The sequence below is a fragment of the Aquimarina sp. Aq78 genome (assembly GCF_900299525.1).
Classification (GTDB): domain Bacteria; phylum Bacteroidota; class Bacteroidia; order Flavobacteriales; family Flavobacteriaceae; genus Aquimarina.
Map to the genome: position 1 here is coordinate 230,687 of NZ_OMKA01000003.1, position 57,671 is coordinate 288,357.

At 33.1% G+C, this 57,671-nt stretch carries 54 protein-coding genes; 40 read left to right on the forward strand and 14 right to left on the reverse strand.

Features of this window, described 5'->3' with window-relative positions:
* Positions 1-221: 221 nt before the first annotated feature.
* Both DG435_RS05980 and DG435_RS05985 read left to right on the forward strand, forming a co-directional pair.
* Positions 222-584: a hypothetical protein gene (locus DG435_RS05980; protein ID WP_106793474.1), complete on the forward strand. Its 363-nt coding sequence runs from the start codon at positions 222-224 to the stop codon at positions 582-584.
* Between the two features lie 189 nt (positions 585-773).
* Entirely contained in the window at positions 774-2,249 is a 1,476-nt protein-coding gene (locus tag DG435_RS05985; protein WP_106793476.1) for a DASS family sodium-coupled anion symporter, read from the forward strand.
* 7 nt (positions 2,250-2,256) lie between these two features.
* On the opposite strand, the gene DG435_RS05990 is transcribed toward DG435_RS05985, so the two are convergent.
* Positions 2,257-2,493 (reverse strand): hypothetical protein, encoded by a 237-nt coding sequence (locus DG435_RS05990; RefSeq protein WP_106793478.1) that lies wholly within the window; start codon positions 2,491-2,493, stop codon positions 2,257-2,259.
* 115 nt (positions 2,494-2,608) lie between these two features.
* Between DG435_RS05990 and DG435_RS05995 the strand changes: the two genes are divergently transcribed.
* The 3 genes from DG435_RS05995 to DG435_RS06005 are packed head-to-tail and all read left to right on the forward strand — an operon-like array spanning position 2,609 to position 8,591.
* The gene (locus DG435_RS05995) at positions 2,609-3,382 is read left to right on the forward strand and encodes an MBL fold metallo-hydrolase (RefSeq protein ID WP_106793480.1); all 774 of its coding nucleotides are present in this window, start codon (positions 2,609-2,611) and stop codon (positions 3,380-3,382) included.
* Positions 3,383-3,401: 19 nt separating this feature from the next.
* Positions 3,402-6,620 carry a hypothetical protein gene (locus tag DG435_RS06000; RefSeq protein WP_106793482.1) on the forward strand — a complete coding sequence of 1,073 codons (3,219 nt, stop codon included), beginning with the start codon at positions 3,402-3,404 and terminating at the stop codon, positions 6,618-6,620.
* 21 nt (positions 6,621-6,641) lie between these two features.
* Positions 6,642-8,591: a S9 family peptidase gene (locus DG435_RS06005; protein ID WP_106793483.1), complete on the forward strand. Its 1,950-nt coding sequence runs from the start codon at positions 6,642-6,644 to the stop codon at positions 8,589-8,591.
* A 95-nt stretch (positions 8,592-8,686) separates the two neighbouring features.
* Here the strand turns inward: DG435_RS06005 and DG435_RS06010 are convergent, their stop codons facing one another.
* From DG435_RS06010 to DG435_RS06020, 3 genes are all read right to left on the reverse strand, one after another.
* Positions 8,687-10,783: a M12 family metallo-peptidase gene (locus DG435_RS06010; RefSeq protein WP_159025643.1), complete on the reverse strand. Its 2,097-nt coding sequence runs from the start codon at positions 10,781-10,783 to the stop codon at positions 8,687-8,689.
* Positions 10,784-10,983: 200 nt separating this feature from the next.
* On the reverse strand, positions 10,984-11,820 hold the full coding sequence (locus DG435_RS06015; RefSeq protein WP_106793486.1) for a DUF5694 domain-containing protein: 837 nt from the start codon (positions 11,818-11,820) through the stop codon (positions 10,984-10,986).
* A 149-nt stretch (positions 11,821-11,969) separates the two neighbouring features.
* The gene (locus DG435_RS06020; RefSeq protein WP_106793488.1) at positions 11,970-13,259 is read right to left on the reverse strand and encodes a hypothetical protein; all 1,290 of its coding nucleotides are present in this window, start codon (positions 13,257-13,259) and stop codon (positions 11,970-11,972) included.
* A 262-nt stretch (positions 13,260-13,521) separates the two neighbouring features.
* Between DG435_RS06020 and DG435_RS06025 the strand changes: the two genes are divergently transcribed.
* The 18 genes from DG435_RS06025 (at position 13,522) to DG435_RS06110 (ending at position 26,502) form a co-directional block, all read left to right on the forward strand.
* Positions 13,522-14,505 carry a sensor histidine kinase gene (locus DG435_RS06025; RefSeq protein WP_159025644.1) on the forward strand — a complete coding sequence of 328 codons (984 nt, stop codon included), beginning with the start codon at positions 13,522-13,524 and terminating at the stop codon, positions 14,503-14,505.
* Positions 14,502-15,215 (forward strand): LytTR family DNA-binding domain-containing protein, encoded by a 714-nt coding sequence (locus tag DG435_RS06030; RefSeq protein ID WP_106793490.1) that lies wholly within the window; start codon positions 14,502-14,504, stop codon positions 15,213-15,215. Before DG435_RS06025 ends, DG435_RS06030 begins: the two co-directional genes overlap by 4 nt.
* 330 nt (positions 15,216-15,545) lie before the next feature.
* Entirely contained in the window at positions 15,546-16,235 is a 690-nt protein-coding gene (locus DG435_RS06035; RefSeq protein WP_106793492.1) for a DUF2490 domain-containing protein, read from the forward strand.
* Positions 16,235-16,813, forward strand: a complete 579-nt coding sequence (locus DG435_RS06040; protein WP_106793494.1) for a cysteine hydrolase family protein — start codon at positions 16,235-16,237, stop codon at positions 16,811-16,813. The genes DG435_RS06035 and DG435_RS06040 overlap by 1 nt, the downstream gene beginning before the upstream one ends.
* Before the next feature lie 195 nt (positions 16,814-17,008).
* Positions 17,009-17,569 (forward strand): Crp/Fnr family transcriptional regulator, encoded by a 561-nt coding sequence (locus DG435_RS06045; RefSeq protein ID WP_106793495.1) that lies wholly within the window; start codon positions 17,009-17,011, stop codon positions 17,567-17,569.
* 77 nt (positions 17,570-17,646) lie between these two features.
* Positions 17,647-18,288, forward strand: a complete 642-nt coding sequence (locus DG435_RS06050; RefSeq protein WP_108840570.1) for a hypothetical protein — start codon at positions 17,647-17,649, stop codon at positions 18,286-18,288.
* Positions 18,285-18,833 (forward strand): AAA family ATPase, encoded by a 549-nt coding sequence (locus tag DG435_RS06055; protein WP_106793358.1) that lies wholly within the window; start codon positions 18,285-18,287, stop codon positions 18,831-18,833. The genes DG435_RS06050 and DG435_RS06055 overlap by 4 nt, the downstream gene beginning before the upstream one ends.
* A gap of 133 nt (positions 18,834-18,966) precedes the next feature.
* Positions 18,967-19,668: a suppressor of fused domain protein gene (locus DG435_RS06060; RefSeq protein WP_106793357.1), complete on the forward strand. Its 702-nt coding sequence runs from the start codon at positions 18,967-18,969 to the stop codon at positions 19,666-19,668.
* 175 nt (positions 19,669-19,843) lie between these two features.
* The gene (locus DG435_RS06065; protein ID WP_106793356.1) at positions 19,844-20,221 is read left to right on the forward strand and encodes a DUF2200 domain-containing protein; all 378 of its coding nucleotides are present in this window, start codon (positions 19,844-19,846) and stop codon (positions 20,219-20,221) included.
* 73 nt (positions 20,222-20,294) lie between these two features.
* Entirely contained in the window at positions 20,295-21,020 is a 726-nt protein-coding gene (locus DG435_RS06070) for a DUF2071 domain-containing protein (protein WP_106793355.1), read from the forward strand.
* Between the two features lie 65 nt (positions 21,021-21,085).
* Positions 21,086-21,526 carry a hypothetical protein gene (locus DG435_RS06075; protein ID WP_106793354.1) on the forward strand — a complete coding sequence of 147 codons (441 nt, stop codon included), beginning with the start codon at positions 21,086-21,088 and terminating at the stop codon, positions 21,524-21,526.
* Positions 21,527-21,671: 145 nt separating this feature from the next.
* Positions 21,672-22,400: a hypothetical protein gene (locus DG435_RS06080; RefSeq protein WP_106793353.1), complete on the forward strand. Its 729-nt coding sequence runs from the start codon at positions 21,672-21,674 to the stop codon at positions 22,398-22,400.
* A gap of 203 nt (positions 22,401-22,603) precedes the next feature.
* Positions 22,604-23,005, forward strand: coding sequence for a hypothetical protein (locus DG435_RS06085; protein WP_106793352.1), 402 nt, complete (start codon positions 22,604-22,606; stop codon positions 23,003-23,005).
* Between the two features lie 87 nt (positions 23,006-23,092).
* Entirely contained in the window at positions 23,093-23,518 is a 426-nt protein-coding gene (locus tag DG435_RS06090) for a cupin domain-containing protein (protein WP_106793351.1), read from the forward strand.
* A 190-nt stretch (positions 23,519-23,708) separates the two neighbouring features.
* Positions 23,709-24,275: a Crp/Fnr family transcriptional regulator gene (locus tag DG435_RS06095; protein ID WP_106793350.1), complete on the forward strand. Its 567-nt coding sequence runs from the start codon at positions 23,709-23,711 to the stop codon at positions 24,273-24,275.
* Positions 24,276-24,340: 65 nt separating this feature from the next.
* On the forward strand, positions 24,341-24,868 hold the full coding sequence (locus DG435_RS06100) for a hypothetical protein (RefSeq protein WP_106793349.1): 528 nt from the start codon (positions 24,341-24,343) through the stop codon (positions 24,866-24,868).
* 2 nt (positions 24,869-24,870) lie between these two features.
* Entirely contained in the window at positions 24,871-25,764 is an 894-nt protein-coding gene (locus DG435_RS06105) for a sterol desaturase family protein (RefSeq protein WP_106793348.1), read from the forward strand.
* Between the two features lie 18 nt (positions 25,765-25,782).
* A complete protein-coding gene (locus DG435_RS06110; RefSeq protein ID WP_106793347.1) occupies positions 25,783-26,502 on the forward strand; it encodes a VOC family protein in 720 nt (239 codons plus the stop codon).
* Between the two features lie 143 nt (positions 26,503-26,645).
* Here DG435_RS06110 and DG435_RS06115 read toward each other — a convergent pair whose 3' ends face one another.
* A complete protein-coding gene (locus DG435_RS06115; protein ID WP_159025639.1) occupies positions 26,646-28,085 on the reverse strand; it encodes a serine hydrolase in 1,440 nt (479 codons plus the stop codon).
* Positions 28,086-28,293: 208 nt separating this feature from the next.
* Here DG435_RS06115 and DG435_RS06120 point away from each other — a divergent pair, with 208 nt between their 5' ends.
* From DG435_RS06120 to DG435_RS06145, 6 genes are all read left to right on the forward strand, one after another.
* Complete coding sequence (locus DG435_RS06120) at positions 28,294-29,370, forward strand: sensor histidine kinase (RefSeq protein ID WP_106793345.1); 1,077 nt, start codon at positions 28,294-28,296, stop codon at positions 29,368-29,370.
* Positions 29,367-30,053 (forward strand): LytTR family DNA-binding domain-containing protein, encoded by a 687-nt coding sequence (locus DG435_RS06125; protein ID WP_106793344.1) that lies wholly within the window; start codon positions 29,367-29,369, stop codon positions 30,051-30,053. Before DG435_RS06120 ends, DG435_RS06125 begins: the two co-directional genes overlap by 4 nt.
* 178 nt (positions 30,054-30,231) lie before the next feature.
* The gene (locus DG435_RS06130) at positions 30,232-30,807 is read left to right on the forward strand and encodes a Crp/Fnr family transcriptional regulator (protein WP_199852707.1); all 576 of its coding nucleotides are present in this window, start codon (positions 30,232-30,234) and stop codon (positions 30,805-30,807) included.
* Positions 30,808-30,875: 68 nt separating this feature from the next.
* Positions 30,876-31,445 carry a sugar O-acetyltransferase gene (locus DG435_RS06135; protein WP_106793343.1) on the forward strand — a complete coding sequence of 190 codons (570 nt, stop codon included), beginning with the start codon at positions 30,876-30,878 and terminating at the stop codon, positions 31,443-31,445.
* Between the two features lies 1 nt (position 31,446).
* Positions 31,447-31,743, forward strand: a complete 297-nt coding sequence (locus tag DG435_RS06140; protein ID WP_106793342.1) for a SemiSWEET family transporter — start codon at positions 31,447-31,449, stop codon at positions 31,741-31,743.
* On the forward strand, positions 31,736-32,728 hold the full coding sequence (locus tag DG435_RS06145) for a Gfo/Idh/MocA family protein (protein ID WP_106793341.1): 993 nt from the start codon (positions 31,736-31,738) through the stop codon (positions 32,726-32,728). The genes DG435_RS06140 and DG435_RS06145 overlap by 8 nt, the downstream gene beginning before the upstream one ends.
* Before the next feature lie 41 nt (positions 32,729-32,769).
* Here the strand turns inward: DG435_RS06145 and DG435_RS06150 are convergent, their stop codons facing one another.
* Positions 32,770-33,897 (reverse strand): AraC family transcriptional regulator, encoded by a 1,128-nt coding sequence (locus tag DG435_RS06150; protein WP_106793340.1) that lies wholly within the window; start codon positions 33,895-33,897, stop codon positions 32,770-32,772.
* Positions 33,898-34,051: 154 nt separating this feature from the next.
* Here DG435_RS06150 and DG435_RS06155 point away from each other — a divergent pair, with 154 nt between their 5' ends.
* The 3 genes from DG435_RS06155 (at position 34,052) to DG435_RS06165 (ending at position 36,813) form a co-directional block, all read left to right on the forward strand.
* Positions 34,052-34,600: a type II toxin-antitoxin system RatA family toxin gene (locus DG435_RS06155; protein ID WP_106793339.1), complete on the forward strand. Its 549-nt coding sequence runs from the start codon at positions 34,052-34,054 to the stop codon at positions 34,598-34,600.
* 10 nt (positions 34,601-34,610) lie between these two features.
* On the forward strand, positions 34,611-35,480 hold the full coding sequence (locus DG435_RS26075; RefSeq protein WP_369871722.1) for a VOC family protein: 870 nt from the start codon (positions 34,611-34,613) through the stop codon (positions 35,478-35,480).
* Between the two features lie 121 nt (positions 35,481-35,601).
* Positions 35,602-36,813: a bifunctional alpha/beta hydrolase/OsmC family protein gene (locus DG435_RS06165; protein WP_106793338.1), complete on the forward strand. Its 1,212-nt coding sequence runs from the start codon at positions 35,602-35,604 to the stop codon at positions 36,811-36,813.
* 82 nt (positions 36,814-36,895) lie between these two features.
* On the opposite strand, the gene DG435_RS06170 is transcribed toward DG435_RS06165, so the two are convergent.
* A complete protein-coding gene (locus tag DG435_RS06170) occupies positions 36,896-39,964 on the reverse strand; it encodes a fibronectin type III domain-containing protein (protein WP_106793337.1) in 3,069 nt (1,022 codons plus the stop codon).
* 188 nt (positions 39,965-40,152) lie between these two features.
* Positions 40,153-42,537, reverse strand: coding sequence for an Ig-like domain-containing protein (locus DG435_RS06175; protein ID WP_106793336.1), 2,385 nt, complete (start codon positions 42,535-42,537; stop codon positions 40,153-40,155).
* 164 nt (positions 42,538-42,701) lie between these two features.
* Here DG435_RS06175 and DG435_RS06180 point away from each other — a divergent pair, with 164 nt between their 5' ends.
* Positions 42,702-43,589, forward strand: a complete 888-nt coding sequence (locus DG435_RS06180) for a hypothetical protein (RefSeq protein WP_106793335.1) — start codon at positions 42,702-42,704, stop codon at positions 43,587-43,589.
* Between the two features lie 18 nt (positions 43,590-43,607).
* Here DG435_RS06180 and DG435_RS06185 read toward each other — a convergent pair whose 3' ends face one another.
* Positions 43,608-46,877, reverse strand: coding sequence for a M36 family metallopeptidase (locus DG435_RS06185; protein WP_106793334.1), 3,270 nt, complete (start codon positions 46,875-46,877; stop codon positions 43,608-43,610).
* 413 nt (positions 46,878-47,290) lie between these two features.
* Here DG435_RS06185 and DG435_RS06190 point away from each other — a divergent pair, with 413 nt between their 5' ends.
* Together DG435_RS06190 and DG435_RS06195 are read left to right on the forward strand one after the other, a co-directional pair.
* On the forward strand, positions 47,291-47,773 hold the full coding sequence (locus DG435_RS06190; protein WP_106793333.1) for a YdeI/OmpD-associated family protein: 483 nt from the start codon (positions 47,291-47,293) through the stop codon (positions 47,771-47,773).
* A gap of 102 nt (positions 47,774-47,875) precedes the next feature.
* Positions 47,876-48,469, forward strand: coding sequence for a superoxide dismutase family protein (locus DG435_RS06195; protein WP_106793332.1), 594 nt, complete (start codon positions 47,876-47,878; stop codon positions 48,467-48,469).
* 46 nt (positions 48,470-48,515) lie between these two features.
* On the opposite strand, the gene DG435_RS06200 is transcribed toward DG435_RS06195, so the two are convergent.
* From DG435_RS06200 to DG435_RS06210, 3 genes are read right to left on the reverse strand one after another with little or no spacing between them, the layout of a single operon-like run.
* Positions 48,516-49,136, reverse strand: coding sequence for an alpha-ketoglutarate-dependent dioxygenase AlkB (locus DG435_RS06200; protein WP_106793331.1), 621 nt, complete (start codon positions 49,134-49,136; stop codon positions 48,516-48,518).
* Positions 49,123-49,368: an Ada metal-binding domain-containing protein gene (locus tag DG435_RS06205; RefSeq protein ID WP_106793330.1), complete on the reverse strand. Its 246-nt coding sequence runs from the start codon at positions 49,366-49,368 to the stop codon at positions 49,123-49,125. The genes DG435_RS06200 and DG435_RS06205 overlap by 14 nt, the downstream gene beginning before the upstream one ends.
* A 1-nt stretch (position 49,369) precedes the next feature.
* Positions 49,370-50,083 carry a 2OG-Fe(II) oxygenase gene (locus DG435_RS06210; protein ID WP_106793329.1) on the reverse strand — a complete coding sequence of 238 codons (714 nt, stop codon included), beginning with the start codon at positions 50,081-50,083 and terminating at the stop codon, positions 49,370-49,372.
* 294 nt (positions 50,084-50,377) lie between these two features.
* Between DG435_RS06210 and DG435_RS06215 the strand changes: the two genes are divergently transcribed.
* On the forward strand, positions 50,378-51,562 hold the full coding sequence (locus DG435_RS06215) for an LETM1-related biofilm-associated protein (RefSeq protein WP_106793328.1): 1,185 nt from the start codon (positions 50,378-50,380) through the stop codon (positions 51,560-51,562).
* Here DG435_RS06215 and DG435_RS06220 read toward each other — a convergent pair whose 3' ends face one another.
* Together DG435_RS06220 and DG435_RS06225 are read right to left on the reverse strand one after the other, a co-directional pair.
* The gene (locus DG435_RS06220) at positions 51,563-52,186 is read right to left on the reverse strand and encodes a hypothetical protein (protein WP_106793327.1); all 624 of its coding nucleotides are present in this window, start codon (positions 52,184-52,186) and stop codon (positions 51,563-51,565) included.
* Between the two features lie 4 nt (positions 52,187-52,190).
* Complete coding sequence (locus tag DG435_RS06225; protein WP_024770240.1) at positions 52,191-52,685, reverse strand: RNA polymerase sigma factor; 495 nt, start codon at positions 52,683-52,685, stop codon at positions 52,191-52,193.
* A gap of 145 nt (positions 52,686-52,830) precedes the next feature.
* Between DG435_RS06225 and DG435_RS06230 the strand changes: the two genes are divergently transcribed.
* From DG435_RS06230 to DG435_RS06245, 4 genes are all read left to right on the forward strand, one after another.
* Positions 52,831-54,126: an NAD(P)/FAD-dependent oxidoreductase gene (locus DG435_RS06230; RefSeq protein ID WP_106793326.1), complete on the forward strand. Its 1,296-nt coding sequence runs from the start codon at positions 52,831-52,833 to the stop codon at positions 54,124-54,126.
* A gap of 478 nt (positions 54,127-54,604) precedes the next feature.
* The gene (locus tag DG435_RS06235; protein WP_234387129.1) at positions 54,605-54,988 is read left to right on the forward strand and encodes a hypothetical protein; all 384 of its coding nucleotides are present in this window, start codon (positions 54,605-54,607) and stop codon (positions 54,986-54,988) included.
* 91 nt (positions 54,989-55,079) lie between these two features.
* On the forward strand, positions 55,080-57,233 hold the full coding sequence (locus tag DG435_RS06240; RefSeq protein WP_106793324.1) for a TonB-dependent receptor: 2,154 nt from the start codon (positions 55,080-55,082) through the stop codon (positions 57,231-57,233).
* A gap of 12 nt (positions 57,234-57,245) precedes the next feature.
* Complete coding sequence (locus tag DG435_RS06245; protein ID WP_106793323.1) at positions 57,246-57,668, forward strand: DUF2141 domain-containing protein; 423 nt, start codon at positions 57,246-57,248, stop codon at positions 57,666-57,668.
* Positions 57,669-57,671: the final 3 nt, after the last annotated feature.

The window sequence follows — 57,671 nt, forward strand, 5'->3', positions numbered from 1 at the left end:
TTGATAATAAAATGAAGTAAAAATTTAGAATTTTAAGAGATTTTATCATTTTTTTAACATAATAATATCATAAAAGGAGTATTTAAGCGTTAATTTTACAACACCCCTTTTTAAGATAATTGTTAAAGCACTATACAAATACATATGACAATAAACGTAAACCGGATTTAATTGCATAATGTGTAAGTGACATAGTATGTAATTCACAAAATCGTTAGATTATGAAAAATTACATACCCCTTCTATTCCTATTTTTCTCATTTTTAATATTTCCAAATAATAGTATTGAAACGTATTCATACGAAATTACTATTGATCAAAGTCAAACCCCTCGTGATCGTAAACTTTCTACAGAAGAAGTAAAAGAAAGAGGTCTTGATCTTTTGGCGAATCAAATTGTCGAAAATATTGATGAAATTGATTTACGCAAAACAGCAAGATCTGCGATTTTTGAAACATCTTATGGTTTCAGATGGAAAATGGTTAATTTACATACCGGTAAAGTAATCATTGTAAAAGTTGATAAAAACTTTCATCTTATTTCTGCACGAAATAGAGACAAATCAAAGGTTATGATACCTTAACAAAAACAGATAACAAATAAATATTTTTTCTTTCTACCATTTCTTTTATTGAACACATTGAGACTACTTCAAGTATTACCTTATACTCTTGAAGCAATATTTCTATGCTTTGGGGTAACTATTTAATTCTTTTATCTATACTTTTATCAATCATTTACTAAACTTATGATTTCTTAATAGCGCTATCGTATGAATGTAAGTATTAAAAAAATAGGAGCCATATCTGGCCCTGCAATTTTTTTTCTTGTATTATTTTTTTTTCACCCCGATGGTTTAAGTAAAGAAGCCAATGCTATACTGGCTAGCACATTATGGGTTGCTATATGGTGGATTACAGAAGCTATTCCTATTGCTGCCACTTCGCTGTTGCCCATTGTTTTATTTCCGTTATCTGGTGGCTTAGATATCAAGACGACGACTGCAGCATTCGGCAATCATAATGTTTTCTTATATGCCGGTGGATTTATATTAGCTATTGGAATAGAAAGATGGAATTTACATAAACGTATCGCATTAAGCATTATAAATGTTATTGGTACTAATGTTAAAACAATGATTCTTGGCTTCATGATTGCTACGGCATTTTTATCTATGTGGATTTCTAACACTGCAACATCTGTAATGATGTTACCAATTGGTATTGCCATAATCACTCAACTTACTGATAACCCAAATACTATCGAAGATGAAAATAAAATCTTCGGAAAAGCACTAATGCTTGCCATAGCATATAGTGCATCTATAGGAGGAGTTGCCTCACTTATTGGAACTCCTACTAATCTTATTCTGGCAGGAATTGTTAAAGAAGTCTATGGTTTCGAAATAACGTTTACTAATTGGATTATTATAGGTTTGCCCATTTCTATAGTGATGTTATTCATCTGTTGGCGTTATTTGGTTCAAATAGCTTTTTCTTTTAAACAAAAAGAATTTCCGGGAGGGAAAAATGAGGTGAAAAGACAATTAAAAGAATTAGGTAAAATATCTTTTGAAGAAAAACTGGTACTTGCAGTATTTATATTTACCGCTTTTGCCTGGATTACAAGGTCCTTTTTATTACAACCTATTTTTTCGGCTATAGATGATACTATAATTGCTATTACCGCAGCATTACTTCTTTTTCTTCTACCCAGTCGGGAAAAAGGAAAACCATTAATGAACTGGACATCTGCAGTAAAATTACCATGGGGTGTACTTTTACTTTTTGGCGGTGGTCTTGCTTTGGCTGCAGGTTTTAAAGAATCGGGATTAGCACTGTGGATAGGTACGCAAATGACATTATTGCAAGGAGTTTATTTGATTACTCTTTTAGCTTTTATCGTTACAGCTGTAAATTTCTTAACCGAAATCACATCAAATGTTGCCACTACGTCAATGTTATTACCTGTTTTGGCATCGATGGCGCTATCGCTTGATGTACATCCATTTATTCTTATGGTAGGTGCAACAATCGCGGCATCATGTGCGTTCATGCTTCCCGTAGCTACTCCACCTAACGCAGTAGTATTTGGTTCGGGTTATTTAACCATTCCTGATATGATGAAAAAAGGATTTTGGCTAAATATTATATCCATTATTCTTATTATAGTAATCACTTACTATCTGCTTCCTTATTTCTGGGATTTTGATCCTTCATCTTTTCCACAGGAATTTAAAAAAGTATAATTACAGTCTATTCTATAAGCATCTTTTTTATAGTCTCATAGTCCTCCATGTATTCCCAGTATATAATTCTATTGTACGCATATTTTATTAAAATAAACTTTTCGCTGATCGATAGAATTCTACTAACCGCTACTATTTTTTTTGAAGCCTCTTCTACTTCTACTTCTTCTGTAATTTCTCGATTTCGAGCATCAAAGCCGTGAAGGATTGTATGATTCTTAAGTGTAAGCTCTATAAATTTCATTATAAATATGATTTTTAATCTTTCAAATTTACCTCATTTTACCTTAACACGCCTTTAAGACTTTAGCGTATTCATTTTATTTACTTTAGGCTTTTCAAAGTCAATCTATTAGAGCGTGTTAAAAATACTCTTCCTTATTATCAGTCTTCTTTACAGTATTTCTGGTATTTCACAAGAAAATATAACACTTACCTATACAGGTAATATGGGTGTTCTTATATCTAATGATCAATCTTCTGTACTAATTGATGGTTTACACACAAAATATGGAGACGATTATCTATTTCCTTCTGAAGAAGTAGTACATAAAATCAATACCAGATTTAAACCTAACGCTATTTTATTTACCCATTATCATGGGGATCATTTTAGTGCTTCATTATCTCGAAAATATTTAGACTTAAACAAAAAAGCTATTCTTTTTGGGGCAAATCAAATCACTAAGAATTTCTCTAAGTTTAAAGGTCGAACATTTACAATTGTTACAAAAGACTATACAAAACAAACTATAGACATTGGTAAGATCAAGGTTACTGGACTTAAAATAAATCATGCTGGCAAGAGGCATGTAGCCGTAGAAAATGTGGGCTACATAATCCATATCAATAACAAGAAGTTTTTGCATGTAGGAGATACCAACTGGCTCGAAGAAATTGGTTTATTTAACGAGTTAAAATTACGTGATGAAGATATCGACATTGCTATTCTTCCTTATTGGATGCTTTTACAAGATGATGCTCCAACATTGATCAAAAAATATATCAACCCGAAAAAGGTAATTGCTACCCATATTTCACCAAAAATAAAAGAGAAAGAGCTTTTAGATTTAAAAAATAGATATCCCGAGATACATTTTCTCACAATATTAGAACAACAAATACAACTATAATTAATTCACAACCAAAAAAATGAAAAAACAAATATTTTTACTGTTACTACTAGGTGTGATTTCTACGTTATCCGCTCAGAAATTTACCATGGATCTTATTAAAGATAATACTCCGCGTAATATAGGTCCTGGGGGAATGAGTGGTCGTGTCACTGCTATAGATGTGGTAACTACCAATCCTGATATTATATATGCAGGAACCGCTTCTGGAGGGCTCTGGAAATCTACTTCTGGAGGAATAAAATGGGCTCCCATTTTTAATAATGAAGCTACTGCTTCTATTGGGGCCGTTGCTATCCAACAATCAAATCCATCGGTAATCTGGGTAGGTACAGGAGAAGGAAATCCTAGAAATAGTCTTAATGGTGGATATGGTATCTATAGATCTCTGGATGGTGGTAAAAACTGGAAACTTATGGGGTTAGAGAAAACCCGTCACATACATAAAGTGATCATAGATCCTACTAATCCTGATATTGTTTATGTGGCAGCAATCGGATCTCCCTGGGGAGAACATCCTGAAAGAGGAGTTTTTAAAACTACCGATGGAGGTGCTACCTGGACCAAAATCCTATTCAATAATAATAAAACCGGAGCTGCAGACCTTGTCATGGATCCTACAAACCCTAACAAGTTAATAGTTGCCATGTGGGAACATAAACGTGACCCCTGGTTTTTTAATTCGGGAGGAGAAGGTTCTGGTCTTTACATCACTCATGATGGAGGAAAAAACTGGGAAGAACGTACTGATAAAGACGGGCTTCCAAAAGGTAATTTAGGTAGAATAGGATTAGCAATAGCAGCTAATAAACCTAATATTGTTTATGCATTGGTCGAGGCCAAAAAGAATGCACTATACAAATCAACAGACGGAGGGTTTAAATGGAAAAAAATTAATGATAAAAAAGATATCGGTAATCGTCCTTTTTATTACTCTGATATATTTGTAGATCCACAAAATGAGAATAGAGTATATTCTGTATTTACCTATGTAAATGTTTCTGAAGATGGTGGTAAAAACTTTACGCAGTTAATGCCGGCTTATGGTGTTGATAATGGTGTACACCCCGATCATCATGCATGGTGGATTCATCCTAACGATGGAAATTATATGATCGATGGTAATGATGGCGGACTAAACATCACTCGTGATGGAGGTAAATCCTGGCGTTTTATAGGAAACCTTCCTGTTGCACAATTTTATCATATTAATGTAGATAATGAATTCCCTTATAATGTATATGGAGGTATGCAGGATAATGGTAGTTGGAGAGGCCCTGCTTATGTATGGAAAGCACAAGGAATCAGAAACTCATACTGGCAGGAAATATCGTTTGGTGATGGATTTGATGTTGTACCGGATAAAGATGACTCACGATATGGATGGACGATGAGTCAGCAAGGATATGTAAGTCGATATGATTGGATGACGGGTAACAACTATACCGTGCGCCCTACTCACCCCGATCCAAAAGTAAAATTGCGTTTTAACTGGAATGCAGCAATCAATATTGATCCATTTGATAATAATACAATCTATTTTGGAAGTCAATTTGTGCATAAGAGTACAGATAAAGGACTTACCTGGAAAGTGATATCTCCTGATCTTTCGACAAACAATCCCGAGAAGTTAAAACAAGCAGAAAGCGGTGGATTAACGATGGATGCTACAGGTGCAGAAAATCATTGTACAGTTTTGGTTGTTGAGCCATCACCACTAGAGCAAAATATGCTTTGGGCAAGTACAGATGACGGTCGAGTACATATCACTCAAAACGGAGGAACAAACTGGACCGATGTATCTAATAATATAAAAGAACTGCCAAAAGGAAGCTGGATTGTACAAATCAAAGCCTCAAACAAAAAGAAGGGAGAAGCACTTTTGGTAGCTAATGATTATAGAAGATTTAACTATACGCCATATGTATTTAGAACTACGGATTACGGTAAAACATGGAAACGCATTGTTGATCAAGGCGACGTAAAAAGCTATGCCCTTAGTATCGTTGAAGATCCTATAGAAAAAAACCTATTATTTCTAGGTACCGATGATGGGTTATACATCTCTCTTAATGCAGGAAACAGTTGGACAAAATGGACCAAAGGTTTTCCTACGGTATCTGTAAAGGATTTGGTTATACAGCCTAGAGAACATGACCTGGTTATTGGTACTTTTGGTAGAGCTGCCTGGGTATTAGATGATATACGACCATTAAGAGCATTAGCAAAAAACAGTGCTATTTTAAATCAAAAACTACAGCTTTTCGAACCTCCGATAGCATACCAGGCTGCTTATCAACAACCTACTGGTAGTCGTTTTGGAGGAGATGCCTTATATAATGGTGAAAATCGTGACTATGGAGCTCTTATTTCATATTACATTAAAGTAGAAGAAAAGAAAAAAGAAGAACCAAACAAAGAAGAGGATAAAAAAGAAGGTGATGATGAGGCTGATCCTGAGAAAGAAGAAGCCAAGGTGAAATGGGATTCTATTCATCTTAAAATTTATGACGGAGATCGTTTGATTAGAACTTTAAAAGAAAAAACTCCAGATTCTACAGGGTTTCATAAAACAAAATGGTTTATGGATGAAAAAGGTGTTGATCGACCTTCGCGAAAAATCCAAAAACAAGATAGAGAACCCGGTGGTGTTGGTGTAAAACCAGGGAAATATAAATTGACACTAGAATATGGAGATCAAAAATCTGAGACCATGATAGAAGTAAAATCTGATCCCAGATTACAAGTATCCCAGAAGAATATCAATGAAATTTATGCAGCTTCAAAAAACATGGAAAAAATGAGGCAATCGGCAGCAGATGCTGTAAAACAATTGGTAGAAAGTAAAGATATAGCCTCAAAATACCAGAAAGAGCTTAACAAATTAGATAAAAAGAAATATAAAGATCAGATTAAATTATCTAAAGACATTTCTAAAAAAATAGATAGTGTAATTGCTATCTATCTTGGTAAGGAAGATAAGCGTCAAGGGATCACTCGTAATCCAGAAGTAACTGTGATGCAACGCATGGGTACTGCTGGATGGTATACAGGTAGTCGCCAAAATGGATTAACTTCTACAGAAAACACCTTGATAAAACAAGCTAAAGATGCATTACAAGATGCGCTGGTAAAGACCAATGAATTCTTTATAAACGATTGGAAACCTTATCGCGAAACTATTGAGAAGCTAGATGCTTCTCCTTTTAAAGAAATTAAGAATTTTAGTTTAGAATAATAACAGACAAATAAAACACTCATGAAAAAACTACTCACACTTAGTATGGGTTTGCTCCTCTTCTACTCTTGTAAGCAAGAAAAAAAAGAGGAAATCGCTCAGCCTATTAAAATCGACCAGTATTCCATAGAACAATTTATGGATAATGAAAATGCATTTTCGAATGGATTTTCTGCAGATAAATCCAAGGTGCTTATGACAAGCAACCGTTCAGGGATTTATAATATGTATACAGTTTCTACCAATGGTGGTGAACTTATACCTGTAACCAAATCTGATAGTGCTTCGGTTTTTGGGTTATCATATTTCCCCGAGGATGATAGAATCTTATTCAGAATGGATGGTAATGGTGATGAAATACATAAACTCTTTATCAAAGACAGTTCGGGTATCAAACGTCTGACTCCCGAAAAGAATGTAAGAGCCTCGTTTAGAGGATGGGCCAAAGATGGCAAAAGTTTCTTTTATGCCACTAACGAGCGAGATCCTAAATATATGGATCATTATGAGATGGATATTGCTGATTTTACATCCAAGTTAATTTATCAGAATACCGATGGGATGGATTTTGGCGGAATGTCTGAAGACAGAAAGTATATAGCGCTTTCTAAGTCTATCAATACTAATGATAATGATCTTTATCTATTGAATACCGAAACCAAAGAAAAAGTTAAGATTAACGATAACTTAAGCGGAAACTCACCAGAGGATTTTTCTCCAGATGGTAAATCATTCTATTATACTACAGATGATAATGCAGAATTTAGTTACCTAATGAAGTATAATCTTGAAGATGGTAGTAAAGAAAAAGTTTTGGAAAAAAACTGGGATATTTCTGGTTTTTACTTCACCCGAGACGGAAAATACCAGGTAATGTTTACCAATGAAGATGCTAAGACAGTTATGGAGGTAAAAGAAGTAGCCACAGGTAATACTATTGATTTTCCTGCTATTGAAAATCAGCAAATTAATAGTGCACGGTTTTCTAGAGATGAATCTATGGCATTACTTAGCGTTGGTGGGTCAAATACACCTACCAATTCATATTCTTATGATCTTGCAACCAAAAAATATCATAAGCTTACAGATGTTTTAAACAAGGATATCAATGCAGATCATTTGGTTACTTCTGAAGTAGTTCGTTTTAAATCTTTTGATGGGTTAGACATTCCTGCTATATATTATAAACCAAAACAAGCTACTGTCGATCATAAAGTACCTGCATTAGTTTGGGTTCATGGTGGTCCTGGAGGGCAATCCAGACAAGGATTTAATTCTATAATCCAATACCTGGTAAACCACGGGTATGCCGTGCTAGCTGTTAATAATAGAGGTAGTAGTGGTTATGGTAAGACTTTTTTCAAAATGGATGATCAAAATCATGGGGATAAAGATCTAAAAGATTGTGTTGCAGGAAAAGACTGGCTGGCAAAACAAGATATTGTAGATGCCGATAAAATAGGAATCATCGGTGGTTCTTATGGAGGGTATATGACTATGGCAGCACTTACTTATACTCCAGAAGAGTTTAAGGTTGGTGTAAATATTTTTGGAGTTACAAATTGGTTAAGAACATTAAAAAGTATTCCGCCATGGTGGGAGTCTTTTAAAGAAGCATTGTATACAGAAATGGGAGATCCAAATACTGCTGATTCTGTTCGTTTACGACAAATTTCTCCTCTTTTTCATACCGAAAAAGTTACAAAACCATTAATTGTACTTCAAGGAGCCAAGGATCCCAGAGTTTTAAAAGTAGAATCTGATGAAATTGTAGAAGGAGTTAAGAAAAGCGGTGTTCCTGTAGAATATGTGTTATTTGAGGATGAAGGACATGGGTTTGTAAAAAAAGAAAATCAAATCGAAGCCTATGGTAGAATTTTGAAGTTCTTAGACAAATATTTAAAAAGCGCAGGTACCGAAATGATTAATGACGGTAAAACCGAATCTACTAAGATTGATTCGGAATCCTAAGAAGAAAAACTTAAAGTTTTCCATAGAAAAATAAAAAAGGCTGCCTGTACAGGCAGCCTTTATAATTGGGGTCAATTTTTATTATTATTTATAAATTATTTTACAAAAATCTTTTGAGTAAGTGTTTTACTATTAGTAATAACTTGTACAAAATAGATACCCGTAGATAACTTACTAATATCTACTGTTTTTCTTACTACATTTCCTCCCGGAGGCGTTTTAAGATCTAAGATTTCTAATGTTCTTCCGTTTATATCCTTGATACTGATTTGAGAAGAAGATTTTGCATTACTAATTTCAAGATTTAAAAGATCTTTTGCTGGATTAGGGAATGCTTTAAATTGCAATCCTCCTGCTGGCCCATCTCCTTTGAAAGCAGAAGAAAATGCTCCTCCACAAGCGCCTAAGTTAGTCCATCCTGTAGCGGTTCTTTCATATAGATATCCATTATAGGTTACACGGTCACCCACATTATATACAGTACCAGAAGAATATGGTGCTACTCCCGCACAAGGATCGGTTGTTGTAGTACATGGTCCTAAATTAGTCCATCCTGTAGCAGTTCTTTCATACAAAGATCCATTATAGGTTACTCGATCACCAACACTATAGTTAACATTTGGAGACCAAGGAGCTACACCATCACAGTTACCGCCACCACTACTACAATTTCCTGAAGAATTATAGGTGGTTTGGCCACAAGTCATTGTAAAATTATCTACTGTATCTCCTCCAGAAGCTTTTTTGGCTTGCCATGCAGTTCCTACTGTAGTATTTGCATTATACGAACCTCCAGCATTGGCAGATCCCTGTAAAGAATTATTCTGATAATATTGTAAGGTACAATCTGTATTATTGGTAAATGTTACAGATATAGCATCTCCTGTATTACACCCACCACCATCACAAGTCTGTAAACAACTTGATCCTGCAATATAATTACGGATTACATTAGCAGGTTGCGAACCAAATCCTTTGTTGAAATTTACTCCAACACTGGTTTGCGGGCAATAACTCATAATAGTTCCTCCTCCAGAAGGGTTTCCGGGTACCGAACAACTTCCTTCTGTAAAACCTGAACAACCATCTATTGCTGTATTATTACCATTCCATACACATGCATGTGTATGTCGTGATCCTACATTATGTCCTGTCTCATGAGATATTAAGAATACATCAAAAGAATAGGTAGGTATATTTTGATAACTACCTTTGATACCAGAAACCGCAGCTTTTCTTGATGAGTTACATAGTGTTCCGATTCCTCCGGCTAGTCCTCCTCCAAAACTATAATTCACCATATGGGCTAAATCTCCATTAATACCGTTTTGGTTTTTATAGCTGATATAGCTATCAAGACTATTGTTGGTAAACGGTTGATTAGAAGTCCAAGCTTTGGTACCCGATAATTTAATAGATATTTGATCATTTGCATATAGAGCAGCTACTTGATTAAATACAGCTTCGATATAATTAGAAGCTGCCTGAGCTCCTCCTTTATCGCTAACAATATCTGTACATATATCGAAGAATATTTTTACGCACTTTGCAGCGGCTTTACTTTGTGGGTTATCAGCCAATTCTTCAATCGTGTATCCTCCTTTTTCTATATCGTCCTCTACCTGACAAGAAAAATCATATAAATAACTAATTTCCTTATCCTTATAGAGGATATGATTCTTACTATTTTCTACAGGTCCAACTACCATATTACCATCCTGACCATCGATACTAATAAAACCAGATACTTTATCTTCATAAAAACTAATAGCTACCAGAGAGTTAGTCTGGCCTTTTACTACACCTCTGTAGTGTGCTATGTTATCACGAGAAAGCACCTTACCCGAAGGCATATCTATAGCCGAGAAATCGTCTGTTCTAATGCTCACTTTAACAAGGTCGAGTGACATTGCTGATTTCTGCCCCGGAATACTTAAGTTCATCGTATTCGGGAAATTACCTTGTAAAGATTTCATTTTACTTTGATCTAAAGAAAGTAACACATAATCCTTAAGTTCTTTCGGAATTTGTAAATTACTTTTTTTAGCAGTTGTAGTAAAAAGTTCGGTGTTTTCAAAATTTGAGCCCGAGGATTTTTGCTGGGCTACTAGTTCACTGGGCTTTTGTGGTTGAGTTTGCGCAAAGCACATTACCGTAAAAAAGGCAATGGCGATTGTTAATATACGTTTCATTTTTTTGGTTTTAAGGTTTGAATCTTTAATTAATAATGGCTGACCCCGAACCACTATTTTAAAAACTCAAAACAGTTTGTGTATCATAAAGTTACAAACTTAATACCTACCCAAAAAGGTTACTAAGCATTATTTGCAAATTGCACTAATTATTATAATTTATACCTTCTTTGTGTATGGTAAACCCTTTGTGAAGCATGTTATTTTTTGTGATGTAGTAATTTATTGACAGCATAATACTCCCAATCTGCTCTATCTTTAATAAGGTCAACCAGGATATCTTTATGCCCGGCACCATAAATGACCAAAACTCTATCTGTTGGTTCAACAATTCTGTTAAGGTTAGTAAAGATCTTTAAATTTCTATCATACCATTTTGAAACCACATCGGTACCTATATAATTACCTTCCTTGCCAAAAGAAACCAGATGCTTTAGATAAAACGTTTGATTGTAATTTTTATCAAAGTCATTAGAATTAGCAAATTTTATAATGTCTAAAACAGAGCCTTTGGATATAGATTTCATATCATTTTGCATACTACCAATCAGTTTTTTAAATTCTGCTAATTGTATTTCCTGATTATTTTGTTTTGCATAAGCAATAACAGGAGCTGTATCAAATTCTGTATGTGCATCTATGGGATATAGTTTATCATGCCCCATTTGTTTTGCTAAAGGGTAAGCTATTTGAACAGTTTCGCTAGACATCCTCCATTTATCATCTTCACTTATTTCTTTTTCTAATACTCCATTTAGATACTTGGTATAATAAATCTGGCTCCATAAGGTCTCCCCTAATGACGATTCTATAGCAATCTTGGTTGGTTTAAACTTAGCAATCAAATCAATAAGTTCTTTTAATTCTGCCTGTCTTTTATCAGAATGAATATTACCCATATCCATATTTACTTCATCGGCTCCGGGGTTATGTAAATGTATCATACCCAAAATACTAATAACAGGTTTTTGATCTTGAGCATTACAAGGTAAACAGATAGTGAATACAGTAATTAAAATTGAAATGAGGTTACGCATAATAGTATTATTTTAAAATTATTAAATAGGTGTGTTGTAACCAGAGCTCAACGTAAGAAAATAACTATTCTCGATAGTCCTACTGAGCTTGTCGAAGTATCAGATCACTCGGATTGACGTCATTTTCTTACGTCGAACTCTGGTTTGTACTAATTTTTATTTGGTGTTACTCTCTTATCTAAGGGTAGAATGAGTTGATAATCATAACCATCAATTAAACTCTTAATCTTATGGTAATCACCATTTACTGGTAATGTTATACGTCCTTCTTGAATATCACTACGTATCGCTTCTAAATCAATGATAGTCCATTGATCCCGTTTTGCCAGGATCATAAAATCTCGAAGACGTTTATAGTAAGAAGCGTATTTTTCTAAGTAATCTTGTTCTTCTCCTTTTTCGTTACTATAATAACGGTGCCATGTATTTATGATAGTGGCTTTACTTCCTCCTTCTTCAGCAAGTTGAGTAACTAGATCTCCCAGGTCATAACAACCATTAGTTAAAATTTTTGAAGCGTGTAGATTTCCGAATTTTAGAAATACTTTAGGATTTGACTCTGTTAGTGATGCTTTTTTATACTGGGTTAAAAAATTATTACGCATATAACTTATTCGGTCTGCATGTGAATCTTCTCGCCAACGCGTATAAATATCCCAACTAATTTCTAAATCTTCAACTATCTTTTTGGTATTCTTATTTCCGCGAAAGTGATTTAAATACTGTTGCACTACAGGCTCTTTTTGGATTTCGTCAAAAAGCTTAATTTCTGCACCTGGTACATTATCTTTTGCATACCAAGAGGCAATTATTTTTGAAGCTTGTTCTTTTTCTGATTTGATGATTTCATAGTCAGGACTATCGGTAACAAAAGTGAGTAGCTCATCCATAAAATATAATGTAGACGAGTAGTATTCTTGATCAAGTCCCCAGATATTCATATCACGATCGCGAATAGCTTTTAGAAAATAAGCATCCTCAAGACCATCAAAGAAAGGGATTGGGATCTCATGAGCTTCTTCAAGAGCGTATTGTGTAGTAAACTCTTTAAGATTCTCTACTGTGGCTGATGGCGGTGTACTAAGTGCTATCAATTTTTTTGCTGAGTACGGGCCAACTTCAAAAGCAGTGTGATTAAATCCTGCTTTATGTAACATTGGGATGAGTCTTGTAATCAATTGCGAAGTAGCTTTTGAACCATGGCGTTCACCAAACATCACAAACTGCGATTTAGAAATAATACGTTCCAGCATTGCACGGCCTTCTCCAGCAATAGCCGTATCTGTAATTGTAAAATATCTAGTTTTTGTAGCGATATACGATGCATCTATAACAGGTGCCGGATTCGTCTTCTCAATTTTGACCTCAACACTATCCATGGGTTTCTCTTTACAAGAAAAGAATAGGATTATAATACTAAGTGCAATAAATGATTTCATTATTCTTCGGTTTTAAAGCAAAAAAAAACGATACGGGCTTAACAAATAACAGATTTACACCTATCCTGATATCTACCGGACAAAAGAGGGATAAAAGAACTATTTGATATTTGGTTGTATGGTTTACTGGTTTTGTATAAAGAAAAAGAGCATTGTAACCAGGAACGTATAAATTGAATATTCAAAATACTATTTTTGAATTATGATCGTATTCAAATACCGTTGGAGGTACCACACACTGCTTGGCATATTAATTATTATAATGGATTTATATGGAGATTATATCTACAAGCAAAAAAGTAGTTGGGCAGAATATTTTGATTACCCTATATACTTGTTTGGAATAACAATGTATATCACCTTCTTTAGTATTTATGTGATTAATTATAAAGTATTATGCCCACTTATGCTTTCGCGAAAGCGTATTGTACCATACTGTCTCGGTATAATTCTATTGGTGTTTCTATATGCGGGTATTCGCTATTTGCTAGAAGAAGTACTACTCTATTCTATTACCGGGTTGCATAATTATGGAGATAATTTTCGTCATTTTGGGTACTATGTATTTGATAACTCATACTATGCCTCAAAAAGTTTGTTGTTTAGTACTGCTATATATCTTTTCTTTCGATTCGTAGATCATAAAGAAGCGATTCATCAATTAAAAATTGAAAATAAAAAAGCAGAATTGAGCTTGCTTAAATCACAATTAGGACCGCATTTCCTTTTTAATACACTTAACAGTTTTTACTCAGAATTACTTATAGAGAGTCAGCCTAAAATCGCGGCAGACATTCATAGACTTTCGGATTTGTTACGTTTTGTGACTTATGAGACTCAGCAGGATAAAATACTTTTAAAAAAGGATCTTAAGTTTATTGCTGATTATATTTACTTTTTTCAAAAACGTTATGAGGATAATCTGGCAGTAGACTACCAGGTAAATGGAAGTGTCACAGATCAGGAGGTGCCCGCCATGCTATTGATTCATTTTATAGAAAATGTGTTTAAACATGGGATCGTTAATGACAAATCTGCTAAGGCAAATATTACAATAACCATCCTTCCGAGTGCTATTGAAATCAGTACTAAAAACAAAATTTCTACTTCAGAGAAATATGTAGAGCAAGGAATAGGATATTCAAGTATTCAAAAAAGGTTAACCGCTCTTTTTAAAAATGATTTCATACTATACCGTAAAGAAGAAAAACCTTATTTTGAAGCTTATTTAAAAATACCACTATGAATATATCATCATTGCGTTGTCTTATTGTAGATGATGAACCGCCAGCGATACGTTTGTTAGAAAATTATGTAGAAAAAATATCTTTTTTAGAGTGTGTTGCTAGTACCACAAAAGCTCTGGAAGCACTAAAACATATTGAAAGTGATGCTATTGATTTAGTTTTTTTGGATATTCAGATGCCGGATTTATCTGGTATTCAATTATCAAAAATCATCAAAGATAAAGTACAGATTATTTTTACTACAGCTTACCCACAATTTGCTATAGAAGGATATGATCTAAATGCAGTGGATTATTTATTAAAACCTTTTGAATTCGATCGTTTTTACCAAGCTGTTCTCAAGGTAAAGCAAAAAGAAGAGTTCTCTTCTAATAATGTATCTACAAAAGAATACGTATTTATAAAAACCGATGGTAAAAACAATTATGAAAAAGTATATCTAAATGATATCTTATATATAGAAGGACTAAAAAATTATGTCGCTGTTCATTTATCAAATAATCAAATCATTACATACAGTACCTTAAAACATATAGAAAGCACCCTCCCTTCTACTACCTTTATTAAGGTTCATAAATCATACATTGTTTCAATCAATCACATTATCAAGACAGATTCTCTGCATGTCTATATTCATGATAAGACATTACCAATAAGTGATACCTATCGCAAAGCTTTTTTTGAAATGATTAGCAAAAGAAAGTTATAAAGGATATCCATTGTACATTTTGATGTTTTTGAATTCCAAATTCGTTAATTCAAGTTCTTCGATCATAGGAAGAAGTGTATCGAGAATAGAATTTGGGATCAAAAAAGTTATTCTCGATAGTCTTGCTGAGCTTTCCGAAATACAATTTTTCTTCGTTTCACTATGAAAAACCACTCGAATTGACGCTTTTTTATAGTATTAGTTTTAAAATGCACAACGAGTTAAAGGATATTAGTTTATTTTAAATTTGTGTTGGTTTTCACATTAAATTAAGTTTTCAATAGAATTACTTTATTAATTTTGGGAAAAATTCAAAACGTATTCTAAATTATGAACACAAAAAATCTCTTTCTCTTCTTAGTATTACTTTCTGCAATTAATTTTTCTAATGCCCAGGATAACGGTGAAAATGAGTTAGGAGCCTGGTACATGTATTTTGGAACAAATCGTGTAAGTGATAAACTTAGTATTCATTCTGAAGCACAGTTTCGCTTTTATGAGGTTACTTCAAGTTTTAATCAATTATTACTAAGAACAGGATTGAATTATCATATCAGCGATAAAGCGATAGCTACCTTAGGATATGGATTTATTAGTACCGATGGTACATTTGAGGATACTCCTGGTGAAGAAAACACAAATGAGCATCGAATCTTTGAGCAGTTTATTTTGAAGAATACTGTAGGAAAATTTAAATTCGAGCATCGATACCGTCTCGAGCAACGATTTATCAGCACACAGAATGATGATTTCACCGAGCATAGAGCACGGTATCGTTTACAACTCACTTACCCAATTAATCAAAAATGGTTTCTAAATGCCTATGATGAAGTATTTATCAATCTTCAAGAACCAATTTTTGGTCAAAACAGATTATACGGCGCTGTAGGGTATAATGTAAAATCTAATTTTAGCATACAGCTGGGATATCTAAAAAATCATTTTACCGGCGTTAATTATGATCGATTACAGTTAGGAGTGATCTATAATACTGATTTTAGAAAAAAGGAAAAAAACTAATGCAGATTTCAAAAGATAATAACCCGGCATTATTACTTATAGATATCCAAAAAGGATTTGAAAATATAGCACATTGGGGTGGAGAACGTAACAATCCTGATGCAGAAACCAATATGGAAAAGCTCCTGGTGTTTTGGAGAACACATGATCTTCCTATATTTCACATCAAACATTGTTCTACTACTTCAAATTCTCCTCTGGCTAAAGGCAATATAGGTAATGAATTTATGGATTTTAATACTCCGCTAGTAAATGAGCCTGTTATCGAAAAGGATGTGAATAGTGCTTTTATAGGTACCAATCTTAAAGAACAATTAGAACAAAAAAATATAGATACTCTGGTTATTATAGGATTAACCACAGATCATTGTGTATCTACCACTACCAGAATGGCTGGTAATTTTGGATTTAAAACCTATTTGATAGAAGATGCTGTTGCCACTTTTAATAAAGTAGGTGCTAATGGCCAAAACTACGATGCACAATTAATTCATGATACGGCAATAGCTAGTCTAAAAGATGAATTTGCTACAATTGTATCAACACAAAAACTTTTAGATCAAGTATCTCATACTTAGATCAAAATTGTATCTAAACATGATCTTGAAAATAAGCATATCACTAGTAGCCTGATTAGCAGACATAGAAAAGGCTAAAACCATAAAAGATTTATTAATTTAGCTACTCATATAAAAGAAATATAGTTACTACGGTAACTTTATTTACTTATTGCTGATAATTTAAAAAATCAACTTCGAGAAATAATTGAACTAATGGATGAATCAATTTTGGAACTTCTTAAGAGAGCTGGAGAATTTTCAGAAAAAGAGTCTTTACTTCTCAGGCAAGAGCTTCAATATAGAAAACTTGAAAAAGATGATTTTTTATTAAAAAAAGGTGATACTTGCTCATCAGTTTACTTTGTGATTTCTGGTAGTCTTTATCAATATAATATTGACTCAGACCTCGATAAAAATTTTATTGACCTTTACGTTTCTAATGATTGGGTAATAAGCCATAAAAGTTTTACTTCCAGAACACCATCCAAGTATTCGATTCAAGCATTCGAAGAGAGTTCTGTCTATGAACTTTCAATAGAGTCTATGCACAAATTAATTGGATTATCACAAAGCTTTCTTCAAATGGGTAAAATATTAGAAGAGTCAACATCACGAATTGATTTTTTTGATAATAACAATACGCCTGATGAAAAATATAATTATCTACTTAAAAGTAAACCTAAGCTTATTCATAAGTTCCCTCAAAAAATAATAGCATCTTATCTGAAAATTACACCAGAAACGTTGAGTAGAGTAAGAAAAAGAATTAAGTGATTTATTTCTTGATTTCAATCAAGTGATAGTTTTCTTTGAACCGTTGATATTTGTCTTTCATACTAAATATCAATTCAATGAAAAATCATTTTTGCAAGAGTACAGGCATCTCACTTATTTCTGGAGCGCTATTAATTATTATAACAATGGTGTTACATCCAAGTGGTGGCAGTATTGAGCATATTATTAAAATTTCTAAAACAATTATGATTGCTCACTCATTAGCAATATTTAGTCTACCTATTATTTTATTTGGTTTTTATGGACTTACAATTTGTCTTTTAGATAAATGGAGACTTTCTATTCTGGCTTTTATCATCATCTCATTTGGATTAATTGCTGCAATGCTCGCAGCTCTATTTAACGGGCTCGTTTTACCCTATTTCCTCAATCAATATTCAAATAGATTAAATGACAATTTGGAAATATTGAAACCAATTACCAACTTCAGTTTTTCAATTAATATTCCGCTAGATTATATTTTTATTATCGCTTGCTGTATTGCAATACTTGTATATTCCGTTATAGTATTAATTGAAGATAAATTTCCAAAGTGGATTGGATTTTTGGGTATTTTCATTACACTCTTCGCAATCATTGGAGGATTAACGGGATTTGTATTTACGAGTTTAACAGGCTTTAGAATTTTCACTTTTAGTATTGCTGCTTGGATTTTATCTAGCGGTGTACATTTAATAAAACACAAACCTAGCAAATGAAATTATTGATATTTGGAGCATCTGGTTCAGGAACAACAACTTTAGGAAATGAAATCAAGAAAAGGACTGATTTTAAGCACTTGGATGTTGACGATTATTACTGGAAAAAAACCAATCCACCTTTTCAAGAAAAAATACCGTTGACTAAACGGAACGAAAATCTGAAAGTGGATTTCAACAATTTTACAAACGTGGTAGTTAGTGGTTCAATGGTAAGTTGGGGAAAAGAATGGGAATCTGCGTTTGATTTAGCCATTTTTATCCGATTGGAAAATACCGCACGGATGGAACGACTAAAAATTCGTGAAACCGAACGTTATGGAGAGAAACTTCAGACTGACAAAAAAATCCAGCAGAACTCAAAAGCATTCTTGGAATGGGCAAACCAATATGAAAATCCAAACTTTGATGGTCGTTCTTTAAAAGTTCATAACAATTGGATTGAAATGCTGGATTGTAAAATATTGAGGTTAAATGGAGAAGTTGAATTGAACTACAATGTGGAAAAAGTATTAACTGAAATAAAACTACTAGCAACAACGTAGAAAATTAATTGCTAGTGCAAGCTTATTAATGAAAATTCTTACAGATTTTCTATTTGATTTGTATTTGCTAAATTAGTTGCTAAAACATGCAACGAAATCATACACAAAACGTTAGACACAAGCTGAAAAACAAATGACCGAATACAAAAATCCATTCTCAGACAAAAAACATTACCACGAACATGCTGAATGGATTGATGAACATTTGGACAAGTTTTTCGATGAAAATCTAATAACTGTCTTTCACGAAATCCCGACATTGGATTTACATCTTGATGTTTATTTCATTAAACCAGAAAATGCTCAATTCAATATTCTTCTGACTTCTGGAATGAGTACTTTAAAAATGAACGTGTCGGAACAAGCAGAAAACCCAACTAAATTAGAATTTGCCGAATTAATGATGCTAATTCCAAAAGAAATTGAATTTGAGCAAGTTTACTCTGGCGAAAACAAAAATGATTGGATTATTTCGATTCTAAAACAAACAGCTAAATTTCCTCACTTTTACGATACTTGGATTGGAATTGGACATACAATACAAGCAAAAGAAGATATGACACCTTACAGTAATGAAACTGAATTTGTTGGAGCTTTAATTCTTCCGTCTGTGACTTTTGGTAAGGATTTTACGGAAATTAAAAAAGACGGTAGAAAAATAAATATTTACAATGTTCTTCCACTTTATAAAAATGAAATGGAATACAAAATAGAAAATGGATATAATAAGTTGTTGAACTTATTGATTAAGTCAAACGGAAAAGAAGTTTTGGATTTGAACAGGAAGAATCTAATCCCAAAGAAATCGTTTTGGAACAAAATTATTGGGAATTGAAAATAAAAAGCCAGTGCCTAACAATGTATATCCGCAATTACGGCGGATTCGACTACGCCTAAATTCACTTGGAATTGCTAAAGTCAGTATTTAATCCGAAAATAATCGCTAATTTAACCCTTAACTTATGGTTATACTAGACCGTTAGCACTAATCAATTCAAAATCAAATAAAAATGAAAGTTACGGCCGAAAAAAATGAAAAGGTTGCCAATATGATTTTTGCATCCATTTATCCACTTTACCTGAATAGATTGGTAAAAAATGGTAGAACAAAAGAAGAACTCAACCAAGTAATTAAATGGTTTACTGGTTTTGATCAAGATGCTTTACAAGCACTTATTGATGAAAAAGCAACTTTTAGAACATTTTTTCAAAAAGCTAAAATAACTCCAAACGCACACTTGATTAAAGGAGTCGTTTGTGGTTATCGAATTGAAGAAATAGAGGATAAATTTGAATTGTATAAACAATGTAGACGTATGGAGAAGCTGATTGATGAATTGGCAAGAGGTCGTAAAATAGAGAAAATTTTGCGTGAAGAAAAAAAGTAGAAACTGGTGCTAATAAAACCTAAATTGCATTTCAATGCAGTTTACCCGGAACGTTAGTGGTGATTACCAAAAGATGAAAATACCGAAAATAAAAGGAATAATTGACAGACGAATTCTTATCAACTATCAAGTTGACAAAGAAGTTTTGGAAAACTATTTACCAAAACCATTTAAACCTAAGCTGGTTAATGGAAAAGGCATTGCTGGAATATGCTTAATAAGACTAAAAGAAATTAGACCTAAAGGATTACCAAAACAAATTGGAATTTCCTCGGAAAACGGAGCTCACAGAATTGCGGTTGAATGGATAGAAGACGGGAAATTAAAAGAAGGTGTATATATTCCAAGAAGAGATACCTCTTCGAAATTAAACTCTTTGGCAGGAGGAACAATTTTTCCTGGAATTCATCACATTGCAGAATTTACTGTTAGTGAATCTGATGGAAATTATAATGTGGCGTTTATTAGTGATGACAAAACCTCTTTATCAATTGTGGCAAGAGAAACTAACAACTGGAATAAAAAAAGTGTATTTGAAAACTTGAAATGTGTTTCTGATTTTTTCGAGAATGGTTCAATTGGATATTCTCCAGACAAAAATGACTTTGACGGGTTAAAACTCAAAGCATATAACTGGAAAGTATCTCTATTAGATGTAAAAGAGGTTAAATCTAGTTTTTTTGAGAATCAAAACATTTTCCCAAAAGGTTCTCTGAAATTTGATAATGCACTTTTGATGAGGGATATTGAACACGAATGGATTGGATTGAAAAAAATAAAAACCACTAATACCATATAACAAAATATAGCTATCCTAACGAAACATAATCTGCTATATATTAATCCTTAGCCATAAGTCAAGAAATGAACCAACTATTAAAAAAACCACATCTGATTTTTTTACTTACAATTCCGATAATAATGTTAATTGGATTTTTGAGCAGAGGCGCAATATTCGATATAAATATTCACGATACTTATTATCTAATTGACTATTTTTATTTGGCTACGTTGATTTCTATTCTTTTTGGAATAATAGGGTTTGGATATTGGGTAATGCAAAAAGTGAATAGAAGACTTTCAAAATGGCTAAATTGGGCTCACATTGTACTCACTTTTGGTGGCATTATATTAGTGCCGATTTTTGCTCAACTTTATCAGAAAGAAATAATAGAATATAAATTCAATAATAATCTCACTTTAGTCATAACAATAATAATACTCCTCATGATTTTAGCACAAATCATTTTTCCGATTAATATAATTTATGGGCTAATAAAAAAGAATCGTAAAACCAGTGGCTAACAATAGATATCGTTCTTATGGTTTTATGCCACATCAAAATAGAAGTAATAACCAAAAGGTTGGATTTCGGTGGAATAACCCTTGAGAGGTTCCTCAACGAAATCATAGCTGAATCGCTAGCAATAATTTAAAAAAAACTAAGTCGATGGACAATATAAGTAGTATTATTAAAAAGGCGCAAGATGATTTATTTCCTGAGCTTGAGGCAAAAATTCGTTCAGAGTTGAAGCAGAAAGATAAAGGTTGGCTTATTGATCAGATTATTTACCTGACTTGTGAGCGTCACAGTTTGCATGCGCAAAAGGAAAATCTTGAAAATATGAGGAGGCGCTTGGCTCGAATTAGTAAAAAAGGCTATGATGATCAATCTGTGAAAGACTTTATTGATAAGTATCGAAAAATTCGGAGAGAGAATCTGGAGGAATCAGGTCTCCTTGCCAATCCACCGCACATGGGGATGGCTGCTATTGAATCTCGACAAAGATCTACAAAAGGAGAAGCTCTCCTCGAGGAAGCACGAGACATGCTCTATGCCATTTTATATGGTGATGAAGATATTAATGTTAATTTAACACGTGGACAGGAAGAGATTTTAACCATGATGTTACCTCGAGATAAATCAGATTCACTGTTTTTCCTAAAGGCAGTAACAGAAATGGATGCAGCTGGAACGTGGAAGGATCCTCAAGGAATATCAAATGATGATGAGACTGATAATATCGGGTTGCAGGTAGAATTTGGTGATAATGTAAAGGAGTCTACTGGAATTGCGGTGTTTATAGCATTGAACCTGATTAATCTTTTGCATATAAATGAACAAATTTTTTATGCGCGTATGGAAAAGATCGAGATGAGTTCATTACAATTGCTGTGATAAAAGACTAAATCACTATCCTTAAAGGAAAGTAAAAAAGTTATTCAATTTAAAAATTCATAGATATAAAAAACATAATTTGATCAAAGAAATCTAATTCTAACAAAACCTAAACTGCATTAAAACGCATTTTACCGGGAAATCATTATCATACACTTAAACGCAACCTATTCTTAAAAAAGGAATCTATATAAAAAACGAAAATGGGAAAATACTTTTTACTATCAATTTTTGGAGTATTGCTTTTAAGCTGTTCAAATGATGATGATTCCCAGAATACCGAATTTATCGGGAAAACTTTTGACCATCTTTTTTTTGAAACCGAACAAGAATGTATAGATGCTCAAACTGATCCTAATTTTTTTGTAAACTGCCATCAAGAATTAAGTTTTATCGATACCGAAAATGTAGAAATAATATTTACAGACATAAAGTATTCTTTCAATTATAAAATCGAGAATGGTAAAGTAGTAATACATTCATCATCAAACACATTGGGATTTCAAAATGATATTGTTTTTGAAATCCTAAACAATTCTTCTCTAAAACTCGTAGACAATAATACAATATGGAAACTACGGACAGGAAATTCTATTTGGAATTAAAAAAACGTATGCCAGGCACCAAGTATGATATCATAGCAGCTGAGTGACACCAGAACCTAGTATTTAACACAGTAACCAACCTAAGAAATGAAAACACTAAATATTCTATTATATTTTGCATTGATTCTGCTATTATCATGCAGCTCAAAAAAAAACAGTAAAACTAAGGTCATTACGTTGGTCGAAACATCTAAGAGTTGGAATGGTACGCCACTCCCAAAATACCTGGAGGGAAATCCTAAAGTAACCATTTTAAAAATAACTATTCCACCAAAAACAAGATTAGAAACTCATAAGCATTCAGAAATTAATGCAGGTGTTTTATTAAAAGGAGAATTAACCGTAATAAGTGAAAATAATGACACTTTATATCTAAAAGCTGGTGATCCAATTGTAGAATTAGTAAATACCTGGCATTATGGCGAAAATAATGGTACTGAACCTGCTGAGATAATTGTCTTCTATGCTGGGGTTGAGGGAACGCCAATTACTATTATTAAAGATGAAAACTAGTTACAAAATATCATTACAAATGATAACCTGTAAACCAATGAGTAGTAAAGGTTTTTCTATTTTATAAAAGGAATTAATATACAACGCTTTACAACAATTTGTATATTGCATATGCATCTGCCAGAGGCAGAAAGCGAACGCAATAGACAAGAGACGTTTTCTACAAACTTTACCAACCTCAAAATTAAAAATGCAAAATCTACTTCAAGAAATAAGTAACCGCTGTTTTTTAGACCCTGAATTGCAACAAAGAATTTTAAATGACTTTGAACTGAATAAGGTAATAAAAGGAGATAAAATATTGATACATGGCAATAAAGCCAATAACCTATATTTCATAGAAAAAGGGATTCTACACAGCTATTATCATCATCATGATGGTAAACAAATATCTTCATGGTTCTATATAGAAAATCAATTCATTACATCTTGGTACAGCTTTTATGCTCAAAAACAAAGTTTTGAAGAAATAGAATGCTTAGAAGATTGTGTTTTATATCAAATTAGTTTTGGCAATTATCAAAAACTAATAGCTGACTTCCCTGCTTTCGGTAATTTTGCTAGATTACTCGCTGAAGAAATGCTAACCTTCCTAGATGAGTTTTCTAAAGGCTGGGCTTTTCTAACGGCCAAAGAGAAATATCAATTGTTACTTTCATACTTTCCTGATATTGAATTGAGAGTAAAACTGGGGTACATTGCTTCTTTTTTAGGTATTTCGCAGGAAACATTGAGTAGATTACGTGCTCAAAAGTGATTTTTTGATGTAGATCAAAAAAAGGAATAATTACCTATCAGATATTTGTAATAAATAAAAAAATTATGAAAAATTCAACGTTGTTGGTTAGGAGTTTATTCTTGATCATTCTTATCGCAGGTAGCGCTCATTTGGTAACCTATGCATCTCAAAAAAACACAAAGAAGTTCAGCAAATCAGAAAATAAAGTTTTGTCCGATACTACTACCAAAAAGCATAAACGAGAATCGAAATCAGAAAGAAGCATAATAAACTTAGAAACTGATTATATCATTGGTAAATGGAAAGTAACTTATAACAGCAAAGAGTTTAAAGGTGCTATTGTATATGAAATAAAGAAAGAAGATAATATGTTTAACGCTTACATTTTGAAATATCAGGATGAAAACGGAAATAGTCAAAAGGCAGAAAGCATTAAAACCTTAGTTATTAAATCATTTGATGGATACCAAGGTAAAGGTCAATATTTAGTTATGTATAAAGGTGAGAAATACGATGTAGAATGTAACATTGATATGTTAGATAATAGCACCTTTAAATTGAGCTATGATTCTTATGGTTATGACGGTATAGAAATCTGGAAAAAGCAATAATCATGATTGAGTTTTTATCAAAAAAAATCAACTGGATCGATCTTGAATATTGGTTCTATATATTAAATGATTTAAGCTTACTATACGTAATCATACCGTTTTTCATTTTAGAATTGATACGCTATGCATATCAAAAACAGTTAAATAAAGATCTAATTTTAGATAGTATAGCCAATGTAATTACATTCGGAGCATTTTTTATAATTGAAATTATCCTTGGTATTTTAGCAGTTACCAAACTTTATTTTTGGATTTACCAAAACTTTAGTTTACCACATCTGGAACTTAATTGGGCAACTATTATATCCTGTGTTATTTTAGCCGATTTCGCCTATTATTGGGAACATCGTATGATGCACCGTATTGGTATTGGCTGGGCAACACACACCGTACATCATAGTTCACCACATTTTAATATGTCTGTAGCTTATCGCTTTGGCCCTTTTGATGCGATTCTTCCCATTTTGTTTTCACTACCGCTTGTACTATTAGGTTTTGATCCAATTTTAGTATTATTATCAGAAGTATTTGTACAAGTATTTCAGACGTTATTACATACCGAAATAGTTGGCAAATTAGTCAAGCCTGTAGAGTATATATTTAATACACCTTCGCATCACAGGGTACATCATGGTTCAAACCGGCAGTATTGGGACAAAAACTATGCAGGAATTTTTATTTTGTGGGATAGAATGCTTGGTACATTTGAACCAGAAAAAGAAAAAGTAGTTTACGGAATTTCAGAACCGTTAAACAGTGTAAATCCTATCAAGGTTTTCTTTCATGGTATTGTACGTTTCTTTAAAAAGCTAACACAAATTAAAGGCTTTAAAAATAAGTTACTAGCCTTTATAAAGCCGCCAGATTGGATACCTAAAGAGCAGGGAAAAGTTTAACCATTGAATAGTCTATATATGATATCAAACAATCCCTTTTTTGCAGATTTATCTACCTATTCACCTGAAAAAACAATTCCTTTCTATGAAAACGTTTTTCGATGGAAATATTACAAAAGGGATAATTATTACACTGCTTTTTTAGGTACTATCGAAGTTGTTGGTCTATATGAAACACCAGAAAAATTCAAACAAATGCGTATGCCTCATTTTTGGATGACATATATTAAAGTGGCATGTGTTGACGAAACTATTAACAAAGCCAAAATGTTTGGTGAAATTATAGAAATCGATTACGAAATAAAAAACTTTGGCAAGATTGCTTTAATTCGAGACCCGCAAGGAGCTGGTTTCACGATATACCAAGGTGATAAACTAAAAAATGTGCGTACAGAGAAGACAGCAAACACGATCATTTGGAATGAACTGCACGTTTTTGACTCAAGTAAAATTATTCCATTTTATCAAGGGGTTTTTAATTGGAAAATCATAAAAAATGAAAAAGGCTATTATAATGTCCTAAATGACAAACATGAACATATTGCTGATATAGTAGAAGTATTAGGCACATATATGGAAAAATACAAATATTGGATATGTACGTTTGGTGTAGAAGATTTATACAAAACCAAAAATCAAGTTTTGGAAAATGGTGGAAATCAAATCATAAGTGAAGGAAACCGTATTCTGTTTACAGATAACTCTAATGAAGCCTTTTTCTATCTTAAAGAGATTTAAAAATTATTGATAACGGTTAGTAACTAACCTTCTAATTATCAAAACCAAACCTATCGAAGGCATTTGATAATACAAACATAGAACTACTTCGACAGGCTTGGTATGATAAGAAATTTAGGATATTAGAAAAGGACATTATATTCTTATCGTATACCTTCTATCCTTAATTCTCCTTTAGCATTAGGAGTAACATCGAATAGAATCTGTTCTACCCCGTTTTTAGTTTCAACACCTAGAACTACTTCATTCTCATTTACCGCAATTTGTACGATCTTTCCTCCATTAAGATCTTCATGCAATTGTTTAAACATTGCTACATGTTTCTCTATAGAAAAAGAATTTTTGAATGTAGGTGTCATTCTATTTTCCATAAAAGACTTCCAGGTATTTTGATTATTTTGGTTTACTATTTTCATAAATTCATTTACTAATTGATCTGCCATTTCTCCTCTTATTGCTCCTTTTGATTGTTCTTTAACAGTAGGGTTGAAATCAGGTTTTAAAAGTATCCCTGCAATCTGAGAAGCAATATTTTCGAATTTTCGGTCTACCGCATTGGTCATCATAATAATGGTGATATCTTCATCAAGATAACGCCACATATCGGCAAAGAAAATACCATTACCTCCATTATGAGCAATCAATTCGGTATTACGAGGTGTAGGGAAAATAGCCCATCCATATCCATAATATGATCCTGCCCCCTCTCCTTCTTCAATATGTTTACCATAGTACTTGGTTTTTGCTGTAGCATCCAGAATTTTATCTCCTAGCATTGCCTGGTGCCATTTATACATATCTTGTGTGGTAGATAGTACTCCTCCATTTGCTTTTAAGTGCCAGTATGGCCCATCTACACCCCATTTTTTATCTATAGGCTTTCCCCAATGTTTATTCTTGCGATATCCAACTGCTATATCTTTAAACAAAGGTTTTTTATACCCGGTTTGATGCATCCCAGAAGGTTTCCACAAATGTTTCATTAAATACTCTTCGTAAGATATTCCCGAAACTTCCTCAATGATAATACCTAAGAAACTATACCCCACATTAGAATATGTAAACTTGGTTCCTGGTTTAAATAGCAATTTTCTTTTAAAAGCTTCTTTTATAAATTCTTGAGTAGAAATATTTTCATAATCATCTCCTATTGCTGATTGAAATCCAGAAGAATGTGTAAGTAACTGATGCAATGTGATATCCTTTTTATCATCGGGTATGTTAGAGATATATTTAGAGAGTTTGTCTTCTACGGATAATTTTCCCTGCATTTCTAATTTTAAAATAGCAGCCCCCGTAAATTGTTTGGTTATCGAACCTATATCGAAAACAGTTTCTGAGGTACTTTTGATTTTGTTTTCACGATTAGAATATCCATATCCTTTTTCCAACAGGACTTTTCCTTTTTGGGCTACCAAAACACTTCCAGAAAATCCTGATTTTTCTAATTCATTCAGGTAATTTGATAGTTTCTCTTTATTGGTTACAGTAGCATTACTAACTATTTCCTGTGCTACTGTTGGTTCTTCTTTACAAGATAGTAGAAGGCTTACCAATATTATTATTTTAAATACATGTTTCATCTGTTCTTTTTTAATGATTTTGAATACCAATATTAAAATGGTTATCAATAGTTTACAACAAAATGTTACTTAGGTAAAAACTAAGTTATCTATGTCAAAATCCAAGTTATTAATTGTATTCCTACCATAATCCTTTTGTTTTGTACCAAAAATCGAGAGTACAGCACTTTTACAAAAACGATTCAACAATTATCTATACTTTTGAATTGTGAGCATACCACAAATAACTTTACAACGATGGATTGAGGTGTTCCTGAATATTCTATTCTGGGTTGCCGCTGTTGCTATTTTATTATTAACCACAGAGGTAGGGATAGTTGAAAATACAGTAGAAGATGTAGATGGAGTTGTTGTACAGGAAACTATAGAAATGGGGATTTTTATTCTCCCAAATTTTATAGGAATGATTAGTATTATTCCTTTCTTTTATATCGTTACTTTTTACTTAACTCCAAGATACTATTCGTCTAAAAAGTACCTGGTTTTTTCTAGTTTACTTCTTTTAGGTCTAGCCGATCTTCTGTTAATTGAGTTGGGAGTTGTATACCTTCAGAATACGACGTTTCATACTATCATGATACGATTTTTTATATTTTATAATCTCTTTTTTATTATTGCTGCAGTGGTCTATGGAATGGTAAGACATCAACTAAAAATGGAAACGCATCAACAAGCTTTAGAAAAAGAAAAGATAAGTGCCGAATTACAATTGATGCAATCGCAGATCAATCCTCACTTTATGTTTAATGCATTAAACAACTTATTAGCGATATCAGAACGTTCAGAAAATGCAGAGACTTCTTCGGGGATAACAAAACTGTCGGATCTGTTGCGATTTATGATTTATGATACTCAAGCAGAACAAGTTTTACTTTCCAAAGAAATTGAATTTATAGAAAACTACATTGCGCTTCAAAAATTAAAATATAGTACAGAAGATCCTTTTGAAATTTCATTGATTACAGAAACAAATGATGAAGATCCAAAAATCGCACCTACACTATTAATTCCATTTGTCGAGAATGCGTTTAAACATGGTCTTGATATCCAGACCAAATCTTTTATTCATATCAAACTCGAGTTTAAAGATAACCTACTACATTTTGAAGTTAAAAACTCAAAACATCACCTTAAAAAAACCGAATTCGAAAAAAAATACTCTGGTATCGGTTTAGAAAATGTAAAAAAACGCTTAAATCTAATCTATCCAAATCAATATAATTTGGATATCAAAGATGATGAGCATATCTTTTATGTACTATTAAAAATTAATCTTACTATATGATTACCGCTGTAATTATAGATGATGAACCTAATGCTATAGAGTTATTACAAGGTTATATCAAAAAGTTATCTTTTGTAGAATGCATTCGTAGTTTTAGAAACCCTATCGAAGCATTGGTGTTTTTAAAAGAATGTGATGTAGATTTAATATTTCTAGATATCAATATGCCTCAATTATCTGGCATATCTTTTATAAAAACATTAGAAAACCCTCCTAAAATTATATTAACAACAGCATATTCTGAATATGCAGTAGAGAGTTATGAATATCAGGTTACTGATTATTTATTAAAACCCATTTCGTTTGAACGTTTTCTTAAAGCTGTACTTAAGATTAAGGACACTATTGAAGAACCAGAACCACAAAAAATAGCTAATGGTATCATTTATATAAAAAGTGGTCAACAACAATTTAAAACCAATATCGATGATATTTTATATCTTCAAAAAGATGGTAATTATATAAGTTACATTACTAAAGATAAAAATATTCTGGCCAGGCAATCGATTAAAAATGCTCTGGATGAACTAGGAAAAGGGTTTATACAGATTCATAAATCAACTATTATTAATGTAAGTCATATTTCGGCTTTTGATTCTAACTCGGTAACAATTAACAGTACTAAATTATCAATCGGGCAATCCTATAAAGTAGCTTTTCAAAACTATGTAAAGTCTACATAGATATAAATCATCATTGATATTCCTTCATCTCTAACTCTTTAACAATTCAAGATCTTTTATAGAAGTTTCTTTAGTTTAAAACTATAAAAGAGGTATATAGAATTCCTTTATTGTACAAAATAAGATAAGAGGTAATACTAAATTCTTACTTTTGGAAATAAGAACTATACCTTAAGACGTGGAAAAAATTATATCTAGTATAAAAAGTATGTATGCAGTAAGCGATGTTTCTATAGCATCTTTAACAAGTAAGATGACAAAACTACATCTTCCTAAAAAGCATGTACTCATTAAAAGCGGGGTTGTAGACAAGAATTACTATTTCATAGAAAAAGGGTTGACTCGTTCTTATTGTATTATTGATGGAGAAGAGGCTACGACATGGTTTAGTAAAGAAGGAGAATTAGCTTTTTCTATGTTAAGCTGTTATGAAAATAAACCGGGATTCGAATGTGTGGATTTATTAGAAGATTCTATTATATATGCTATTCCTGTACATGAATTAAACTTATTATACAAAACCAATATTGAAATTGCGAATTGGTCCAGAATAGCACATCAAAAAGCATTTCTCGATCTCGAATTACGTCATATTGCATTGGCTACACAGTCTGCCAAAGAACGTTATAATACTTTTACTAAAGAGAAATTTGATTTATTTAAACGTGTAAAGCTAGGCTATATCGCTTCTTTTCTGGGAGTTACTCAAGTTACTTTAAGTAGATTAAGAGCTAAACAACATTTTTTAACATAGGTAAAAAATATTCTTCTCAAACAAAGCTAATTTTGTACGGTCGTTATTTAACTTAAGAAAACATGCATATGACCGAAAAAGAAAAAATGCTGGCTGGTGAGTCCTATGATACCAGGGATCCCGAATTAATCAAAATGTATCATAAAGCTAGAAAATTAATGCAGGCATATAATACTCTGGATTCTACTGATACTGAAGGTAAAAAACAAACACTATCAGATTTATTAGGCCGTATTGGAGATGGTGCATGGATCGAACCACCTTTTTTTTGTGATTATGGAGTACATATTTCTGTGGGAGAAAACACAGTAATAAACACCAATTGTATGTTTATCGATGATAATACAATAACCATTGGAAAAAACGGGCTAATTGCGCCTTTTGTTCAGATATATACGGCAAAACATCCTGTAAAAGCCTCTGATAGAATACAAAAATCCGGTAATGCTCCCTTTACTACATTAACAAGCCCTGTACATATAGGAGATAATGTATGGATTGGTGGAAACAGTGTGATATTACCTGGAGTTACTATCGGTAATAATGTTACCATAGGAGCAGGTTCTGTAGTAACCAAAGACATTCCTGATAACACATTAGCTTTCGGAAATCCATGTGCAATTATAAAAACCATATAAAATGAACTTTTTACAATCTATACCAGAATCAATATTTGAAATCATCGGTTTTTCTATTGGTTTTTTTGTTTGCGTTATAACTGCCATTCAAATTATTAAAGAATATAAATCAAAGCAGTCGAGTAGTCTTTCACCAGGTTATGTTATGGGTTGGTTATTTGTGTATTCATTTTGGGCCATCTATGGACTTCGGTTTGAAGCAATTGCTTTATGGACAACCAATAGTCTTGCATTATTCTTACAAATAGGTTTATGTATCATAGTGTTTAAGAAAAATAAAAAAAATAAGTATGTCTAAAATAAAGATAGGGATCATAGGCTACGGCAATTGGGTCAAAGATGCTTATATACCAGCTCTTACATATGACGGAAGAGCAGATATTGTTGCCATTTCTGCAAAAAGTGATGGTACAATCGCAGCTATCAAATCACAATTTGGAAATACGATTGATGTATATAGTAATTATGAAGACTTATTAAATTCGCCCTCGATCGATGCCATAATGATTGCAGTTCCTGATGCTTTACATGGTAAAATTGTAATGGAAGCATTAGATTCTGGTAAGGCTATTTTTTATGAACCTCCTATTGGTCATACCAGAGATTTGATACCAAAAGTACTGGAAAAGTTGGTAAATGCTCCACAAATTACACATGCCGATCTAGAATTAGGACTTATTCCTGTTATAGCAGAAGCAGCTAAGCTTATAAAAAATGAAGTTATTGGAAAAATACAAACTGTGAGTATTGATTTAAGGTCTAATTGGGGACCTGAACCCGATCAGGATACAACAAATATCAATCGCTTATCACTCTGGTATGTTCATGTTCTTAATATTTTACTAAATGCTATACCAAAACGTGTTCTTATTATGGATGGCCATGGAACCAATGGAAGACGACAAAGCCGAAGTACTGGTCTTTTTGATTATAACGGTATTTGGGGTGAACTAAAAGTTAATATAGATAGTGTAGATAAACTGGTAATTACAATAGAGATTATTGGAAGTAAAGGAGATATCCAAATAGATATTTTAACGGGAGAACTAAAATTAAGAACTAAAGAAAGGTCTTTAGCAGAACATTTCCCTGCATTACAACCTTATGCAGACTGGCCCGGAATGAGAGAATCGATAACTCATTTTTTAAATGCTGTAGAAAGTGGAAATCCGAGTTTTGCAAATGCACATCTGGTTGCAGAATTACAAGCTATAGGAATGGCTTCTGAAGAGTCTAAAGATACCGGGAACTGGGCCGTGGTAAAAAGCATGATATCTGGGTAATATTCATATTTCTTTTTTAATCTTCTGAAGTAATTAAAAAATTAATTTGTAGTAGCATCGTGTTTCTTAACATCTTTATTAAGATATTCTGTTGGAGTCATCGAAGTTACTTTTTTAAACGCTCTGTAAAAACTGGTTTTACTACTAAACCCGCACTCTTCTCCAATAGCCTGAACGGATATTTTCTGTAGTGCTCCCGATTGCAGCATTTTTTTAGCCTTCTTAATACGATGATGATTAATAATTTCATAAAAGTTAGAACTCATTTTCTCACTCAATACCTGTGAGATATGGTGGGATGGTACATCAATAGTTTTTGACAAATCTGCAATTTTGAAGTTAGATATTAGATACCAATCTTCATTTTCAAAAAATGTCTGTATTTGTTGTTGTATCTCCAGCGATCGCATTTCAGATAATGGTGATGTTTTATATTTTTTCCCTTCCAACACAGGGAGAATTTGTTTTATATCCACAATCCAATATCCTAGTAATAATATAGTTATTGACATTAATCCAGAAAGAATAATCTCTGCAGTTATTGCTGAAGCTCCTGTAAGTAAAAAGCCTGTTTGCAATACGATTTCAGTAAAAGCTAAAATCGTTAACAATACACCAAATCGTTTCAATAATATACTATTCTTTTTATCTTTTTTATATATCATTACTAAGGTTGCCAACGCATAGATCAACAATAAAATCAAATGTAAACTTGCTTGTAACCAATCAGAAAAGGCTACTGCACCACCGGGTAAAATATCATAATAGTATTGTATAATTTCTTGCTTTTCTTCGGAACTCCCTAAATATCTGGGAAAAAGAAGTAATAACATCATTAAAAAAGGCAAAACATGAATACTATCTCTTTTCTTTAATCTAAAAGAAGAATCTCCATAACTCTTTACAAATAAATAAAAACAGGGGCCTACCAAAAATAACAATGGATATCCAATCCCCAACATATGCGGCCATTGCTTGATCAGTTGAGTCGTAAATAATAAATAGGTAAACAAATGTTGTATGAGACCAAAAAGAGCTATCGCCAGAAAATATCTCGATTGTTTAAGTGAAGTGCTTTTTAAAATAACCAAAACAACAAAACTACCAACGAGAATTACTCCTCCTAATAGAAAAGTAACTCCAAATGCAAAAGACTCTATACTATTCATATCATAAAAATAGTACTACTTAATTAAATGAAAAACTGAATTAGATAGAATATATAACAAATGAGTTTCAATTAATTAAGCGTTCCCTATTTTCAAGGCTTCTCGTGATTTTCTTAGGTACTTTTATGATGTAGAAACAATAAAAAAAATAGATATGATACGTAAAATTTTAAAAGGAATAGCACTATTCCTAGTACTCGATATTGTTATTATACTTGTATATGGTTTTGTTCAATATCCAAAAGCCAAAGGTGTACAACACTTTACCGCCGAACGAATCATTAATGCTCCCAAAGATCAGGTTTGGGAAGTAATTTCTGATGTGGGTAACTATCATAAAGTAACGGCCCCAAATATTAATCATGTCGAGATTGTTGAAGGAGAAGGTTTAGGGATGAAACGTGTTTGTAGCGCACCAGATGGAAGCAGTTGGGAAGAAACCTGTACATTATGGAATCCTGGTAAAGAGTTTCAGTTTGTTGTAAACACTCAAAAAGAAGATTACCCTTTTCCTTTAAAATCATTATCCGGTTCCTGGAAATTAGAAGCAATAAGTGCTATGCAAACCCGTCTTTTTCTAGATTTCTCATATGAATTCAAAAGCCCTTTCCTAAGTGGATATTTCTTATCCATGGGAACAGAACAAGCTGAAAAAGACACTGAGTTCTTATTAAATAACTGGCAGAAAATAGCAGAAAAATAAAATCAATATTATGAAAGCATATATCACAATACTTATATTTTTAACATCCACCCATATTATATTTTCTCAACAAAAAATTCCAGATTGGTTTGTTAAAAATATGGAGCAATCCATTGGGAGTTGGATTACTGATAATAAAACATATAAAAGCAAAGATGAGCCCTTTGATCAGTATGGTATGGATTGGGAATGGGGAATCGGAAAACAAAGTATCACAGGTAAACTCTATGGATTAATAAAAGGAAAAAAACAAGGAATCTTTTGGGAGTTTCGTCAATATTGGGATTTTACCAAAAACCAAGGTATTGTCGCTCAATATGGTGGTGATGGTACGGTTGGAATCGGTCCTATGACTCAAAAAGAAGGAAATCAAACTGAAATGATTCAGGAATTCATAAGCCCCAATGGTAGTAAAAATGTTCACAGGCATCTTTCTAGTTTAAAAGAAGGTGAACTTATTACCACCTCATTCGATGTTCAACCCGACAAAACATGGAAAAAAAGAAGATCGTATATTTGGTATATAACCAAAAATAAAAAAACCATGGATCTCGGTATTTTTTCAATTTCATTAACGGTAAAAAATATTAAAGCTTCTAAAAGCTTTTATGAAAAACTAGGATTTACAATGATCGATGGTAATTTGGATCAAAAATGGGTTATCCTTAAAAACGGAGCATCGAAAATTGGTTTGTTTCAGGAAATGTTTCCTAGCAATACACTGACTTTTAATTCTGAAAATGCTCGTGATATTCATAAAAAGGTAAAAGGAGAAGGAATTACAGTTACAATGTCGAATGGTATTGATAAGAAAGAAGGACCTGTATCTTTTATGATTACTGATCCTGATGGAAATCCTATTTTAATTGATCAACATTAAAAAAGGAAATTTAATCCAGAAAACCTGTCAATCTCTTAATTCCTGGCAAGCTCAAATTATTAGTACTTAAAATGTTATTTTAAAGTAAAAAGTTCGACCTTTAATACAAACTATCATTTATATGAGTCTTTCTAAAGTAACTTTTATCAATGCTGAAGGTCAATCACTATCGGGGCGTTTAGAGCTTCCTGCCGATCAGCATCCACATAATTTTGCATTATTTGCGCATTGCTTTACTTGTAATAAGAATCTGGGTGCGGTACGAAATATAAGTAGAGGACTTACTTCTCAAGGATTTGGAGTACTAAGATTTGATTTTACCGGGCTCGGAGAAAGCGAAGGTGATTTTGAAGACACCAACTTTTCTGGCAATGTCGAAGATCTTGTAGCTGCAGCAGATTTTTTGGCAAAAGAGTATAAAGCTCCTACTCTACTTATTGGGCATTCTCTTGGAGGTGCCGCTTCAATATTTGCAGCAGCAAAGATTGATACTATCAAAGCAGTTGCAACGATTGGAGCTCCTTCTAACCCAAAGCACGTTGCACATTTACTAAAAAGTGGTTTAGAAGAAATTCAAATAAATGGAAAAGCCACAATCAACCTAAGTGGAAGAGATTTTACGATAAAAAAACAATTTTTGGATGACTTAGAAACCAAATCACTTCCTGAGGTTGCAAAACATCTAAATAAAGCACTTTTGGTAATGCATTCTCCGCAAGATACTACTGTACCCATAAAAAATGCTGAAGAAATTTATCATGTTGCAAAACACCCCAAAAGCTTCGTAACCTTAGATGGGGCAGATCACTTACTGATGCGGAAAGAAGATTCTATGTATGCCGGAAATGTTATTGCAGGATGGTCCTCTCGATATATTAAAATTCCCGAAGAACCAAGACTTAAAAGTCAACACCATGTAGTTGCCAGTTTAGGAAATGCTGAAGGGTATACGACACAAATGAAAGTTGGAAATCATTATTTGATTGCCGATGAGCCAGAAAGTGTAGGAGGTCATGATTTTGGACCATCACCCTATGAGTATGTATCAGCAGGATTATCTGCCTGTACAGCTATGACCATAAAAATGTATGTTGCGAGAAAAGGGTGGGATTTACAGCATGTAGAAGTACATACCAGCTATAGTAAATCTCATATGATAGATTGTGAAAATTGTGAAGATCCAACAGCAAAAATCGATACTTTCGAAAGAGAAATAAAGATAGAAGGAAATCTCGACGAAAAACAGATTACCAGAATCTTACAAATCGCAGATAAATGCCCGGTTCATAAAACATTGCATAGCGAAACACAGGTAATTACTACTTTGATTTAAAAACTACAACAGAAAGAGCCACTAATTTCACAATAAGTTAGCGGCTCTTATCAATATTTGTTTAATCTTTTTCTAGATTATATCATTGTTTTATTAATCGTTGCGTTTTTACAATCTCACCGTTTTGATTGTTTATTGAAAGTAGGTAAATCCCAGAGTCAATACGCTTTGGAGTTATTGTTATCGTTTTACTTGATGCTGTTGTTAAAATTCTTTCCTTGTAAATTACTTTTCCTTCTAAGTTATAAATTACAGCTGTATATGATCTATTCTTTTCTGATAAAGGTGTAGAAATATTAATTGTAGTAGTAAAAGGATTAGGGTGCACCATAAAAGATTCTTTTTGTATAACTGCAATAGCCTCAGAAGATCTGGCACTAACGATTGTATATTCCACTACTAATCTGGCTGCTTTGGCTGCCCCTCCTTCATAAGAATCTGCTACTCTTTTTGCCGATGTACTGGTTAAACTATTTCCCTTACCTCTAATGATAAAGCTTACATTGTTTCCAGATGACCAATTGTTTTTATTGACCAAACTTTGCACCATACTTTTCAGATCAGGAGAACGCTGCGCATTTCCACTTTGATTACGGGACCAGGATTGTGGATTCCATGTAACTTTATTTGAAAATACTGTTCTTCCCGAAACATTATTAGATGATGAAAATACTGGTGAATTACCAGCATCATGAAGTGATATTTCTAATGTAGCCCCTGCACTATGACTTTCATCTGCAGTAAACTGTAGATACGCATTTGTTATCGTTGCATTTTTAGGTATTCCTACCGACCTGAATCGTAACCCGATAACCTGGTAACTAGAATTATTACTGCTATCATAAACCAATTCTAAATCACTACTATTAGTATATAAACTTCCGTTTTTGTCCTCTTCTACATCATCACTACCGTTGCTAATAGCAACTTCTATAGTTTGCGACCCTCCTGTAGAGGTTTCACTAAAAGTAGCAGTGACATTTTTGTTGGCATTCATAGTAATAGTAGTGGGGTTAGTGGTTCCCGTGAGTGCTCCGCTCCATCCATCAAACTGCCATCCAGATGCTGCAGTTACGGTAATAGTAGCCAAACTCCCATCGTTATAAGTTCCTCCTCCACTTATCGAGCCTTGCCCTACTGTACTTGTAGTTAATGTATAGGTAGTAGAAGATTGATTACGCATATAATTTGCATATACCGAGTACCTGTAGTTACTTTGAGATCCACTACCATAACTTGATGGCATATTGTTACCGCTTGTAGACCAACTTGATCCAGTAGCCTGATATCTTCCTGGGCTTCCGGATACATAAGCGATACCAGGGTTATTAGAAAATATCCAAGCCAACCATATCGTATCTCCGCTATTTACAGTAACAGGATTTTGTAAAGAAATGGTTTGCCATCCTCTGGTGGATCTTACTGCCGTTGCTGTAGTTTGCCCTAGCTTATTACCTGGTTTTCCGTTATTATCTACGTATACTCCTAATTGTACATCTCCGGTACCACCAGCAATATGCATTGTAATACTTTGTAAAATACCACCTTCGCTCATTGTATATGGCATTGCCCTACGGGTAGCGTGTTTTGAGTCGCTAGTACCGATAGTTGTTATACCTAGCGTATAAAGTGTAGCAGATCCATCTAATGTAGTAATACTTTTTGTTGTACTAAATCCTGAAACATTTCCTGCTGCATCTTTTGCTTTAATTTTGAAAGAGTATGTAGAATTTGGAGATAGTCCATTTACCGTATATTCTGTAGAAGCTGTTGTAGCTATTATCGTATTATTTTGATATACATCATATCCCGAAACGGCTATATTATCGGTTGATGCGTTCCAACTTAAAGATACCGAATTTACTGTTATATTAGATGATGTTAAGTTGGTTGGTACAGAAGGTACTTCATTATCTGGTACATTAGTATTATTTATAGTTATCACAGAACCATTAGAAGGATTCCATATGTCTAGATTTGAAGGTATTTGAAATACATTATTGTTTGAAACTTCTACAACTTGAGATGCATTATCCACCTTAATTGTTCTTGTTTCAATTTTATTTTCGTCAACAAAGATCCATTTAAACTGGTTAAACCTTGCCGAATTACGGGTCCAGGTTTTGTTATCATTATTAGAACGTAACGGAGCTCCCCAACAACCTTCTCCTGCATACACAGTTCCGTTTTGGTCATCTCTTATAAATCCTTCATCACTACCAGATCCCGTAGATGGACGAACGGGCCAGGTAGTTTTTACAGTATGAGCATCACATTCTACCACTAATTTTACACCTTTATCATAAAAAAGTTGTGCCCAGTTACTGTATTGGCTATTTCCTTCTCTTTTAGAAGAAACATGAGGACGCATGGGTTTATGATATTGTGCCATTTTCCAGATTACATTAGGATTAGCATTTAGATCACTTTGCAACCATGTGGTTTGACTTCCTGAAATAGAAATTTCTGTATTAAGTGTATATGTTCTTACCAAATTATCCCCAAAAGTTAGCGCATAATATACGCTTGATGACGGTACATCAAAAAGATTATAAATACTGTTGTTACTATCTTCATGATTTCCTCGGGTAGCTATAATCGGAAACATTCTGTTATCATTCGCAATTGTTAGTTGCCAGTCGTTAAACCAATCGATCCATTCAGAATTACTATCTCCATTAGTCATATCTCCACCAAACAATACTGCGTGAGGTTTTAGTTTCGCGACTAAGCGATTTGCATTTTTTCTTGGCGTACGATTGTTACGAGAGTCACCTCCGGCAATGAAAGATAATCGACTATTATCTGCCGGAGCAGTTTTAAACCAAAAACGCTCACTGGTTCCTTGACTATCTCTAATTACAAAATAATATGCTGTATTAGGAGATAATCCTGTAAGACGAGCAAAATTATTATTCATTCCTTTATAAGAAACTGTTCTGTCTGGAGCTTGTGAATTTGGGTAACTACTGTAATTTGTTCCATAATCGGTGGTTCCGTAATAAACAACAGGACTATTTCCCGATGTCTGATCCCATCCAATTACTATTGAAGTGGCTGGATTATCCCGTAAAGTTAGACGGTACTTCCCATTAGAAGCCTGAGTTTGTAATCCCAAAAGAATTACAATAAGAAAAATAAGTTTTTTCATTATTTGTGTGTTAGGGTTAGTGTATTAAGAAATCAAAAGTACCTTATTACGAATACGTTAAATACATCTTGATTTACTATTAATTGAGAATTAAATTTGGTAACATAAACTTTAAAAAATCATAACAAATAACAAGAGATTAATTAACATGAGTAAGCCAAGGACTTCCTTCATTTTCTATATGTATACTATTTTTTAACTACCCGTTTAGTCATTAAAGAATATCCGTTTTTATCTATCAGCTGAATAACATATACTCCTTTATCCAGAATTTCGGGACGAATACTTACTGTATTATTTTTAATTTGTGTTTTCTTAGAAAATACAAGTTTTCCATTAGTACTATAGATTTCAATATGTATTGCATCTTGTATTGTAGGAACAGTGATATTTAACGCTTCATCAAATGGATTAGGGTACACTTTAATTTTATGTAATTCGACATCTAATGGTGTTGTAGTTATGGTATTAATTTGATTTTCTTTACGCTCTGCGATTCTCGAATTGCTGTCAAAAGTATAATTCACTATCAATTTAGCTGCTTTATCCGAACCACTTTCATAAGCACTTGCTACTCTCTTATATCTAGTTCTCCAGGAGCTTTTTCCTTTTCCACGAATAATAAAACTCATATTATTACCAGGATTCCATCCTCCTTTATCTATTATTTGTTGTACCATCCCTTTAAGATTAGGAGTTCGTTGAGCACTACCACTTTGCCCTGCAGTCCATGGATTAGGTTTCCATCGTACTTTATGAGATACAACACTTCTACCAGATACATTATTCTCATTAGAAAACAGGGGTGAATTATCACTATTATGTAAAGAAAACTCTAGTTCTGCTTGTTTATGATGACTTTCATCGGCTGTGAACTGGATATATGCACTGTTAATAGCTGCTCCTCGTGGTATTACAATATTCTGAAAGCGAATACCTACTTTTTGAAAACTTATAAGGTTTGTAGCGTCATATACCAATTCGAGATCACTGCTATCTATATAAAGTTGTCCGACAAAATTTTCTTCTACATCATCATATCCTCCTGATACAGATACAGTAAGATTTCCTGAAAACTGCCCAACATTGACTGTTATTTCCTTTTCACTACATAGATCATGATCATCAAATGCTATTGCTTTAATATTATGAATCCCATTAGTTAAATTTTTCAGGATGCTATAGGGGGCAGTAGTATCTACATCAACCAAATTTTCATCTATATAAAATTCGACTCTATCAATTTCCCCATCGCTATCGGTTGCATTTACTTCGATCGTTGTATTCCCTGCAGGAATATGCTGTCCTTCTTGAAGTGTAGCAAAAGAAATTTGAGGCGCGCTAAACGCTTTATTTATAATCTTAATCACACTTCCGTTTGAGGGATTCCAGATATCAAGATTGTTGGGGGTTTCAAATACATTATGATTAGAAACCTCTCCTACTTGTGTTGCATTATCAACTTTTATAGTTCGTGTTTCAATTTTTGCCTCATCAATAAAAATCCATTTAAATTGATTGAATTTACCAGAATCTCTTGTCCAACTTTTGATATCATCATTATCTCGTAATGGTGCTCCCCAACCTCCTTCTCCTACATAGACTGTTCCATCCTCATCTCTTACAAATCCACCTTCATTTCCAGAATCTGTAGAAGGCCTTAAAGGCCAGGTGCTTTTTACTGTATGTGCATCACATTCTATTACCAATTTTACATCTTTATCATAAAATAACTGAGCCCAATTTGCATATTCTATAAGGTTATCTATCTTAGAAGATACATGAGGAAGCATCGGAAAATGATACTGTGCAATTTTCCAGATAATATTCTGATTAGCATTAAGATCATTCTTTAACCAGTTCGTTTGGTCTCCAGAAATAGCGGTAAGAGAATTTAGCGTATAGGTTCGTACCAGATTACGCCCAAAAGTAATCGCGTAGTGTACTCCAGAAGAAGGTACATCGAATAGATTAATAATTGTACTATTACTTTTTTCATGATTTCCTCTAGCTGCAAGAATAGGAAACATTCTTCCATCGTTGGCAATAGTTAACTGCCAATCATCAAACCAGGTTCTCCACTGTGAATCACTATCATTATCGGTCATATCTCCTCCAAAAAGTACCGCATGTGGTTTTAGTTTTGCTACCAGACGATTTGCGTTTAATCTGGGAGTTCTATTATTTCTAGAATCCCCGCCAGCAATAAAGGAAAATCTGCTATTTTCTTGTGGAGTGGTTTTAAACCAAAATCGTTTACTCACTCCTTCACTATCCTTAATCACAAAATAGTAAGCTGTATCCGGAGTTAATCCTGATAAACGAACAAAATGATTATTCATTCCACGATAAGAGACCATACGATCCGGAGATTTCGAATAGTTATAATTGGTATAATTGGTACCGTGGTCTACTGTATCAAAATATACTATAGGATTATTTCCTGAAATCTGATTCCACCCAACAACTATAGAAGTGGCTGGGTTATCCCGTAGGGTTAAACGATACTTATCATTAGAAGCATAAGTTTGCAGCCCAATAAGGGCTACAATAAGTAGATAGATTTTTTTCATGGCTGTGTAACATTGGTTAATGAACTACAAAATTAAACTAATGATAAGTAGCAAATTAAACCTGCAATAATCTTAATTAAGAATTAAATCAGATAACAAAAGCTTTCACAAAACATAACAATTAGTTCAGACTCTATTAACATTGATTACTTTTAATTTGTATCATGAAAAATCCTAAAGCATTACGTATTCTTAAAATATCAGTTTTTCTGATTTTCATTGGCAGAGCATGGCAGCACTTGTTCTGGGATGCTCCATATCGGTCTTTTTTTTGGGATGAGGGTCTTTTAAAGCCTACTATCGAAGGGGTTTTTAATATTTCATGGAAAGATTATGTAACAAGTAGTACAACAGATCATACAATTCAAGCTATTATTAGAAGTAATGGTATACTCTATCTGATAGCCGCATTTTGTGCATTAGGTTTTACTATAAATAATAAAAAATGGATGCGTTTTCCTATACTTGCAGGAGGAATTTCTTTAGTAATTCTGGCTGTTCTTCTCACTAAAGAAAAGTTTTATCATACAGCTCAATTTTTTGAACATAGCATCCAATTTGGTTTACCTTTTGTTTTACTCTATACCTATACTGATAATTTTACTTCTAAAAGGTTTATCCTTACTCTAAAAATACTAATTGCAGTTACTTTTTTTTCGCATGGACTATACGCCTTTGGGTTTTATCCTGTTCCCGGAAAATTCGTTGATATGGTTATTCAAATTGCTGGGTGCTCAGAATCTGTGGCTATCACCTTTTTATATATCGCAGGTATTTTGGATTTTGTAATTGCTGCTTTAATTTTTGTTCCCAAAACGGCTATATATACTTTGTGGTATGCATTAATATGGGGGTTGGCTACCGCATTTGCCAGAATTGTTGCCAATTTTTATATTGATTTCCCTTTACAATCTATTCACCAAAACCTTTATGAAGTATTATATCGCCTTCCTCATGGTTTAGTACCATTTATCACCATATTAGTCTTGAAAAACAAAATAATATCAAATACACCTCTAACAAAAAAGACCGTTCTTTCGAACGGTCTTTAGTATTACTCTACAAATCAGTTATTCAATAATAAAACGCTTTATTGTACCTTTTTCTTTTCTTTCAGAATTTTGGATTTTAAGTATATACATACCTGCACCCAAACGATCAAGATTGATAAAGCCATTATTATTAAGCCTTCCTTCTCCAACTACTTGTCCCATGATATTTATAATGGAATATGATGTATTTGATATTTCTTTACTAGGAACAAACACTCGAAGTAAGTTTCCTTTCTTCAATGGGTTTGGTGCAATTCTAATGGTTGATACCTCACCTTCATCTTCATCACCTAAAATAGGAGTCATACTTCCAAATGCAGCAAGTGTTTCTGCTACTAACGATCCGCCACAAGATCCTTCATAAATTTTAACATTAGAGAATATTGAGTTATTTCCGCTACCTGCATCGTTATCATTTATAAATACTAAACGATCCATACTACCTGTATAAAAATCACCTACAGGAATAACATATTTCTTGGTTCCGCTAGCATAATTATCAAAGTTGGTTACTCCATAATTTTGGGTACCATGAACTTTAAAATATCTAGAAGAAGTTAATGAATTATCATTTTCAAAACCAACTGCGTGGATTTCACCTTGAGAAGTGCTGCTAAAATCAAACTCTATTACTGTATTTGCTGTAACGGTATAGTTAAGGCTAATATATTTCCAGGTATTATTCTGCATTGATAATCCCGCTCCACCACTTACGATTGAGAAATTACCTGCGCTATCCTGATTAGAGAATGCTGTGATTGTAAAATCATTAAAATTCAATGCATCACACACCGGCGGATTTGTGGTACCATTTTGAATACTTACAGCATCTATTGCAATATCACTTTGCCAACCGCTAGTACCACTACCTGTAACTACATTAAATCGTAATTGCACACTTGCGTTACCAGCATATGTCGATAGATCTACATCTGCCGTATTCCAACCAGTACCCTGAGCACCTGTCTTAGAGAATACGCTTGTCCAGTTTCCTGTGTTATCGGTTCTTGCTTCGACTACCAAAGTGTTTATAGCACTTCCTACCATATGGTATTGGAATGCAAGTTTAGGAGTTGTTAAACTACTGAAATTTAAACAAGGAGAATTTAAAATAGCTCTTTTATTAGGATATCCTGTTCCATTACCAGAAGCTTCAACATAAAGGTAGAACGTACCATCTGCTGCACTACTTGGTCCTGTTCCTGTAGAAGGAGTAGTTCCAGAATTTCTGGTCCAGTTTAGATCATCTCCCGATGTTGCCTGCGCCCATTCTCCTAAATTAGTTTCGAAACTTTCTGAGAACGGGAATGAAGTCACATCACCAGAACAATTACCAGGTCCTGGACCTGGATCATCACAAGGATTTACAAAAGAAACAGTTTGATCTGTATTACTATTAGAACCACCGTTATTATTTTCGTTAGCATCTTGTCCTACTCCACGTGCTGCAAATGCTTTCCAAATCAAACACTTATATTTTTCGTTATATAAATCTTTATCTGCCTGAAGAATCCCATCTCTACCCGAAACAAATCCTGGGTTATTAGCTGTATTCTTTAATCCTTCAATAACAAGGGCCATAGCAATATTATTCCCACCTGTTCCATTATAAAAATCTGCATCAAAACCTTCTTGGTCTATTAAAGCCCAAGTCATATCCCAAAGAATTGTTGCAAATGCATAACCAACTCCATGTGGTACACGAAGGTTATTTATATCTCCATAATCTGTACTATTAATAGATGTATCTGTAGAATATCGAGTTGGTCTAATTCCGTTTCCAGAAGTTGGTTGGCCAAGCGCATATGTACCAACACCTCTTCCATCTGTACCTACATCACCTGCTTTCATGGTCAATATTAACCCAAAAAAGTCAGACCATCCTTCACCCATTTGCTCAGATCCTCCTAAAACATTAGAAGAAGGTCCTCCTACTAATCGAGTAGAAATACCATGTCCATACTCATGAGCTATAATCCCATTATCAAAATCTCCATCTCTCTTAGGGGTGGTTCTATTCCATAAGAACATTTGCATTCTTGGGTTACTTCCATCTGGTGGAGTACCAAAATTTGCATTATTGATACAATTAGTTCTTGGATCATTACAAGTAACGCTACCATCTTGAGCATCGGCATTTACAGAATCACTTCCTGCTCCTCCTTTACCATAGTTGTTTTCCTGAAAATTTCCACTAGCTTCATTAAAACCATATTGGTAGAAAACATCATGTATGATATTATTCCAGTAAAATAAATTAGTTATAGCGGCATCTCTATAATTGCTGGGATCCTGATTAAGATTTAATGGAAAATCAAAGTCAAGACTTGATCCTCCATTAGGAGAAGAACCTGTACCATTATTTCCGTTAATATCATCCTGTGCCCATACATTATTACCTCTTGTAATGGTGTGTTCTGCTCCATTACTTCCATTAGTATCATGCCATCCAAAAGGAGATGCTGTAGCATTTGCTGGATTTGTAACTATAGAACGACTACCATGTATTGGACTTTCTACCGGCATTGCAAGTACATTATATGAATCAGGTGCCAAAGCTGCTGTTGGTGCTTCTGCAACCGTTACTACCTCTTTGGTATCCATAAGTAATGATTCATGACTGTGTGAACCGTGATCAACACTTTCAAAAGTACATTTTACTACCCAGTTATCTTCATATATAATTTCACCTGTCGCAGCATCTACAAAACTATTCCACCAGTTATGTCCGTTTTTCTCATAGAGACTCACATTCCAACTAAGACGTAATTCGTTATTATGTAATTTATAGACTTTTCTAACTTGAATAGGTTCATTGTCCCCTGTAATTCCAGAATCTGTAAATTGTGAAACATCGTTTCCATTAGATTTGCTTACAGTTTTAGATAATCTTTTAGCAGAAGGCAAGTTATGCGCCCTTATAACCGCATTTATTGCCGAAACCTCTGTAGAAGATGCTTTTGTAGAAGTTACTTTTGATTTTACTCCTTTAATAAATTGATCAATTTCATAAGTAATTTTACCATTATTAACTGTTAACTTATAAGCTCCATCTACAATAGGAATTCCATTATAAAGCTGATTAACATATACATGTGTTATACCAGGCTTTAATGAAGGAACCTCATCTGTAATTCTCCATTCTGAAAAATCAGTATTTAAAGTTTTTGAAGATTCATTTTTAGCAATATCGCTAAAGTGATTTCGAACTAGTGTGTTCGAGTTCTGTGCAAGAATTGTTTGCCCTATTAAAAATAATAGAATGACAAACGAGTAACCTTTTTTCATAAAAAAAATTTTTGAGTTTGTGTTCTATAAAATTAACAAAAATTAAAGCATTTATATAAACAAATGAGAATATCTCACGAAACACACGAAATTTAACAATTATATTGAAATATGTTCAATATCAACATTGTAATGCTTTTTGTTATTCATAATACTTTGCTTAGCTATTATAAATACTGGTTCTATAATCAAAACATTTTTTATCAAAAATTTTACTTAAAAAAAGGAAAGAATAAGAATCCCATTTTAACATTACGGAAAAAGTGTCGAATTTAGTATCAACTTTTTCTAAAACTAACGTTAGTTATCTTTACTAAATATCAAATTTGATTAACACTATTAAACAAACATTAAACAAAATATTCTTAACCTGAGGCAAATTTTGTTTTGTATTTTCGATAAAATTATAGACTATGAAAAATCAAATTTTTGAAACTTCACTCAATTCTAGTCATAGTATTATTGTGCCAGATAAAATTGCACAATATCTTATAGAAGAAGGACATAAAAGAGTGATTGTAGAAATTACTTTCAATACATTATCGGTACGATTTCATGCTGCTTTACAAAAATGGAAAAGTAATTATCTTATTACTTTTAACAAACAAAATCAAAAGAAACTAGGTGTTTTTCCTACAGATTTTTTTAAAGTTGCCTTACACGAAGATACTACCAAATACGGAGTAGAGATGCCAGAAGAATTTGATGCTGTTTTACAAAGTGACCTGGAAGCTTTAGATATCTTTGAATCTTTGACCGATGGAAAGAAAAGAAGCTTAATTTACTATATTCTAAAAATAAAAAATTCTCAATCCCGAATCGATAAAGCTCTAATTATCACTGAAAACCTAAAACGAGGTGTGCGTGATAATAAAGAACTCTTCAAAAGAATATAATTTACATATTATAAATGCTTCGGGATTTCCTATCCAAATTCTTTGTCATAAACTAAAACTACATTATATTACGTTTGTAAATGACATACAAACCATAAAACTATGAAAACGTTAAAATTGGTAGTGTTAGCTTTCTTATCTATAGCTGTATTTGGTTGTAAAGGAGAAAAGAAAGAAGCTACAGATCAAGAGAACACCAAAGAAAATGTAGATACTACTACAGATCAAGAAGAAGAGGATAATACAAAGACCCTAGAGTTCACTCTAGAACCAAAAAGTGATAGTAAAGTTTCTGGCAAAGTTATTTTTACCGAATCTGAAGGTATGGTAAACATGATAGCAGAATTAACAGGACTAGATGAAGGGGAGCATGCTATCCATATTCACGAAAAAGCAGATTGTACGTCGGCAGATGGTAAATCTACAGGAGGGCATTGGAACCCAACGATGGAACCTCATGGGAAATGGGGTGCCAAAGAAGGGTATCACAAGGGAGATATAGGAAACTTTAAAGCCGATGCAAGCGGTAATGGCAATATAACTTTTGCTACTAACGAATGGTGTATTGGTTGTGATGATGATAAAAAGAATATTGTAGGTAAAGCAATTATTGTACATAAAGGTATAGATGATTTTACTTCTCAACCTTCTGGTGCTGCAGGTAGCAGAGTGAGTTGTGGTGGGATTATCCAATAAAATTATCTTACATAACAAAAAAGAGGCTATTCAGAATAGCCTCTTTTTATTTTATATCTTTTTCAATTATAGTTCTAAAAGTTAAATTAATCCTTGGGGTGCTTATCTTTTTTGTTGGGGGTAAACGATGCAGCCAATTAGTCTGTGTTGTATCCTTCATTATTAACAAGCTACCATTTTCTAAAACCAATGCTCTTTTTTCTTTTGTAGCTTTATGCTTAAAAGCAAATTTTCGTTCTGCTCCAAAACTCAATGATGCGATTGCTCCATTTTTTTTTAGATCTTTTTCTGCATCACTATGCCAAGCCATTCCTTCGCTACCAGTATGGTATAAATTAAGCAAGCAAGAATTAAATGTTTCGTCTGTTTTTTGTTCTATAAGTTCCTTTAATTCTAACAATTCTGGTATCCAGGGTAATGCTAATTTTGTAGTGTTTGAATATGTATATTCGAATGATTTTTCTGCATACCAGGCTACTTTACGTTTGGTTACAATTCGTTTACCAAAAATGATAGCCTCATCATTTTTCCATTCTATATTTTCTAATAAGCAATTATAATAATGATTGGCTTGCTGTGATGGCATCAATTTTCCATAATAATTCACGATACCATCATGGGGCAATATATTTTTCTCATGATCTATGATATGACTAAACAAATCCATTCTTCCATTTTTTATATTCACTTTTCATACAATGTCCGCAAGGCCTGTATCCTTGATTTTTTGCTTCGTTTTCTGACAAAAAAAATACTCGATTTTCTCGTTTCATTCTCTTTCCCGACCTACATTTCAAAGTTCCATAAATTTTGAGTTTTAGGTTACCTCCAAAGCAAATTTCTTTTTGCCTGATTTTTTTTCTTAAGCCTGTATTTCCTATTTCTTTGTGTAATATCATTCTAACTAACAGCATCATGAAAAATCACTCCTAAGGTATATCTTTTGCCACTATGTAGCTCGCTCACTCCATGTTTCATATTTACCCTGTAATATCCTTTTGTTCCCTTTACAGGTCTAAAGTTAGTTGTAAAAATAAGCATATCTCCTTTTTTAGGCTGTAAAACAATAGCTTTAGACTGTGCTCTGGGAGTTTGTTGTGTTACAACAAATTCTCCTCCTGTATAATCATTATCTGGTTCGTTTAAAAACAAAACAGTTTGGAGAGGAAAATACACGTCTCCATATAAGTCCTGATGCAAAGTATTAAATCCCCCTTTTCCATATTTTAAAATCAATGGTGTAGGTTTTAACTGATGATTAGAATGACACAATGTTTGTAACTCCCCAAGTGTTTCGGGAAAGATTTTGTTTATTTTCAATACTTTCATCCACAAATTGGCAATTGGAGCAAGTTTTGGATATATATTTTCTCTAATAGCCTGTACAAGTTCTGGTAATGGGTAATCAAAATATTTATACTCCCCCAAACCAAACCTGTATCGTTCCATTATTACAGTTTTGCGATAACCTGTAGGATTATCGTATCTACCTATCATTTCTCTACATTGATTTTCTGAAAGAAATTCTGGGATAATGGCATATCCTTTTTTATGCATTTCATTGGTTATTATTTGCCAATCTATAGTTTCTATTTTACGTTGTATTTCTTTCACCGTCTTTGCACGTTTACATGTTTTTATTTATACTTTTCTCTGAAATCGTAAAACTCTTATAATTATCAGGTTCTTAAAACCCGTTTCTTGCGTTGTTATTAATATAAATGTTCTGCTGTAACCTAATAATCCAGTATTCTAATACAATTTTACTATCTTTTAGTATGCTACATAAGGCTTGTTCCTGTACCATTATAGCGTTATAGAAATTTCATTTTTCTTTATACATTTTAATGACTTTTCAAAATAGCATTTCACCAAAATAAAATTAACTTTGTAACAAATTATTAATCAATGAATCCTTCAACTTCGGGTTGGATAGAAAAATTTTTACGAGATCTCGATAGTGACCCTAATTTACCTCAATGGTCATTTGATGAGCTATATCTCGATTTAAGACGAATAGGTTTTATCTATGGTACCTCTATAGATACTATTATAGTTAATGATTCTGATATTGTTTATTCTGAAGAAGAAAAGACAAAGATCAATTTATTCGCTGCACTAGTAATTACCTACTATGATACAATCGAAAATGCCGATAAAAATGATTGTGTTGATGCACTTGTACAGTTCTATGATTTTTTAGATACCAAAAAATCTATTTTTTCTTTGGGGAATATACTTCCTGGGAATAAAAATGAAAAGCTCGAAAAAATTATACATGCCCGTATACAAACTAATGAGTCTGTTTTTAAGAAAAACTTTAGTCATCTATTAACAAATGCATTATTATTTATTGATGTGTTAGCTTTTGAGTATTTTCTTATACATGATAAGGATCCTTTTGGGTATGCTGCCAAATTAGAGGAAACCTTAACAAATACTGTTTTTCTTGCTCTTAACTCTAAAAAAGAGCAAGATGAATATGACAAGCTTTTAGTTAAGCTATTCTCTTCATCTGTACGGTATACTAATATTTCTACAGAAGAAGAAGCTAGTTTTGATTATATAGAACTAGATCCATATACAGATGAAATTGAAAAAAAATATATTCTGGATCTTACCAGTTTAGCTGTTTGGAATGATAGAGAAGTAGATACAGGAGAACAGAGTTTTATGCTGGCTCTTGGTACAGAGCTTGAGCTATCTCATACGGTAATAGCAGAATCAATTGATTTGGTACAATCGTTCATTAATGAACATAAAGAAAATATTTCATTTTTTAATTACTCGAATCCTGCATTACATTTTTACCAGCAAACCTCACGAACGGTAAGTATATTGATACTAAGGAATAAAAAAAGATTAATTAAAGAAATCTCTGAAAGTAAAGATCTAATGATTTTATTAGGGCAATCTACTATGCGGGATTTATCTAAGGAAGAAAAACAACAAGTAAAAAAACAACTACTTGATATCTGTAAAACGATACCTTCTTTGGCTATTTTTATTCTTCCTGGCGGGAGCTTACTATTACCTTTGCTGGTTAAATTTATTCCTCAGCTATTACCATCTGCATTTAATGAGAATAAATAATTATATCTCAAGTTTTTTAAGTTCTCCATAATTTCTTTTCAATCTTCGGGTAAAAATCCCATAAATAACCCTGTAGAATAATGCTATTATTCCTATAAACATTGATGTAACCAATAAAGTAACCACTACGACTAACCATACTGGCAATTGGTTTTCGACAGAATTGTTCTGAAATGTTTCTGTGAATATAAGTGCATAACTCATGGTAGCAACCATTGCTAATGCAAAAAAGCTAATATTTACCCAGATATATCGTTTTACTGTTCTTCTGGTTTTTATAATATTTTCCATTAATACTTTAGCAGAATCGGTAACCTTTATTTTCTTATAGTTTATATAAAAACGAGTAATAAAGTATAGCAAGATACCGTAAGAAACAATCGAAGCTATCAAGGAGAATGACCCCATATCTACCTTTTCTACCTTCGAATACATTCCGTTTAGTCTAAATACGACATCCAAAGAAGCCCATAATAGAAACTCTAAAATACTAATGATAAAAATCCATCTTACAATAGAAGAAGATTTTTTTAGAATCATTTTATATATTTCTTTATATGACAATCTGGGAAGCACATCTTCTTGCTTCTTCCAGTCCTTCTTTAATAGCTCTAATTCATCCATGGGGTTACGGATTTAGTATTTTTTTCAACTTCGTTTTAACTCTATTCATCTTTACTCGGGCATTTACCTCGCTAATACCCATGGTATCAGCTATTTCTCTATATGATTTATCTTCAAGATATAAGAAAACCAGAGCTTTCTCTATATCATTTAATTGTTTTACTGCTGCATACATTAGTTTCAGTTGCTGCTCGACCTCATCATCATATTCTTCAGCTTTTATCTTAAAATTCATCGTATCAAGATCTGCTGTCTTAATACTTCTTTTGGACCTTCTGTATAATGTAATTGCAGTATTTAATGCAACTCTATACATCCAAGTGCTAAACTTAGCGTCTCCTCTAAACTTAGGATATGCTTTCCAAAGCTGAATCGTTATTTCCTGAAACAAATCATTATGTGAATCAGAATCACTGGTATATATTCTACAGACCTTGTGCACAATATTCTGATTTTGCTCAAGATTGGTTACAAAACTATGTTCTAATTCTTTATTCACTTTGGTCGGTTACTTCTTATATGTAGTCAAGAAAACGTTTATGTTACAAATAAAAATAAAAGTATGATAATTTTTGTCATAAATCCAAGTATTCTGTAGGGTATATAATTTTATCACTTTATCTTTGTAAAACAACATATATCTTATGAATATTCCACATACCAATTTACCCAGATTAGTCGTAATTGGCGGGGGTTTTGCAGGGGTTGCATTAGCAAGAAAAATGGTTAAAGAAGATGTACAACTAGTCTTATTAGACAGGCATAATTACCACACTTTCCAACCACTTCTTTACCAGGTATCTACATCATCATTAGAACCAGATTCTATTGCATATCCACTTCGTAAGATTGTTAAAAGAGGTAAAAATACTTTTTTTAGAATGGCAGAAGTAACAGCCATAGATCCAGATATTCAAAATGTACATACCAATATTGGTAGTATTTCTTATGATTATCTTGTTATTGCTACAGGTGCGCGAACCAATTTTTTTGGAAATACTACTATTGAAAATAATGCGATGCGAATGAAAAACTTACCGCAAGCATTAAATTTACGTAGCTTAATGCTTGAAAACCTAGAGCAGGCAGTGATTACCACAGATCCAGAAGAAAGGAAAGAGCTTCTGCGTTTTGTGCTCGCAGGTGCTGGTCCAACAGGAGTTGAACTAGCAGGAGGAATTGCAGAATTAAAATTAAATGTGCTTCCCAGAGATTATCCTGATATGAATTTTGAAGATATGGAAATTCATTTGATAGAAGGCGCTCCTCGTGTGCTCCCTCCTATGAGTGAACATGCATCAGAAAAAGCTGCTAAATTCTTAAAAAAAATGGGGGTACATATTCATACCAATACCCAAGTACAACACTATGAAAATAATATTGTAAGTACCAATACTGACCTATCTCTTAGAACCGCCACCTTTATATGGTCTGCCGGTGTCACAGGAGCTCCCGTATCAGGAATACATGCAGATTCCCTGATCCCAAGAGCTAATCGCTATAAAGTAAACGAATTCAATCAGATCGATGGGTACGAAAATATTTTTGCTATCGGTGATATCTCAGTAATGGAAACAAAAAAATATCCCAAGGGGCATCCAATGGTCGCACAACCAGCGATACAACAAGGAAGTCATCTTGCCAAAAACTTAAAACGCTACCTTAAAGGTAAAGACATGACTCCTTTTAAATATTTCGACAAAGGGTCTATGGCTACTATCGGTCGTAATAAAGCAGTAGTGGATATCGGAAAATTTAAATTCGGAGGTTTCTTTGCCTGGTTTATATGGATGTTTATTCATTTATGGTTCCTGGTAGGTTTTAGAAATCGATTTGTTACTTTCTTTAACTGGGTATACAATTACATAAATTATGATAAAGCAGCAAGATTGATAGTAAGGCCGTTTAAGAATAAAGAAGATACTATAGAACGAGTGTAGTGTTATCTTACTCCATACTTCAAAATAGGAAGATAGTTATGCTTCTTAAATTTTAATGTTCTGTTAGAATTAGAATACCTCAATTTTCTTTTTCATAATTTCTTCACCATACCCAAATCTTTCAATAAGTAAGACAATGTCTGTGTGTTCATAGCATTAATTACAACAAAGTAGAAAATCCTATAAATGATTTTATGAAAGGTATCATCGCTATCAAATAATATAAATCAATGAAGCAATTTACCTTCATCGCTTATAGAAAACCATTGAGCAGTACAAAAAAACATCTCAACGAATTCTTCAGGAATCTCACTGCTTATAAAACTAATTTGGATCTATAGAAATATCGACATACCTGTTCTAAGTTCGAGATATTCATTATAAAAGCTTATCCGATACTCTTTTTCATAAAACAGAATAGTGATACAGAAGTTCATATGACTTCGAAATACTACTAACACCCTAAAACCTGAAGACCATGAAAAGAATATTACTTTTTATTACTATCCTATTGTGTGTAGAAGTAATGGCACAAAACACAAATAACACTGATTTTTGGCAAGAGGATAAAATTATACACAGTGTTGGCTCTTTTGGCATAAGTACTATTACTTATACTTATTTATCGATTCATCCAAAACACAAGAAACTTCCCGAATTGCAAAAGCGATTAATTTCTCTTTCTACCACCATAATCATAGGTAGCATAAAGGAAGTCGTTGATAGTACATCATCAAATCATTATGCATCCTGGGGTGATATGGGGGCAAATGCTATAGGAGCATTAACTTTTCAGGCCGTTGTTACTATTCCTTTAAATTTTAATACAAGACATAAAAGAAAAAAACAACATTACAATTAATCCATAAAATTCTACAGTTCGGTAAAATTCAATTTCAGTTTTTGTATAGATAGACCATTTTTGAACTCGAAATCAAAAAACTATTATATACATGAAACTAGCACTAACCATTGCCTTTATCACAATTCTATTCTCTGCAAATGCTCAAACCTCTATTACAGGAAATGTGACCGATGCATCAGGAATCCCTATTGAAGGAGCAAATGTCTATCTCGACGGAACTTATGATGGAGGATCTTCTGATACAAATGGAACTTTTTCTTTCTCCACTTCAGAAACAGGGCCTCAAACCTTACTAGTTTCTTTTCTTTCTTTTGAGACATATACGATAGTAATCGATGTCTCTGCAATGAACAATTTAAAAATTACACTACGAGAAGATGTAAATTCTTTAGGTAGTGTAGTTCTTAATGCTGGAACGTTTTCTGCTGGGGATAACAGCAAAGCCTCTGTACTCTCTCCTTTGGACATTGTTACTACAGCAGGTGCTGCAGGGGATTACATTGGTGCTTTTCAGACTTTACCAGGAACTTCTACCGTTGCCGAAGACGGTAGGCTTTTTGTACGCGGTGGAGATGCTAATGAAACTAATATCTATATCGATGGGTTGAGAGTTTTTCAACCCTTTGCCGCAACCACAAATAATATCCCTACTCGTGGGAGGTTTTCGCCTTTTCTTTTTAAAGGCACCAACTTTTCTACCGGAGGCTATTCTGCAGAATATGGCGATGCATTATCAAGTGTTTTATTGTTAAATACTATCGATGAACCCGATCAGGAAAAAACAGATTTATCTTTTATAAGTGTTGGTCTTGGTTTAGGAAATACACAAAAGTGGAAAAAGAACTCTTTAAGTATTAATGCTTTTTACCTAAACCTAAAACCATATCAAGAAATTATATCACAACGGGTAGATTGGAAAAAACCATACGAATCGTTATCAGGAGAAGCGGTATATCGCCATACATTTGAAAAAGGGCTTTTAAAAGTATACGGAGGTTTAAACTACTCCGAATTTGATCTTGTTCAAGAAGATATCAATACGCCAGAAGGAGTTAATTTTGGACTTAAAAACAGGAATTTATATCTCAACACTTCGTATAAAGGAAGTTTAGGTAACGATTGGACTATCACAACTGGTACTAGTTTTGCGAATGATCATAACGATATTAAAATTGTAAATACCAATGTCGATAACAATGAGAACAGTTTTCATTTTAAATTGAAATTAAGAAAGAGATTTAGCAATCGTTTTAAATTAAATTTTGGTGCAGAACAATATGTAGGTACGTTTTCAGAACATGTTTCTGTTCCTGATTCTGATCCTTTTAAAAGTTCATTTGATAATAATAGTACTGCAGCTTTTACTGAAGCTAATGTGTTTTTCAGTAAAAAACTAGCAATGCAAATAGGAGTCCGTGGAGTTCATAACACCTTATTAGATTATACCAAGATCTCACCCAGAGCTTCTTTAGCATATAAAACGTCATCAAAATCTCAGATATCATTAGCATATGGTGATTTTTACCAAGCACCACAACAAGATGTTTTAAAATATAATGAAACTCTGGAACCCGAAAAATCATCGCATTATATTTTTAATTACCTATATCAAAATAATCGAAGAACTTTTAGAGCCGAAGCCTATTACAAATCTTATGAAGAACTCGTTAAATTTGATACAGATCGCCCAGAGTTTACCAGTTTGTATACTAATAATGGAAGAGGTTATGCTGCTGGACTAGATATCTTCTGGCGAGATAACAAATCTATCAAGAATCTCGAGTATTGGGCCAGTTATTCTTATCTAGATACTAAAAGAGATTACAGAAATTATCCTAATAAAGCGACTCCAAATTTTGCAGCAAAACACAACCTGTCTTTGGTTACTAAATACTGGATCGAAGATTGGAAATCATTAATGAGTGCCACTTATAATTTTGCATCTGGTAGACCCTATAATAATCCCAATCAATCTGTATTTCAAAATGAAAAGACAAAAACTTATAATTCAATCAACTTTAGTTGGGCATATCTTATCAGTCAACAAAAAATCCTATACTTCTCGGTTTCTAATGTACTAGGGTTTGATAATGTTTTTAACTATCAATATGCAAATACACCCAATGTCGACGGAAACTTCTCCAGGCGAGCTATAACACCTAATGCAGATCGCTTTTTTATTGTTGGTTTTTTCTGGACCATCAGTGATAATAAAACCGATAATCAATTAGATAATCTATAAAACTATACTATTATGAAAACTTTAAAATTTACGATCATCCTATTACTCATGTTATGTACAAAAACAAGTATTGCCCAGGAATCAGAATTTTCTCTTACCGTTATGATCACCAATATAGAATCCGACAAGGGTACAATACAGGTAGGATTATATGATAATAAAGGTAATTTCCTGAATAAAACATATCAATCTATCAGTACCAAAGCCAAAACCGGAAGTGTCGAAGTCATTTTCAAAAATGTTCCTAAAGGAGAATATGCTATCTCATTATATCACGATACTGATAATAACCAAAAATTGAACACTTTTCTTAGCATCCCTACAGAGCCATATGGGACCAGTAATAATGCAAAAGGAAGGTTTGGACCACCACAATGGGAAGATGCTAAGTTCTCTATTTCTGATAAAGCAATCGTACAATCTATCAAATTATAAGTG

What these genes read in the sequence shown, in the direction of transcription:
- DG435_RS06055 (WP_106793358.1), top strand. Translation starts at nt 18,285, where the DNA reads ATGAAATTATTGATATTTGGAGCATCTGGTTCAGGAACAACAACTTTA.
- DG435_RS06045 (WP_106793495.1), top strand. Translation starts at nt 17,009, where the DNA reads ATGGATGAATCAATTTTGGAACTTCTTAAGAGAGCTGGAGAATTTTCA.
- DG435_RS06115 (WP_159025639.1), bottom strand. Translation starts at nt 28,085, where the DNA reads ATGAAACATGTATTTAAAATAATAATATTGGTAAGCCTTCTACTATCT.
- DG435_RS06015 (WP_106793486.1), bottom strand. Translation starts at nt 11,820, where the DNA reads ATGCGTAACCTCATTTCAATTTTAATTACTGTATTCACTATCTGTTTA.
- DG435_RS06245 (WP_106793323.1), top strand. Translation starts at nt 57,246, where the DNA reads ATGAAAACTTTAAAATTTACGATCATCCTATTACTCATGTTATGTACA.
- DG435_RS06175 (WP_106793336.1), bottom strand. Translation starts at nt 42,537, where the DNA reads ATGAAAAAAATCTATCTACTTATTGTAGCCCTTATTGGGCTGCAAACT.
- DG435_RS06150 (WP_106793340.1), bottom strand. Translation starts at nt 33,897, where the DNA reads ATGAATAGTATAGAGTCTTTTGCATTTGGAGTTACTTTTCTATTAGGA.
- DG435_RS06205 (WP_106793330.1), bottom strand. Translation starts at nt 49,368, where the DNA reads ATGATATTACACAAAGAAATAGGAAATACAGGCTTAAGAAAAAAAATC.
- DG435_RS06070 (WP_106793355.1), top strand. Translation starts at nt 20,295, where the DNA reads ATGAAAATACCGAAAATAAAAGGAATAATTGACAGACGAATTCTTATC.
- DG435_RS06140 (WP_106793342.1), top strand. Translation starts at nt 31,447, where the DNA reads ATGAACTTTTTACAATCTATACCAGAATCAATATTTGAAATCATCGGT.
- DG435_RS06110 (WP_106793347.1), top strand. Translation starts at nt 25,783, where the DNA reads ATGATATCAAACAATCCCTTTTTTGCAGATTTATCTACCTATTCACCT.
- DG435_RS05980 (WP_106793474.1), top strand. Translation starts at nt 222, where the DNA reads ATGAAAAATTACATACCCCTTCTATTCCTATTTTTCTCATTTTTAATA.
- DG435_RS06200 (WP_106793331.1), bottom strand. Translation starts at nt 49,136, where the DNA reads ATGGATTTGTTTAGTCATATCATAGATCATGAGAAAAATATATTGCCC.
- DG435_RS06025 (WP_159025644.1), top strand. Translation starts at nt 13,522, where the DNA reads ATGGATTTATATGGAGATTATATCTACAAGCAAAAAAGTAGTTGGGCA.
- DG435_RS06075 (WP_106793354.1), top strand. Translation starts at nt 21,086, where the DNA reads ATGAACCAACTATTAAAAAAACCACATCTGATTTTTTTACTTACAATT.
- DG435_RS06180 (WP_106793335.1), top strand. Translation starts at nt 42,702, where the DNA reads ATGAAAAATCCTAAAGCATTACGTATTCTTAAAATATCAGTTTTTCTG.
- DG435_RS06105 (WP_106793348.1), top strand. Translation starts at nt 24,871, where the DNA reads ATGATTGAGTTTTTATCAAAAAAAATCAACTGGATCGATCTTGAATAT.
- DG435_RS06125 (WP_106793344.1), top strand. Translation starts at nt 29,367, where the DNA reads ATGATTACCGCTGTAATTATAGATGATGAACCTAATGCTATAGAGTTA.
- DG435_RS06170 (WP_106793337.1), bottom strand. Translation starts at nt 39,964, where the DNA reads ATGAAAAAACTTATTTTTCTTATTGTAATTCTTTTGGGATTACAAACT.
- DG435_RS06005 (WP_106793483.1), top strand. Translation starts at nt 6,642, where the DNA reads ATGAAAAAACTACTCACACTTAGTATGGGTTTGCTCCTCTTCTACTCT.
- DG435_RS06235 (WP_234387129.1), top strand. Translation starts at nt 54,605, where the DNA reads ATGAAAAGAATATTACTTTTTATTACTATCCTATTGTGTGTAGAAGTA.
- DG435_RS06080 (WP_106793353.1), top strand. Translation starts at nt 21,672, where the DNA reads ATGGACAATATAAGTAGTATTATTAAAAAGGCGCAAGATGATTTATTT.
- DG435_RS06035 (WP_106793492.1), top strand. Translation starts at nt 15,546, where the DNA reads ATGAACACAAAAAATCTCTTTCTCTTCTTAGTATTACTTTCTGCAATT.
- DG435_RS05985 (WP_106793476.1), top strand. Translation starts at nt 774, where the DNA reads ATGAATGTAAGTATTAAAAAAATAGGAGCCATATCTGGCCCTGCAATT.
- DG435_RS06155 (WP_106793339.1), top strand. Translation starts at nt 34,052, where the DNA reads ATGATACGTAAAATTTTAAAAGGAATAGCACTATTCCTAGTACTCGAT.
- DG435_RS06145 (WP_106793341.1), top strand. Translation starts at nt 31,736, where the DNA reads ATGTCTAAAATAAAGATAGGGATCATAGGCTACGGCAATTGGGTCAAA.
- DG435_RS06065 (WP_106793356.1), top strand. Translation starts at nt 19,844, where the DNA reads ATGAAAGTTACGGCCGAAAAAAATGAAAAGGTTGCCAATATGATTTTT.
- DG435_RS06190 (WP_106793333.1), top strand. Translation starts at nt 47,291, where the DNA reads ATGAAAAATCAAATTTTTGAAACTTCACTCAATTCTAGTCATAGTATT.
- DG435_RS06220 (WP_106793327.1), bottom strand. Translation starts at nt 52,186, where the DNA reads ATGGATGAATTAGAGCTATTAAAGAAGGACTGGAAGAAGCAAGAAGAT.
- DG435_RS06020 (WP_106793488.1), bottom strand. Translation starts at nt 13,259, where the DNA reads ATGAAATCATTTATTGCACTTAGTATTATAATCCTATTCTTTTCTTGT.
- DG435_RS06195 (WP_106793332.1), top strand. Translation starts at nt 47,876, where the DNA reads ATGAAAACGTTAAAATTGGTAGTGTTAGCTTTCTTATCTATAGCTGTA.
- DG435_RS06165 (WP_106793338.1), top strand. Translation starts at nt 35,602, where the DNA reads ATGAGTCTTTCTAAAGTAACTTTTATCAATGCTGAAGGTCAATCACTA.
- DG435_RS06000 (WP_106793482.1), top strand. Translation starts at nt 3,402, where the DNA reads ATGAAAAAACAAATATTTTTACTGTTACTACTAGGTGTGATTTCTACG.
- DG435_RS06095 (WP_106793350.1), top strand. Translation starts at nt 23,709, where the DNA reads ATGCAAAATCTACTTCAAGAAATAAGTAACCGCTGTTTTTTAGACCCT.
- DG435_RS06060 (WP_106793357.1), top strand. Translation starts at nt 18,967, where the DNA reads ATGACCGAATACAAAAATCCATTCTCAGACAAAAAACATTACCACGAA.
- DG435_RS05990 (WP_106793478.1), bottom strand. Translation starts at nt 2,493, where the DNA reads ATGAAATTTATAGAGCTTACACTTAAGAATCATACAATCCTTCACGGC.
- DG435_RS06185 (WP_106793334.1), bottom strand. Translation starts at nt 46,877, where the DNA reads ATGAAAAAAGGTTACTCGTTTGTCATTCTATTATTTTTAATAGGGCAA.
- DG435_RS06240 (WP_106793324.1), top strand. Translation starts at nt 55,080, where the DNA reads ATGAAACTAGCACTAACCATTGCCTTTATCACAATTCTATTCTCTGCA.
- DG435_RS26075 (WP_369871722.1), top strand. Translation starts at nt 34,611, where the DNA reads ATGAAAGCATATATCACAATACTTATATTTTTAACATCCACCCATATT.
- DG435_RS06085 (WP_106793352.1), top strand. Translation starts at nt 22,604, where the DNA reads ATGGGAAAATACTTTTTACTATCAATTTTTGGAGTATTGCTTTTAAGC.
- DG435_RS06010 (WP_159025643.1), bottom strand. Translation starts at nt 10,783, where the DNA reads ATGAAACGTATATTAACAATCGCCATTGCCTTTTTTACGGTAATGTGC.
- DG435_RS06040 (WP_106793494.1), top strand. Translation starts at nt 16,235, where the DNA reads ATGCAGATTTCAAAAGATAATAACCCGGCATTATTACTTATAGATATC.
- DG435_RS06100 (WP_106793349.1), top strand. Translation starts at nt 24,341, where the DNA reads ATGAAAAATTCAACGTTGTTGGTTAGGAGTTTATTCTTGATCATTCTT.
- DG435_RS06230 (WP_106793326.1), top strand. Translation starts at nt 52,831, where the DNA reads ATGAATATTCCACATACCAATTTACCCAGATTAGTCGTAATTGGCGGG.
- DG435_RS06030 (WP_106793490.1), top strand. Translation starts at nt 14,502, where the DNA reads ATGAATATATCATCATTGCGTTGTCTTATTGTAGATGATGAACCGCCA.
- DG435_RS06090 (WP_106793351.1), top strand. Translation starts at nt 23,093, where the DNA reads ATGAAAACACTAAATATTCTATTATATTTTGCATTGATTCTGCTATTA.
- DG435_RS06135 (WP_106793343.1), top strand. Translation starts at nt 30,876, where the DNA reads ATGACCGAAAAAGAAAAAATGCTGGCTGGTGAGTCCTATGATACCAGG.
- DG435_RS06215 (WP_106793328.1), top strand. Translation starts at nt 50,378, where the DNA reads ATGAATCCTTCAACTTCGGGTTGGATAGAAAAATTTTTACGAGATCTC.
- DG435_RS06050 (WP_108840570.1), top strand. Translation starts at nt 17,647, where the DNA reads ATGAAAAATCATTTTTGCAAGAGTACAGGCATCTCACTTATTTCTGGA.